General features: G+C 62.5%; 42 protein-coding genes. 25 read left to right on the forward strand and 17 right to left on the reverse strand.

The genetic code is table 11. The features are described 5' to 3' along the window. The 3 genes from JHD64_RS14010 to bioB all read right to left on the reverse strand — a co-directional run. On the reverse strand, nucleotides 1-1,980 hold a 1,980-nt coding region (locus JHD64_RS14010), incomplete at its 3' end, for a sensor domain-containing diguanylate cyclase (RefSeq protein ID WP_199053600.1). 64 nt (nucleotides 1,981-2,044) lie between these two features. After that, nucleotides 2,045-3,199, reverse strand: coding sequence for an 8-amino-7-oxononanoate synthase (bioF, locus tag JHD64_RS14015; RefSeq protein WP_199053601.1), 1,155 nt, complete (start codon nucleotides 3,197-3,199; stop codon nucleotides 2,045-2,047). Between the two features lie 108 nt (nucleotides 3,200-3,307). Beyond that, nucleotides 3,308-4,291, reverse strand: a complete 984-nt coding sequence (gene bioB / locus JHD64_RS14020) for a biotin synthase BioB (protein ID WP_059284618.1) — start codon at nucleotides 4,289-4,291, stop codon at nucleotides 3,308-3,310. A gap of 128 nt (nucleotides 4,292-4,419) precedes the next feature. Here bioB and JHD64_RS14025 point away from each other — a divergent pair, with 128 nt between their 5' ends. The 3 genes from JHD64_RS14025 to JHD64_RS14035 all read left to right on the forward strand — a co-directional run bounded on the left by JHD64_RS14025 (nucleotide 4,420) and on the right by JHD64_RS14035 (nucleotide 6,710). Further along, nucleotides 4,420-5,130, forward strand: a complete 711-nt coding sequence (locus tag JHD64_RS14025; RefSeq protein ID WP_199053602.1) for a ComF family protein — start codon at nucleotides 4,420-4,422, stop codon at nucleotides 5,128-5,130. A gap of 40 nt (nucleotides 5,131-5,170) precedes the next feature. Continuing rightward, a complete protein-coding gene (locus JHD64_RS14030; protein WP_199053625.1) occupies nucleotides 5,171-5,635 on the forward strand; it encodes a tRNA (cytidine(34)-2'-O)-methyltransferase in 465 nt (154 codons plus the stop codon). A 211-nt stretch (nucleotides 5,636-5,846) separates the two neighbouring features. After that, the gene (locus tag JHD64_RS14035; protein ID WP_199053603.1) at nucleotides 5,847-6,710 is read left to right on the forward strand and encodes a septal ring lytic transglycosylase RlpA family protein; all 864 of its coding nucleotides are present in this window, start codon (nucleotides 5,847-5,849) and stop codon (nucleotides 6,708-6,710) included. A gap of 233 nt (nucleotides 6,711-6,943) precedes the next feature. On the opposite strand, the gene yihA is transcribed toward JHD64_RS14035, so the two are convergent. Further along, nucleotides 6,944-7,567, reverse strand: a complete 624-nt coding sequence (gene yihA, locus JHD64_RS14040) for a ribosome biogenesis GTP-binding protein YihA/YsxC (RefSeq protein ID WP_199053604.1) — start codon at nucleotides 7,565-7,567, stop codon at nucleotides 6,944-6,946. A gap of 90 nt (nucleotides 7,568-7,657) precedes the next feature. On the opposite strand from yihA, the gene JHD64_RS14045 reads away from it, so the two are divergent. The 5 genes from JHD64_RS14045 to JHD64_RS14065 all read left to right on the forward strand — a co-directional run bounded on the left by JHD64_RS14045 (nucleotide 7,658) and on the right by JHD64_RS14065 (nucleotide 13,541). Continuing rightward, nucleotides 7,658-8,269 (forward strand): cytochrome c, encoded by a 612-nt coding sequence (locus tag JHD64_RS14045; RefSeq protein WP_059284592.1) that lies wholly within the window; start codon nucleotides 7,658-7,660, stop codon nucleotides 8,267-8,269. A 73-nt stretch (nucleotides 8,270-8,342) separates the two neighbouring features. Further along, the gene (locus JHD64_RS14050; RefSeq protein ID WP_199053605.1) at nucleotides 8,343-10,367 is read left to right on the forward strand and encodes a cytochrome c biogenesis protein ResB; all 2,025 of its coding nucleotides are present in this window, start codon (nucleotides 8,343-8,345) and stop codon (nucleotides 10,365-10,367) included. Next, entirely contained in the window at nucleotides 10,367-11,509 is a 1,143-nt protein-coding gene (gene ccsB / locus JHD64_RS14055; RefSeq protein WP_059285791.1) for a c-type cytochrome biogenesis protein CcsB, read from the forward strand. The genes JHD64_RS14050 and ccsB overlap by 1 nt, the downstream gene beginning before the upstream one ends. A gap of 120 nt (nucleotides 11,510-11,629) precedes the next feature. Continuing rightward, complete coding sequence (locus JHD64_RS14060; protein ID WP_110313059.1) at nucleotides 11,630-13,216, forward strand: TerC family protein; 1,587 nt, start codon at nucleotides 11,630-11,632, stop codon at nucleotides 13,214-13,216. Continuing rightward, on the forward strand, nucleotides 13,203-13,541 hold the full coding sequence (locus tag JHD64_RS14065; RefSeq protein WP_233170503.1) for a GIY-YIG nuclease family protein: 339 nt from the start codon (nucleotides 13,203-13,205) through the stop codon (nucleotides 13,539-13,541). Before JHD64_RS14060 ends, JHD64_RS14065 begins: the two co-directional genes overlap by 14 nt. Here JHD64_RS14065 and JHD64_RS14070 read toward each other — a convergent pair. Further along, entirely contained in the window at nucleotides 13,535-14,356 is an 822-nt protein-coding gene (locus tag JHD64_RS14070) for an SAM-dependent methyltransferase (RefSeq protein WP_059285793.1), read from the reverse strand. The genes JHD64_RS14065 and JHD64_RS14070 overlap by 7 nt on opposite strands. Before the next feature lie 124 nt (nucleotides 14,357-14,480). On the opposite strand from JHD64_RS14070, the gene JHD64_RS14075 reads away from it, so the two are divergent. From JHD64_RS14075 to JHD64_RS14085, 3 genes are all read left to right on the forward strand, one after another. Further along, on the forward strand, nucleotides 14,481-15,131 hold the full coding sequence (locus JHD64_RS14075) for an MBL fold metallo-hydrolase (RefSeq protein WP_304506484.1): 651 nt from the start codon (nucleotides 14,481-14,483) through the stop codon (nucleotides 15,129-15,131). Next, nucleotides 15,131-15,466 carry an MGMT family protein gene (locus tag JHD64_RS14080; RefSeq protein WP_199053607.1) on the forward strand — a complete coding sequence of 112 codons (336 nt, stop codon included), beginning with the start codon at nucleotides 15,131-15,133 and terminating at the stop codon, nucleotides 15,464-15,466. The genes JHD64_RS14075 and JHD64_RS14080 overlap by 1 nt, the downstream gene beginning before the upstream one ends. A gap of 178 nt (nucleotides 15,467-15,644) precedes the next feature. Further along, nucleotides 15,645-16,394 carry an outer membrane protein OmpK gene (locus JHD64_RS14085; RefSeq protein WP_059285795.1) on the forward strand — a complete coding sequence of 250 codons (750 nt, stop codon included), beginning with the start codon at nucleotides 15,645-15,647 and terminating at the stop codon, nucleotides 16,392-16,394. Nucleotides 16,395-16,616: 222 nt separating this feature from the next. On the opposite strand, the gene pgi is transcribed toward JHD64_RS14085, so the two are convergent. The 5 genes from pgi to zwf form a co-directional block, all read right to left on the reverse strand. After that, the gene (gene pgi, locus JHD64_RS14090) at nucleotides 16,617-18,266 is read right to left on the reverse strand and encodes a glucose-6-phosphate isomerase (RefSeq protein WP_199053609.1); all 1,650 of its coding nucleotides are present in this window, start codon (nucleotides 18,264-18,266) and stop codon (nucleotides 16,617-16,619) included. Between the two features lie 5 nt (nucleotides 18,267-18,271). After that, entirely contained in the window at nucleotides 18,272-19,123 is an 852-nt protein-coding gene (hexR, locus tag JHD64_RS14095; RefSeq protein ID WP_103523703.1) for a transcriptional regulator HexR, read from the reverse strand. Nucleotides 19,124-19,126: 3 nt separating this feature from the next. Further along, nucleotides 19,127-20,104: a glucokinase gene (locus tag JHD64_RS14100; protein WP_199053611.1), complete on the reverse strand. Its 978-nt coding sequence runs from the start codon at nucleotides 20,102-20,104 to the stop codon at nucleotides 19,127-19,129. Further along, on the reverse strand, nucleotides 20,085-20,762 hold the full coding sequence (gene pgl, locus JHD64_RS14105) for a 6-phosphogluconolactonase (RefSeq protein ID WP_110313060.1): 678 nt from the start codon (nucleotides 20,760-20,762) through the stop codon (nucleotides 20,085-20,087). The genes JHD64_RS14100 and pgl overlap by 20 nt, the downstream gene beginning before the upstream one ends. Nucleotides 20,763-20,892: 130 nt before the next feature. Beyond that, on the reverse strand, nucleotides 20,893-22,371 hold the full coding sequence (gene zwf / locus JHD64_RS14110) for a glucose-6-phosphate dehydrogenase (protein ID WP_059287458.1): 1,479 nt from the start codon (nucleotides 22,369-22,371) through the stop codon (nucleotides 20,893-20,895). Nucleotides 22,372-22,620: 249 nt separating this feature from the next. Here zwf and edd point away from each other — a divergent pair, with 249 nt between their 5' ends. From edd to JHD64_RS14160, 10 genes are all read left to right on the forward strand, one after another. After that, nucleotides 22,621-24,456, forward strand: a complete 1,836-nt coding sequence (gene edd, locus JHD64_RS14115; protein WP_110313061.1) for a phosphogluconate dehydratase — start codon at nucleotides 22,621-22,623, stop codon at nucleotides 24,454-24,456. Nucleotide 24,457: 1 nt separating this feature from the next. Then, entirely contained in the window at nucleotides 24,458-25,081 is a 624-nt protein-coding gene (locus JHD64_RS14120; protein WP_199053613.1) for a bifunctional 4-hydroxy-2-oxoglutarate aldolase/2-dehydro-3-deoxy-phosphogluconate aldolase, read from the forward strand. 333 nt (nucleotides 25,082-25,414) lie between these two features. Continuing rightward, nucleotides 25,415-26,110, forward strand: a complete 696-nt coding sequence (locus JHD64_RS14125; RefSeq protein ID WP_199053615.1) for a response regulator transcription factor — start codon at nucleotides 25,415-25,417, stop codon at nucleotides 26,108-26,110. Beyond that, nucleotides 26,103-27,539: a sensor histidine kinase gene (locus JHD64_RS14130; protein WP_110313064.1), complete on the forward strand. Its 1,437-nt coding sequence runs from the start codon at nucleotides 26,103-26,105 to the stop codon at nucleotides 27,537-27,539. Before JHD64_RS14125 ends, JHD64_RS14130 begins: the two co-directional genes overlap by 8 nt. A 259-nt stretch (nucleotides 27,540-27,798) precedes the next feature. Then, nucleotides 27,799-29,043 (forward strand): ABC transporter substrate-binding protein, encoded by a 1,245-nt coding sequence (locus JHD64_RS14135; protein ID WP_059287260.1) that lies wholly within the window; start codon nucleotides 27,799-27,801, stop codon nucleotides 29,041-29,043. Between the two features lie 203 nt (nucleotides 29,044-29,246). Next, nucleotides 29,247-30,149, forward strand: a complete 903-nt coding sequence (locus tag JHD64_RS14140; protein WP_059287259.1) for a carbohydrate ABC transporter permease — start codon at nucleotides 29,247-29,249, stop codon at nucleotides 30,147-30,149. Nucleotides 30,150-30,195: 46 nt separating this feature from the next. Further along, nucleotides 30,196-30,999 carry a carbohydrate ABC transporter permease gene (locus tag JHD64_RS14145; protein WP_193394315.1) on the forward strand — a complete coding sequence of 268 codons (804 nt, stop codon included), beginning with the start codon at nucleotides 30,196-30,198 and terminating at the stop codon, nucleotides 30,997-30,999. Nucleotides 31,000-31,002: 3 nt separating this feature from the next. After that, nucleotides 31,003-32,112, forward strand: a complete 1,110-nt coding sequence (locus JHD64_RS14150) for an ABC transporter ATP-binding protein (protein WP_059287257.1) — start codon at nucleotides 31,003-31,005, stop codon at nucleotides 32,110-32,112. After that, nucleotides 32,112-33,008 (forward strand): aldo/keto reductase family oxidoreductase, encoded by an 897-nt coding sequence (locus JHD64_RS14155; RefSeq protein WP_233170504.1) that lies wholly within the window; start codon nucleotides 32,112-32,114, stop codon nucleotides 33,006-33,008. Before JHD64_RS14150 ends, JHD64_RS14155 begins: the two co-directional genes overlap by 1 nt. Nucleotides 33,009-33,096: 88 nt before the next feature. Beyond that, entirely contained in the window at nucleotides 33,097-33,915 is an 819-nt protein-coding gene (locus JHD64_RS14160) for an HDOD domain-containing protein (RefSeq protein WP_059286921.1), read from the forward strand. 273 nt (nucleotides 33,916-34,188) lie between these two features. Here JHD64_RS14160 and JHD64_RS14165 read toward each other — a convergent pair whose 3' ends face one another. Then, complete coding sequence (locus JHD64_RS14165) at nucleotides 34,189-36,063, reverse strand: ribonuclease catalytic domain-containing protein (protein ID WP_199053617.1); 1,875 nt, start codon at nucleotides 36,061-36,063, stop codon at nucleotides 34,189-34,191. A 275-nt stretch (nucleotides 36,064-36,338) separates the two neighbouring features. Here JHD64_RS14165 and JHD64_RS14170 point away from each other — a divergent pair, with 275 nt between their 5' ends. After that, nucleotides 36,339-37,970 (forward strand): diguanylate cyclase, encoded by a 1,632-nt coding sequence (locus JHD64_RS14170; protein ID WP_233170505.1) that lies wholly within the window; start codon nucleotides 36,339-36,341, stop codon nucleotides 37,968-37,970. 75 nt (nucleotides 37,971-38,045) lie between these two features. On the opposite strand, the gene JHD64_RS14175 is transcribed toward JHD64_RS14170, so the two are convergent. From JHD64_RS14175 to JHD64_RS14195, 5 genes are all read right to left on the reverse strand, one after another. Continuing rightward, the gene (locus tag JHD64_RS14175; protein WP_059286917.1) at nucleotides 38,046-38,816 is read right to left on the reverse strand and encodes a DeoR/GlpR family DNA-binding transcription regulator; all 771 of its coding nucleotides are present in this window, start codon (nucleotides 38,814-38,816) and stop codon (nucleotides 38,046-38,048) included. A 133-nt stretch (nucleotides 38,817-38,949) separates the two neighbouring features. Beyond that, nucleotides 38,950-39,648, reverse strand: a complete 699-nt coding sequence (locus JHD64_RS14180) for an aspartate/glutamate racemase family protein (RefSeq protein WP_158527686.1) — start codon at nucleotides 39,646-39,648, stop codon at nucleotides 38,950-38,952. Between the two features lie 18 nt (nucleotides 39,649-39,666). Then, nucleotides 39,667-41,253, reverse strand: a complete 1,587-nt coding sequence (locus JHD64_RS14185) for an EAL domain-containing protein (RefSeq protein ID WP_199053619.1) — start codon at nucleotides 41,251-41,253, stop codon at nucleotides 39,667-39,669. 92 nt (nucleotides 41,254-41,345) lie between these two features. Then, entirely contained in the window at nucleotides 41,346-42,728 is a 1,383-nt protein-coding gene (gene argH, locus JHD64_RS14190; protein WP_059286914.1) for an argininosuccinate lyase, read from the reverse strand. 106 nt (nucleotides 42,729-42,834) lie between these two features. Continuing rightward, a complete protein-coding gene (locus tag JHD64_RS14195; RefSeq protein ID WP_199053620.1) occupies nucleotides 42,835-43,767 on the reverse strand; it encodes a LysR family transcriptional regulator in 933 nt (310 codons plus the stop codon). Between the two features lie 90 nt (nucleotides 43,768-43,857). Here JHD64_RS14195 and JHD64_RS14200 point away from each other — a divergent pair, with 90 nt between their 5' ends. The 3 genes from JHD64_RS14200 to JHD64_RS14210 all read left to right on the forward strand — a co-directional run bounded on the left by JHD64_RS14200 (nucleotide 43,858) and on the right by JHD64_RS14210 (nucleotide 46,457). Continuing rightward, entirely contained in the window at nucleotides 43,858-44,763 is a 906-nt protein-coding gene (locus JHD64_RS14200; protein WP_199053621.1) for a DMT family transporter, read from the forward strand. 75 nt (nucleotides 44,764-44,838) lie between these two features. Then, complete coding sequence (locus JHD64_RS14205) at nucleotides 44,839-45,855, forward strand: sensor histidine kinase (protein WP_199053622.1); 1,017 nt, start codon at nucleotides 44,839-44,841, stop codon at nucleotides 45,853-45,855. 20 nt (nucleotides 45,856-45,875) lie between these two features. Next, nucleotides 45,876-46,457: a TMEM175 family protein gene (locus JHD64_RS14210; RefSeq protein WP_199053623.1), complete on the forward strand. Its 582-nt coding sequence runs from the start codon at nucleotides 45,876-45,878 to the stop codon at nucleotides 46,455-46,457. A 132-nt stretch (nucleotides 46,458-46,589) separates the two neighbouring features. Here the strand turns inward: JHD64_RS14210 and JHD64_RS14215 are convergent. After that, the coding region (locus tag JHD64_RS14215; protein WP_199053624.1) for an FAD-dependent oxidoreductase at nucleotides 46,590-48,276 on the reverse strand (1,687 nt) is incomplete at its 5' end.

The raw sequence follows: 48,276 nt of genomic DNA on the forward strand, positions 1-48,276 counted from the left end.
GGTGCAGTACATGGCATGGTCGGCATCGCGCAGCAGCTCTTCTGCCTTGTGATAATGCTCGCGGTCGGCCAGCACCACGCCGACACTGGCGGTGGAGAAGACTTCACGTCCGGCCAGGATCACCGGCCGCTCGAATTCGCTGACGATGCGCCGGGCGATCAGCTCGCAGCCCTCCAGCGTTTCGGTCCCGAACAGCAGCACCGCGAATTCGTCGCCCCCCAGCCGGGCCAGGAAATCGTAATGACGCAGGCAGGAGCGAATGCGCGCACCGGCCTCGAACAGCAGATGATCGCCCGCCAGATGGCCCAGCGTGTCATTCACCAGCTTGAAGCGGTCCAGATCGATAAAGATCACGCTGAAGCGGGCACCATTGCCCGCCACATAGCCTTCCCAGGCGCGGCGCAGGGTCTTGGCAAAGTAATTGCGGTTGGGCAGCTTGGTCAGGGGATCGTGCAGGCTGTCGAACTCCAGCTGGGCATTGACCGCATCCAGCTCACTGGTGCGTTCGCGCACCCGCTGTTCCAGCTCGGCATAGGCGTTTTGCAATTCCTGCATGGCCCGTACCCGCGCCAGTGCCGTGCCGATATTGTTGGCAACGAACTCCAGCACTTCCTGATCACGATAGCTGTAGATCACTTCTTCCTGATAGCTGTGTACCGACAGCACCCCCAGCAACTCGTGTCCGCAATACAGCGGCACCCCCAGCCAGCTGTACAGCGCCGGCCCGGCGCCATCGGCAGACGGCAGTTGCGGATTGAGTCGATCCAGCAAAAGCGCCCGGCCACTGTGCAGCACCTGCTCGACATGGCCCTTGCCCGGCCGGCGGGGTTTGGCCGCCGCTTGCTGTTCGTCGGAGCAATAGGGAAAACTCAGCAGGTCGTTCTCCATGCTGTACAGCGCCACCTGGCAGTTGCGGGCAGCCACCAGCTCCATCAGCAGCCGGTGCACGCCGGCCAGAAAGGCTTCCAGCGACAGGCTGGTATTGGACAGGTCGGCGATGCGGAACAATACATCCTGAAAGCGCTCCGCCCGCTTGCGTTCGGACACTTCGGAGCGCAAGCGGGCATTCACCCCTTCCAGCTCGCAGGTACGCAGCCAGACCTGGCGCTCCAGCTGGCTGCGGTAGAGCATGCGGTCCAGCGCATAGCCGACATGGCGGGCAACAAACAGAAACAGCGTCTGCTCGGCCGAGGTGCAGGGCGCCTGTTCGGCATAGAACTGCATGACCGCAGCGCCGATGACGCTGTTATTGGCATTGCTCAGCGGCGCTCCCATCCACAGCTCCGGCACCGGACCTTCCAGCACCAGTTGTTCCTGGGCGCAGATTTCCAGCAGCCGGGCACGGGTCAGCACCAGGGGCTTGCCCAGACGCATCAGCCAGGCGGTCAGCGAGCGTTCGCTCCGACTGGCGGAAAACAGTTGTTCGGGGGAAGGTGGGGCCGGGTCCAGCTGGTCGGCGTAAAAAGGGTAGTGCAGGCTGCTGGCCTGCTCGTCGTACAGTGCAATATAGAAATTGCGGGCATCCATCAGCCGCATCAGCAAGCGGTGCAGCTTGGGCAGCATGTCATCCAGCGCGCTGCATTCACTGGGCAGCTGGCTGATTTCCAGCAGGGTTTCATTCATCACCCGCGCCTGGGACTGCTCGGAATGCTGACGGGCACTCAACAGATGCCCGGTCAGCAGCGAGGCAATCGCCGCGGTATTCTCCGGCACCTTGCCGCGCCAGACCAGCCAGCCGATCAGCTCGCCCTGCACCGACAAGGGCATGGCTCCGCCATCCGGCCCGGGGAGTCGTCCCGCAGACAGGGCCGCCGCCGGTGTCAAGGTGTCCGCCATCCCCAGCGTGGCCAGCAGCTGCCATGTCGTCCCCACCAGCGCCCAGACGGCTGCGGCAGCAGGTTCGCCCCGCTGGCGCAGCAGGGACAAGGCAGTTTCAGCAGCCTCTTGCTGGGAGGACAGATAATCAGCCGTACTCTTCATGTCATTATCGTAGTATGAGTTAGCCGGAAATTCCGGTCATGCTACGAACAGACGCAGCCATCCCCTATGGCTGCATTGCTTGCACCATACAGTCCAGCAAAGCCTCCAGCTGGTCCTGCGTATGGGCTGCCGACAATGTCAGGCGCAAACGTGCCGTTCCCTCAGGGACGGTGGGCGGCCGTATCGCAGGCACCCAGAATCCACGCTCCTTCAACTGTGCGGCCAGCAACAATGCCTGCTCGTTCCTACCAATGATAATGGGTTGGATCGGGGTGCGGGATGCCATCAGCGGAAAATTTACCTCCGACAAGCCTTCCCTCAGCCGGCTCACGCTCTGCTGCAAGCGTTGCCGACGCCACGGCTCGTCCGCCATCAGCCGCAGACTGGCCAGCACCGCGGCGGCCAGCGCCGGCGGTTGGGCGGTAGTGAAAATATAACTGCGAGCCGTGTTGACCAGCCATGCAATCAACTGGCTGCTCGCCGCGACAAAGGCTCCGGCCACGCCAGCCGCCTTGCCAAGGGTGGCCATATAGATCAGCCGCTCTCCGTGCAAACCCTGTTCCACTGCCGATCCACGGCCATCGCCCAGCACGCCGAATCCATGTGCATCATCAATGTACAGCCACGCATCGTACTTATCGGCAAGATCCTGCAACTTCTTTAGCGGTGCTTCATCGCCGTCCATGCTGTACACCGCATCCACGGCAATCAGCCGGGTACGGGCCGGGGTGCTGGCCAGCAATTGCTCCAGCTGCTGCAGGTCGTTATGGCGGAAACGGCGGAAAGTGGCCCGCGACAGCAGGCAGGCATCATTCAGTGAAGCGTGGTTGAGCTTGTCGGCAAACACGGCATCGCCCCGCCCCACCAGGCTGGTGATCACCGCCTGGTTGGCGGCATAGCCGGAGCTGAACAGCAAGGCCGCCTCGCGACCACAAAATGCCGCCAGCGCTTCTTCGGCTTCTTGGTGAATGGCAAAGTGCCCGGCGACCAGGTGCGAGGCGCCTCCCCCGACCCCCCAGCGCAGCATGGCCTCGCGAGCGGCTTCGATCAGCTGCGGGTGGTTGGCCAGTCCCAGATAGTCATTGCTGGCGAAGGCAATATAGCGTTTGCCCTCGATGATCATCGCGCAGGATTGTGGCGTTTCCACGATATGACGCTGGCGAAAACGGTGCTGCTGCTGCAATTCCAGCAGTGCCGCGGAAAGGTCCTGGGAGCGCATGCGGTTTTCCAGAAAATAATTGCCCTTGGCCGGCGGATTTCGCGAAAAGTATTCCTTATATATACATTTCAAAAATCCGGCCGGACCAGGGCAGAAATGGCCAAGGATTTACAGCGGGGACAGGTCCAGTTTTTCCATCAAGAGACGGTCGGCATCCACCTCGGGATTACCGGTGGTCAGCAGCTTGTCGCCGTAGAAAATCGAGTTGGCACCCGCCAGGAAACACAGTGCCTGCATCGCCTCCGGCATTTCGCGCCGACCGGCCGAAAGCCGCACATAACTTCTGGGCATGGTGATGCGCGCTACCGCGATGGTACGGACAAATTCGGTCCAGTCCAGCGGTTCGGCACCTTCCAGCGGCGTGCCGCCGACCTTCACCAGATTGTTGATCGGCACCGACTCCGGCTGCGGCTCCATATTGGCCAGCTGGGCGATCAGGCCGGCACGGTCCTGGCGGGTTTCATTCATGCCGACAATGCCGCCACAGCACACCGACAGCCCCGCCCCACGCACCTTGCCCAGCGTATCCAGGCGGTCCTCGTACTCGCGGGTATGAATGATGTCGCCATATTTGTCCGGTGCGGTGTCCAGATTATGGTTGTAATAGTCCAGACCGGCCTGTTTCAGTTTTTCAGCCTGCCCGTCCTTTAACAGACCAAAGGTGGCACAGGTCTCCATCCCCAGCGCCTTCACCTCGTTCACCATGCGCAAGGTCTGCTCCAGGTCGGCATCCTTGGGGCCGCGCCAGGCAGCACCCATGCAAAAACGACCAGCACCGTTGGCCTTGGCAGTACGTGCCACCGCAATCACCTCGTCCACCGTCATCATCGGCTGGTTTTCCACCGGCGTGTCGTGATGTACCGATTGCGGACAGTAACCACAGTCCTCCGGGCAGCCACCGGTCTTGATCGAAACCAGGGTCGACAGCTGCACCTTGGTCGGATCAAAAAACTGGCGATGAATCTCGGCAGCACGAAAAACCACCTCCATGAAGGGCAGGCTGAGCAGTGCCTCGATTTCCGCCACCGACCAGGTATTGCTCTGTGGATGCGGTGTCGCCGGACGGGAAAACTGGATGGCTTGAGTGGTCATGAATGCGCTTTCGTCACTGGAAAATTCCAATTGCATTTAATGGCTGATGGCAACTGGACAAATGGATAATTTAAGAAAAAAACCGCGTGCGTGAGAGTGTCTGGTCGCAGTCTTGCAGAGGGGGCATCATGCTGTCAAATATCACCAGACGATTAATTGACAACTGCACAATATTTAATCAATCATGTTTGTTGTGTAATACACGAAACAGTGAATTCGGGCTGTGCCGGGACTGCAAAACCAGCCTGCCCCTGCTGCCGGAGCTGCACTGCCCCATTTGTGCAGAACCAGCAGCCACGGGGGATATCTGCGGCTTTTGCCTGCGCTCACCCCCCGCTTTTGACGCCCTACACGTTCCCTATCTGTTTGGCTACCCCCTGAACACAATTATTTATGCCATGAAGTACGGAAAACAGCTGCAACTGACCGGTACACTGGCCGCGCTGATGGCCGAATTTGCCAGAAAAACCGCCATGCGCAGCGATCTGGTACTGGCTGTTCCCTTGTCAAAAGAACGACTTGCAGAACGGGGCTTCAATCAGAGCATTCCACTGGCCCAGGCAATCGCTGTTACAATGGAAAGCCGTTTTTCCTCCACACTGTGTTGGCGAAAACGCAACACTGTGCCGCAAGCCTCTCTCGGACGTGCCGAAAGACGCCAAAACGTTCGCGATGCATTTGGCGTAAAACAACGTATTGACGGGCTTTCCGTCGCGATTGTGGACGATGTGGCCACCAGTGGAATGACCCTGTCCGCCCTGGCTGAAAAGCTCAAAAAACAGGGGGCAAAACGGGTCGATGCGTGGGTGCTCTGCAGGGCATTCTTCCCAAAAACTTGACCAAGATTTTGATTCTTTGGAACAATCCAGCCAGCCAACGATGTTCACCGTTGTTCTTTTTCAGCCGGAAATCCCGCCCAATACGGGCAATGTGATTCGTTTATGTGCCAACACCGGCTGTGAACTGCATCTGGTCAAACCCATGGGTTTTCCCATGGAGGATGCCAAGTTGCGACGAGCGGGCCTCGACTACCACGAATATGCCCGTATCGTTGTCCATGAAAACTGGGCTGCCTGTCAGCAGGCCCTGCGAGGACGGCGAATGTTCGCTGCAACCACCAAAGGCGCCACGCGCCATGACCAGATCTCTTTCCAATCTGGGGACGTACTGCTGTTCGGTCCCGAATCCCGCGGCTTGCCGCCTGAAGTGCTGGAGGATTTTCCTTCATCACAGAGGATTCGTTTGCCCATGCGCCCCGAATCGAGAAGCCTGAACCTTTCCAATGCCGTTGCAATCACGGTGTTCGAAGCGTGGCGGCAGATCGGATTTGAAGGAGGCAGCTGACAGTTCACAGACCGGCCAACACTAACGGGCCAGCAAGAAACATTGCTGCTGAAGTGAACCAGACTGCAAGCCTGCACCCTGCCGCCATCGAGGCAGCGCCGTGACAACACAGGCCAGGCAGTTTTGCTCTTCCAGGCAGGGACTGCACTCGCCAGCCGAGCGTAAGTCGCCAGTGTTTTTTTTGATGTGCCCAACAGCATAAGGGAGGTCTATGCAATCAGTACTCCGATGGCTGTGGCTTGTTTTTGTCAGTCTCGTACTCGTGGCCTGCTCCACCGTGAAGACGGCGAGCGCCACCAGCCAAGCGTCGGCCAAGCCGACCAAGAAGCCCACCGTAGCCAACAATGGCGGTGCCTATTTTCAGAAAGACGGCCCTGCCGACCACATTCCGGTCAATCTGAATCTGGTACCGGATGCCGTACCCCAGGCGGAACCGCTGATCAAGTCAGCCAACCAGCCTTACTCGGCGATGGGAATGAGCTTCCGTCCCGACACCAGCGAGAAACCCTTTCAGGCCAGCGGCCGGGCCTCCTGGTATGGCAAGCAGTTTCATGGCAGGAAAACCACTTCGGGTGAGCGCTACGACATGTTTGCCATGACGGCCGCCCATCCGACCCTGCCGATCCCGAGCTATGCCCGGGTGACCAATTTGGCCAATGGCAAGTCGGTCATCGTCCGCATCAACGACCGTGGCCCCTTCCACAAGAATCGTGCGATGGATCTGTCCTACGCTGCCGCCTACAAGCTGGGCTTCGTCAAGCAGGGCAGCGCCAAGGTCAGCATCGAGCGGGTATGGCCGATGGCCGGCGGTGAAGCCGTCGCCAGCAACAGCCCCGACATCAAGGCAGAGGACAATCCCAAGTATCTGCAACTGGGCTCCTTCAACAAGCTGGCCAATGCCGAAGCCCTGTTGAAGAAGATGCTGGATGAAATGGACGACCGTTACGATTCCAAGCTGGGCATCATCAACCAGCAAGGCAATTACAAGGTGCGCCTGGGGCCCTTCCCGTCGGATGCTGCCGTGCGCAGCGCTGCGGAGAGCCTGAAGGTGGAAAACGTGGTGATGAAGAACTGAGGGAATGGTGGCGGCCTGGCATCGCCGTCCGATTGCCCAATCAAAAGCGAAGGGACTCCCTTCGCTTTTTTCATGTCCGGTCGCCGCGCCGGCATGCCGGCCATAAAAAACCCGGCGCACAGGGCGCCGGGGTAAAGGCCTTAATTGTCAGCGTAAGGCTCCCGCTCAGGGAGGCAAGCGGGAGGTGCCGGAGCACCTGCACGGTTAGTGTCGGCCTCCCCGACAAAGTTCCGTCATTCGGCTGCCGGCGGCTCTTCCTGTTCTTTCAGTACAGCATCAAACCAGCTGACCACCACCTGCTCCACCTGCTCGGTACCGGTTTTCTTCAGGCTGGAGAACAGCTGCACGCTCACCGCAGGGTAGTCGGCCAGCTCGCGTCGCACCATGTTCAGGGTCTGCTGCTGGTCGCTACGCGACAATTTGTCGGATTTGGACAACAGAATATGCACGGGCCGGCCGGTATCGCGGAAGAAGTTCAGCATCTGCCGGTCCAGCTCCAGCAGTGGCCGGCGCGAATCCATGATCAGGATCAGGCCGATCAGACTGTCGCGGGTTTGCAGATAGCGCCCCAGCAGCTGCACCCAGTGTGCCCGTACGGCTTCCGGCACTTCGGCATAGCCATAACCGGGCAAATCCACCATGAAACGCTCATTGCCCAGGTCAAAGAAGTTGATATGCTGGGTACGGCCCGGTGTCTTGGAGACATACGCCAGCCGGGTGCGGTTGGCCAGCGTATTGATGGCGCTGGACTTGCCGGCATTGGACCGTCCCACGAAAGCAACCTCGGCGCGGGTGGGCGGCAGGTCCTTCAAATGGTTGACGGTGGTATAAAAAGTGGCGTTTTTAAAAATCGACATAGTAGTAAGGTTGATTTCAGTTGGTATAGAATAACAGGTTTGAAATTGCCACTTTTACAGATATTTAAGAATTCCTCACAAGGAGCGATCATGAAACGGATGATGCTGTTGGCTGTAGCTGCGGCAACCCTGGCTGGAAGTGCGTGGGCAGAAGGCATTGCCAAGGGAGACCCGGTAAAGGGCAAGCAGATCGTTGACACGGTATGTGCTGCCTGTCACGGTGCTGATGGCAACAGCGTAGCGTCGGCAAACCCGACCTTGGCCGGCCAGCATGAGGTGTATATCTACAACCAGCTGCAGGCCTTCAAGAAGGGCGAGCGCAAGAATCCGATCATGCTGGGCATGGCCTCGGCCCTGTCTGATGCCGACATGCGCAATGTCGCCTCCTACTTCAGCCAGCAGAAACCCAAGGCGCGTGAAGCCTCCAACAAGGATCTGATGGCGCTGGGTGCCAAGGTATACCGCGTGGGCAACCCGACCACCCACGTACCGGCCTGTATGGCCTGCCACGGCCCGGCCGGCAAGGGCATTCCGGACCAGTTCCCGCGTGTGGGCAGCCAGCATGCCGCTTACGTCGCCAAACAGCTGGCCGACTTCAAGGCAGGTGTCGATCGCAAGAACGTGACCATGTCGGAAGTCGCTTCCCGCATGAGCGATGCTGAAATGAAGGCGGTAGCCGAATACATTTCGGGTCTGCGCTAATCGCAACTTTTGCGAATAGCCTTGTTCAAAAGGGAAGCCTTAACCGGCTTCCCTTTTTGTGTTCGGCACCAAGATGACAAAAAACTCCCGCAACACCACTTTGTACAAGCTGTACGAGCTGTTCAGCTCGATGCGTTTTGCCATTGGTCTGCTGACCATTCTGGCCATTGCCTCGATCATCGGCACCGTGCTCAAGCAAAACGAACCCTACCCCAACTACGCCTTCGAATTCGGCCAGTACTGGTTTGCCGTATTCGAACAGCTGGGCCTGTATGACGTTTACCACTCTGGCTGGTTCCTGACCATCCTGGCCTTCCTGGTGCTGTCCACCACGCTGTGCATCCTGCGCAATGGTCCGGGCTTCATCAAGGACATGAAGGCCTACCGCGAAAAAGCCTCGGACAACTCGCTGGCTGCCATCCGGCACAGCGTGGAGCTGCCGGCGGACAAGGTGGACCCGGATGCCTTGCGCGCCTATCTGCGCGGCCAGGGCTGGCGCTGGCGCGAACACCAGCGCGAGGACGGCAGCCTGGTCCTGGCAGCCAAGAAAGGCGCGGCCAGCAAGCTGGGCTATTTCTTCGCCCACATTGCCCTGGTGGTGATCTGCATTGGCGGCCTGATGGATGGCAACCTGCCGCTCAAGCTGGCCGAGATGGTGGGCAGCGTGGTGCCGGAAACCCGCGACATCCCGCAAAGCCAGATTCCCGCACAAAGCCGGCTGTCCACTGCCAATCTGTCTTTTCGCGGCAATGTCACCATTGCCGAGGGCAAGAGCGGCGACGTGGTGTTCCTGAATGCCGGCAATGGCTATCTGGTGCAGGAGTTGCCCTTTACCGTCAGCCTGAAGAAGTTTTATGTCGACTACTACAGCAATGGCATGCCCAAGCTGTTTGCCAGTGACATCGTGGTCACCGACAAGGCCACCGGCAAGGTGACCGAAGCCCAGGTCAAGGTCAACCATCCGCTGATCGTGGATGGCGTGGCCATTTACCAGGCCAGCTTTGGCGATGGCGGCTCGCCGCTGTCCTTGAAGGCGTGGAATCTGGATGCGCCGCAGATGCAGCCGGTGGACATCAAGGGCATTTCCATGGGCAGCCAGCCGCTGCGCGCCAATGGCAAGGACTACAATCTGGAGTTCGGCGAGCTGCGTGTGTTCAATATCGAGAACATGAGCGGCAAGAGCGATGATGCCGCCGGCAAGAGCCTGTCCCAGCGCATGCAGGATGCGCGCGAGGTGAAGCATGAAAAGCAGCTGAAGAATATCGGCCCGTCCATCAGCTTCAAACTGCGCGACAAACAGGGCCAGGCCGTGGAGTTCCACCACTACATGGCGCCGATCCAGCAGGATGGTGCCAGCTATCTGGTGGCCGGGGTGCGCAGCAAGGTGTCCGACCCCTTCCAGTACCTGCGCCTGCCGCTGGACGACAAGCTGTCGCTGGAGCGTTTCATGCGTTTGCGCAGCGCCTTCATGAATCCGGCACTCTATGATGAGATTGCACAGCGCACCACCGCCAAGGCCATGCAGGGCTCGGCCATCAGCCCGGCCATGCAGCAGCAGTTTGCCGGCAGCGTGAAATGGATACTGGCGCGCTTTGCCCAGGGCGGTTTCGTGGCGCTGGAGCAGTTCCTGGATGAAAAGGTGCCGCAAGACAAGCGTCAGGCCGTGGCGCAGACCTATGTCAAGATCCTGCAAGGTGCCGTGGTGGATGTGATGGATGTGGCCGATGCCAAGGCCGGCCTGCCGCCGGTCAGCGCGGACAGCCAGCACTATCGCTTCCTGCTGGACAGCCTGGTGGGCATCAGCGCCCTGCATGATTACCAGGCCCCGGTGTTGCTGCAGCTGCAGGGCTTTGACCAGGTACAGGCTTCCGGCTTGCAATTGACCCGCTCGCCGGGCAAGAACCTGGTGTATCTTGGCTCGTTGATGCTGGTGATCGGCATCATCCTGATGTTCTATGTACGCGAAGTTCGGCTGTGGCTGCGATGTGGCACGGCCAGCGTGCGGCTGGCCATGAGTTCCAACCGTCACAACCGTGACCTGGACGAGGACTTCCGCCGCCGCAGCGAGGCAATTCAACAGTTGGTACGAGGTAAGTGATGGAACTGGCTCAATCCTTTGTCGAGCAGCCGCTGTACAAGCGGCTGAAGCCCAGCGACTGGCTGTATGCGGTGCTGGTGCTGGTGGCTGCCGGGCAAGCCTGGCGCTTGTACAACCCCTTCATGGATGGCTATGAGCAGGCGATTCTGGCCGGCTCCGCCATCGGGCTGGTCGCCTTGGGCTGGTTCTGGAAATCCTGGCGCTGGTTCTTTCCGCTGTCGGCCGGCGTCGCCCTGCTGGGCATCAGCCTCTACCATGGCCAGCTGGCACGGGCGCAAACGGCGTTCTGGCTGAAATTCCTGCTGTCCAGCCAGTCGGCCATCATGTGGATGTGCACCCTGTTCTTCCTGGCCACCCTGGTGTACTGGGCCGGTCTGCTCACCCGCTCGGCCATGCTGTCGCGCATGGGCAGCGGCCTGACCTGGGCGGCGGCGGTAATGGGAGCGGCCGGCCTGTTCGTGCGCTGGTACGAGAGCTATCTGATCGGCAGCGATGTCGGCCATATCCCGGTATCCAACCTGTACGAAGTCTTTATCCTGTTCACCCTGATCACCGCGCTGATGTATCTGTACTACGAAGCGCGCTTTGCCACCCGCCAGGCAGGTGCCTTCGTGCTGCTGGTGATCTCCGCCGCGGTCGGCTTCATCCTGTGGTACAGCTTCGACCGCCAGGCGCATGAAATCCAGCCGCTGATCCCGGCCCTGCAGTCGTGGTGGATGAAGATTCATGTTCCGGCAAACTTTGTCGGGTATGGTGCTTTCGCCATGTCGGCCATGCTGGGTGTGGCCGAACTGCTGGTGCTCAAGGGTGTGCTGAAAGACCGGCTGCCCAGCGCCGAGGTGCTGGATGAGATGATGTACAAGGCCATTTCCATCGGCTTCCTGTTCTTCACCATCGCCACCATCTTGGGCGCGATGTGGGCTGCCGATGCCTGGGGTGGCTACTGGAGCTGGGATCCGAAGGAAACCTGGGCGCTGATCGTGTGGCTGAACTACGCAGCCTGGCTGCATATCCGGCTGGTGAAGGGCTGGCGCGGCGAACCGCTGGCCTGGTGGGCGGTCATCGGCCTCCTGGTGACCACCTTCGCCTTCCTCGGGGTGAACATGTACCTGACCGGCCTGCATTCTTACGGCGGTCTGTAAACCTCACCCAGCCCCGGCCCGTCACATGGCCGGGGCTTTGCTTTGCCCCCGGCACGGACAAGAAAGCCGGGCTTTGTTATTGTGTGGACTGTTTCTTTTCAAGGATCGCGTTTTTACATCATGGATTTTTCATGGCTGTCTGACCCCTATGCCCTGCTAGGCCTCTTGACCCTGATCGTGCTGGAGGTCGTGCTCGGCGTCGACAACCTGATTTTCGTGGCCATCCTGGCCGAAAAACTCCCCCCGCAGCAGCGTGACCGCGCCCGCGTGCTGGGCCTGTCGCTGGCGCTGATCATGCGCCTGTTCATGCTGGCGGGCATCAGCTGGCTGGTGAAGCTGACCGAACCGCTGTTCTCCGTCATGGGCCAGAGCTTTGCCGGCCGTGATCTGATCATGCTGGGTGGCGGCCTGTTCCTGCTGTTCAAGGCCACCATGGAGCTGCACGAGCGACTGGAAGGGGTGGAACACAGCGACGGCAACGGCCAGAAAGCCTATGCCGCCTTTGCCACCGTCGTCGTGCAGATCCTGGTGCTGGATGCGGTGTTTTCCATCGACTCGGTGGTCACCGCCATCGGCATGTCCGAGCACCTGGGTATCATGATGCTGGCGGTGGTCATCGCCATGAGCATGATGATCATGGCCAGCAAGCCGCTGACCCGCTTCGTCAACGCCCACCCCACCGTGGTGATGCTATGCCTGGGCTTTTTGCTGATGATCGGCTTCAGCCTGATTGCCGACGGCTTCGGCTTCCATATTCCCAAGGGCTATCTGTACGCCGCCATCGGCTTCTCGGTGCTGATCGAAGTGTTCAACCAGGTGGCCAATGTCAATCACCAGCGCTATCTGAACAGCCGCAATACCTTCCGCTCGCGTACTGCCGACACCGTGCTGCGCCTGCTGGGCAATGCGCCCTTGCAACATGGCAACCATCACGAGCAGGAAAAGGAAGAAGGCCCGCGTGAAGACAGGGAAGGCGCGTTTGCCCACAATGAGCGGGCGATGATCCACAGCGTGCTGACCCTGGCCGAGCGGCCGATCCGGGTGATTGCCACCCCGCGCTCGGACATCCACCGCCTGGACATCAGCCAGGATGCCGAACAGCAACGCAAGGTATTGCGCGACAGCCCTTACTCGCGCCTGCTGGTGGTCGGCGCCGGCCGCATCGACGAGCCACTGGGCATCGTCGCCCGCAAGGACTTGCTGGCCCAGCTGCTGGATGGCCAGACGCTGGATGTGATGGCCGCGCTGCGCCAGCCGCTGGTGCTGCCGGAAGGCATGACCGTGCTCAAAGCCCTGGAAGCCTTCCGCCAGCAAGCGGCCGACATGGCCTTTGTGGTGAATGAATTCGGCAGCCTGGAAGGCATCGTCACCCAAAAGGACCTGATGGAAGCGATTGCCGGTGACTTCCCGGAAGAACATGAACGCCATGAACAGCCGGCACTGGTGCAAGGCGAAGATGGCAGTCTGGATGTGGAAGGCAGCACCGAACTGGTGACGCTGGAACAATACATCGAGCTGGGCAACTACGAGGAAGAAGATTTCCACACCGTGGCCGGTCTGCTGATGCACCGGCTGGAGCGCATTCCGCGCCAGGGCGACAGCATCCGCGAAGGCGGCTGGGAAATCGTGGTGACCGAGCAGAAGGGCAACCGCACCGAGCGGGTCAGCATCCGCCCGCTGCCCAAGCTGGACGATGAGCAAGGCTGAGGCCGACGGCAGCGCGCCGGCGGCAGCCAGCAGCTGGTATCTGTACATGCTGGAATGCCGTGATGGCGCGCTGTACACCGGCATCAGCACCGATGTGACACGGCGCTATGCCGCGCACTGTGCCGGCAAGGGCGCGCGCTATACCCGGCTCAATCCGCCGCAGCGCATCGTGCTGGTGCAGGCCTTTGCCGACAAATCACAGGCGCTGAAGGCCGAACATGCCGTCAAGCGCCTGTCGGCCGCCGCCAAACGCCAGCTGGCGGCCAAAGGTGACCTGGGCGACTGGCTGGCGGCACGCAGCGCCCAGCCAGACAGCACTCAGTAAACAAAGCGTTCGCGCAAATCTTCCAGGTTCAGCTCACGCAGGATGGCTTCCTGCCGCTCGCGGGCACTCTGTTTGCCCTTGCCGGTTTTCCTGGCAATGATCAGCTCGTTCTTCATCGAATGCTCCCAGCCCACCAGCTCGGTCACCGTCAGCTGGTAGCCGCGGGCTTCCAGTTGCAGGCAACGCAGCACATTGGTCAGCTGACTGCCAAACTCGCGGGTGTGGATGGGATGACGCCACAGCTCGGACAGCGGCGTCTTGCCGAAGGTCTCGTTCTTCTTCTGGCGCAGCACCGCCGCCACCTCGGCCTGGCAGCAGGGCACCAGCACGATGTATTTGGCGTCCTTGGCCAGGGCAAAGCGGATGGCGTCGTCGGTGGCGGTATTGCAGGCATGCAGCGCGGTGATGATGTCCACCTGCGGCGGCAGCGCATCCGAGGTGATGGACTGCTCCACCGTCAGGTTGAGAAAGCCCATGCGGTCAAAGCCCAGCCGGGCCGCCAGCTCCTGGGAACTTTTCACCAGCTCGGGCCGGGTCTCGATGCCGAATACCTCGCCCACCGCCTTGTCCTTGAGAAACAGGTCGTACAGGATGAAACCCAGATAGGACTTGCCCGCACCGTGGTCGGCCAGCGTCACGCTGCCCTTGCTGTCCAGCACGTCCTGCAGCAGCGGCTCGATGAACTGGTACAGGTGATACACCTGCTTGAGCTTGCGGCGGGTATCCTGGTTGATCTTGCCGTCGCGGGTGAGAATGTGCAGTTCTTTCAGCAACTCCAGCGACTGCTGCGGTTTGATTTCGGGGATCAGGCTCATCTTGGCCTCCGGTAAAGCGGGAATGGCGCGATTTTACCAGTTTCACCGCCCCAGCCCCCGACAAGCTTGGCCGCTGGCGCGCACCATGCCACAATTTGCCATCCCCATTGCACCGAGCACCGCCATGTCCCTGCAGTACCATCTGATTCCGGTTACCCCCTTTGCCCAGAACTGCAGCGTGCTGTGGTGCAGCGTGAGCCGCGAGGCCGCCATCGTCGATGCCGGTGGCGATATCAGCCGCATCCGCGCCTGGACCGAGCAACAGGGGCTCACCGTCACCAAGCTGCTGCTGACTCACGGCCATATCGACCATGCCGGCGGCGCCGGCGAACTGGCTGCCCAGCTGGGTGTAGAGATTGAAGGCCCGGAGCAAAGCGAAAGCTTCTGGCTGGACCAGCTGCCCAATCAGGGCCGCATGTTCGGCTTTCCTTCCAGCCCGGCCCTTACGCCGGAGCGCTGGCTGAACGAGGGCGACAGCGTCAGCATCGGCCAGGAAACGCTGCAGGTGATTCACTGCCCCGGCCATACCCCCGGCCATGTGGTGTTTTACAGCGCGGCAGCCAGCCTGCTGGTAGCCGGTGACGTGTTGTTCCAGGGTTCCATCGGTCGTACCGACTTCCCCATGGGCAATCACCAGCAGCTGATCGATGCCATCCAGCAAAAGCTGTTCCTGTTGCCGGATGACACGGTGGTGATTCCCGGCCACGGCCCGCTCACCACCATCGGCGAGGAAAAGCGCCACAACCCCTTCGTGGCCGACGCCCGCTTCCGCTGATGTCGCCTGCCTTCGAGCACGCCGTGTTGCAGTTGGTCGGGCAGATTCCGCCCGGCCGGGTCAGCAGCTATGGCGTGCTGGCACAACTGGCCGGCTTCCCGCGCCATGCCCGCCATGTCGGCAAGCTGCTGGGCAGCCTGCCGGACGGCCACGCCCTGCCCTGGCACCGGGTGGTGAACAGTGCGGGCCGCCTGTCCCGCCCCGGCACGGAACAGGCCGACTGGCAGCGCGTGCTGCTGGAACAGGAGGGCATCGAGTTTGCTGCCAGCGGCAGCATCAGCCTGCTGCGCTACGGCTGGCCGGATAGTGCTTACTTGCCAGCCAATGTCCGTTGATAGCGACATTTGCTGCATATTGTCCAACAGCACTACAGCCCGTTTTCATAATGTTGCTGAAATGTTACGTCGCTCGAGCTGAAACTTTTCAATATGGAGCTTTCTGCGCTACCCTGCGCGCCCCGCATGGCTGCATGCGGGGAAATCCATATAAAAAAAGTTCACTTAGGCGGAAAAAATGAAAGCTCGCAAACTGCTGCTGGCCCTGTCGCTGATCAGCGGCTCCACCCTGGCCCAGGCCGACAACTGGTCTTTTGCCAATGTCAGCGCCAACTATCTCGACTGGTCTTCCCGTACCACCGAGCAAAGCGGCAAGAAAGACTTCGGCTATCTGGAAGCCGAAGGCGGCATGGGTGGCAGCTGGGGTGATGTGTATGGCTTCTTCGATCTGGAAAATCCGGGCAAGAGCGACCACGGCACCAACGGTTACGACCGTCGCTACACCACCAAGGCCATTGGCCGCTTCAACCTGACCCAGGTCGGCAACGTACCGGTACAACTGTACGCACACGTTTACGATACCCGTGGCAACAACTTCTTCAGCCAGAACCGCGTGCTGGGCCTGAGCACCGAGCTGAAGTACGGCAACCTGACCCTCAAGCCTTTCATTGGCGCGCACAACGAGCTGGACTCCTTCGGCATCGGCTCCGGTTACAACGGCTGGATGGCCGGCTACGTGCTGCTGTACCCGTTCAGCGCCTTCGGTCAGTCCTTCCTGGTGACCCAGTGGCATGAAACCGAATTCGCCCGCAAGCAGGAGTTCGTGGCCAACTACAAGCACAACACCGGCGAAAACGGTGCCATCGCCCTGTGGTGGAATGTGAACAAGCGCTTCACCACCGGCGTGCAATACCGCTATGCCGACCAGAAGCTGGGTTCTGGCGAATACCAGAACGCGGTGATCTACAGCGCCAAGTACAATTTCTGATACTCGCTGTCTGTCACATGCAAAACGCCTCCCAAGGGAGGCGCCAGGCTGCTGACCATAGTAATTTGGTGCGATGGCACAGGTCCCGGCAAAGCCGGGCCTTTCGACTAAAAGACTGATTCCGCAGCCTTCCCCTCCATTCCCTATCCCCCCGCCCTTTCCCTGAAAGGGAGCCTCGCTTTCCTTCCGGAAAGCGAGAGCGGGGTTTGATGTAAATCGGGCTTACTTGCTCTTGTTGGCCTGACGGTACAGCTGGATCAGGCGACGGGTGGAGCTATCGTGTTCGGCCGCCTTCAGCTTGCCGGTCAGCTCACCGTGAATGGTTTTTGCCAGCTGCTTGCCCAGCTCCACCCCCCACTGGTCAAAGCTGTTGATCCCCCAGATCACGCCCTGCACAAAGATCTTGTGCTCGTACGCCGCAATCAGCGAACCGAGATTGCGCGGATCGAGGAAGCTCATCAGCAGGGTATTGGTGGGGCGGTTGCCGGCAAATACCTTGTGCGGCACCAGGGCTTCCAGCGCCTCGCCCTTCATGCCTTGTGCGGCCAGTTCTTCGCGCACTTCCTCGGCGGTCTTGCCGCGCATGAAGGCCTCGGCCTGGGCGAACACATTGGCCAGCAGGATTTCATGGTGGCCCGGCAGGCTGCCACGGCTTTCCAGCGAGGCGATCAGGTCGATCGGCGAAATATGCGTGCCCTGATGCAGGAGCTGGAAGAAGGCGTGCTGGCCGTTGATGCCGGTTTCCCCCCAGATGATGGGCGCGGTTTCGAAATTGACCGGGCTGCCGTCAGTGCGGGTCTGCTTGCCGTTGGACTCCATGTCCAGCTGCTGGATGAAGGCCGGCAGGCGGTGCAGGTACTGGTCGTACGGCGCAATCACATGGCTGCCGCCGCCAAAGTAGTTGATGTACCAGATGCCTATCATGGCCAGCAGCACCGGCATGTTCTGCTCGAACGGCGCATTGCGGAAATGCTGGTCCATGATGTGGGCGCCATTGAGCAGCTCGGTGAAGTTTTCCTCGCCCAGGTACAGCATGATGGGCAGGCCGATGGCCGACCACAGGCTGTAGCGGCCACCCACCCAGTCCCAGAATTCAAACATGTTGGACGGGTCGATGCCGAAATCCGCCACGGCTTTCTGGTTGGTGGACACCGCGACAAAGTGCTTGGCCACCGCTTTTTCGTCCCGCGCACGCTGCAGGAACCAGTCACGCGCGGTCAGCGCATTGGTCAGGGTTTCCTGGGTGGTGAAGGTTTTCGATTCCACCACGAACAGGGTGGTTTCCGAATGCACCTTTTTCAGGGTTTCCTTGAGCTGGGCACCGTCCACATTGGAGACAAAGTGCATGTTCATGCGCGGGTGACCAAACGGACGCAGCGCGCTGCACACCATCAAGGGGCCGAGGTCCGAGCCGCCAATGCCGATGTTGACGATGTCGGTGATGGGCTGGTTGGTATAACCCAGCCACTCGCCGGAGCGCACGGCGTGGGCAAACTTGCCCATGCGCTCCAGTACCGAATTCACCTTGGGCATCACGTCTTCGCCATCAACAAAGATGGGCGAATTGGTGCGGTTGCGCAGGGCAACATGCAATACGGCGCGGTTTTCCGTGGTATTGATCTTCTCGCCCTTGAACATGGACTTGATGCGCTCCGGCAGGCCGGCTTCACGCGCCAGCTGCATCAGGCCCTGCAGGGTTTCGTCGGTAATGCGGTTCTTGGAGTAATCGAGGAACAGGCCACCTACTTCCAGGCCGTAGCGTTCGGCCCGCTCCGGGTCGCTTTCGAACAGCTCGCGCATGTGCAGCTGCTTGGCGTCGGCAAAGTGGTCCCACAGTTTTTGCCAGGCGGGAAGTTGGGTCAGTTCGCTCATGATGATTAATCCTCTTCTGTCCGTTCGGCCAGTCTCTTTGCTTTGAGACTGTGCTTGGTTTTTTCTAGTTGTCCGATCACGCCGGGGCCGCGGCGCAAGGCCACGCCCACGGCCAGCACGTCGATGAGCACCAGGTGGATGATGCGGGAGATCATCGGGCTGTAGGTTTCATTGTCTTCCTGGGTGTCAGCCATCAGCGCGATGGTGGCAGCACGGGCCAGCGGTGAGCCACTGGCCGTTATGGCCACCACGGTGGCGCCAGAGGCGGTGGCCTCTTCCACCGCGTCCAGCAACTCGCGCGAGCGGCCGGAGCTGGAAATGGCCACCAGCACGTCGTCGGCATTCAGTACCGAGGCCGCCATCATCTGGATGTGGGTGTCGGCATAGGCCACGGTGGAAATGCCGAAACGGAAGAATTTGTGCTGGGCATCGGCGGCGGTGATGCCGGAGTTGCCCAGGCCGTAGAACTCCACCCGCCGCGCACGCGAGATGGCCTCGATCGCGGCCTCGATGGCTTGCGGATTGACGTCGTTGCGGCTTTTCAGCAGCGCGGTGACGGTGTTGTCGAATACCTTGGCGACGATTTCCGAGGTCGGGTCTTCCGGGCGGACGCTGGAATGCACATAGGGCACTCCAGTGACCAGGCTGCCGGCCAGTTTCAGCTTGAAATCGGGCAGACCCGAGCAGCCCATGGAACGGCAGAAACGGATCACCGTGGGCTGGCTGACGCCGGCATTGCGGGCAATATCGGCCACCGCAGCCTGCATCATGGTGTAGGGCTGTTCCAGCACCAGCTCGGCCACCTTGCGTTCGGCCGAGGACAGGGCTTCAAGCTGAGACTTGATTCTTTCCAGCATGGGTCAGTGCTCCAGGTGCGCCGCCAGCGCTGCCGACGCGCCGATCAGCGCAGGGTAGCGGCTATCGATGACAAACACCGGAATCGCCGCCAGATAAGCGGAGAAGCGGCCCTTGTCTTCGAAGCGCGGGCGGAATGGCGACGTTTTGAAGTAGTCGATCAAACGTGGAACGATACCACCGCCAAGGTATACCCCGCCACGGGCGCCGAGCGTCAGCGCCAGGTTGGCCGCCGCCGTACCCAGCATGGCGCAGAAGGCATCCAGCGTTTCGCGGCAGCGCGGACAGCTGCCAGTGAGGCCACGGCTGGTGATGTCGGCAGCGGACAAATCTTGCTCGGGCTCGCCGGCCAGTGCCGCCAGCGCGTGGTAGATCAACACCAGACCGGGGCCGGACAGCAGGCGTTCGGCCGACACATGGCCGTGGCGGTCGCGCGCATAGCGCCAGATGGCGGCCTCACGTTCATCGAAGGGGGCAAAGCTGACATGGCCACCTTCGCCGGCCAGCGGCATATAGCCACCCGGATAGGGCAGCAAGGCAGATACGCCCAGGCCGGTGCCGGGGCCGATCAGCGCCAAGGGGCTGCCACTGATTGCCTCGCCGCCCCCCACCTGCACCAGCTCCTTGCGTGGCAGGTGCGGCAACGCCAGCGCCAGCGCGGTGAAATCGTTGATGACGATGAGCGAAGTCAGCCCCAGCGCCAGCCGGGTGGCTTCAATGGAGAAGGCCCAGTGGTGATTGGTCATCTGCACCCAGTCGCCGGTCACCGGGTTGGCAATGCCGATGGCGGCATGGGCCACCGCACGGGTGCCGACACGCGCCAGATAGCTGCGCATGGCGGTTTCCAGCGTGGGGAAATCGGCACAGGGCAGTACCTCGACATCCTCCAGCACCGCCGGGGCGGTTTCCAGGGCAAAGCGGGCATTGGTGCCGCCGATGTCGGCCACCAGCCGTGGCCAGGTATTAGGCAGTCCAGTAGACATCGATGGGGCACTCCGTCTGCAGCAGGAAATGGCTGATGGGCAGGCTGTCGTTGACGCCTTGCATCGCCTGATCGAACACCTGGCGCTTGCCCGCGCCCTGGATGGCCAGGATCAGGCTGTCGCACGCCAGCAGGGCCGCTTTGCTCATGCTCACGCGCAGGTGCGGCGCGGTGAGCGGCTGCACGGTCAGCAGCGGCAGGCTGCGGCTCGGGTCCAGCCCGTCGGCCAGGGCCGCGGCAGCAGGAAACAGCGAAGCGGTATGGCCGTCCTCACCCATGCCCAGCACGGCGACAGTCGGTTGTTGGTAGGCGGCGTTGGCGGCAGCCAGTTCGGCGGTGGCATCGCGGGCATCGCCCACCAGTGGCAGGAAACGGGCGGCCGCGGCGGCATCCTGTAGCAGATGTTCGCGCACCAGCGCGGCATTGCTGTCGGGGTGGTCGGCCGGGACGAAGCGTTCGTCCACCAGGGTGATCACCACCCGCGACCAGTCCAGCGGCTGGCTACGCAGCGCGTGAAAGAAGGGAACCGGCGATTTGCCGCCGGAGACGGCCAGCACGGCGCGGCCATCGCGCGCCAGTGCATGCTCCAGACGCTGGGCCACCGTGGCGGCCAGCGCGGCGGCACAGTCCGCCGCTGCGGGGAATTCAAACCATTGCATGCATGTCATCCTCACCTTGCACCCGGCCCCTGATCTCCATGACGCCGGGTGTTTGCCGCTCTTGCTGGCCGGCTTGTTATGAATGGTCCGGCCCGCGCCGCCGGACTGGCGGCCCGGACGGGCTGGTCGATCAGCTTTCTTCGTGCCAGCTGATGCCGTCGCGGCTCAGCAGCGCGCTGGAAGCAGCCGGGCCCCAGGTGCCGGCGGTGTATTGCTTGGGCGGGGTATTGCTGCTGTTTTGCCAGCATTCCATGATGGGCATCACCCAGCGCCAGGCTTCCACCAGTTCGTCACGGCGCATGAACAGCGCCAGCTTGCCGCGGATCACGTCCAGCAGCAGGCGTTCGTAGGCATCGGCGCGGCGTACCTTGAAGGCCTTGTAGAAGTCCAGGTCGAGGAAGGCCGGCTGCAGGCGCATGGTGTCGCCCGGCTCCTTGGCCAGGAAGTACAGGCGGATGCTTTCTTCCGGCTGCAGCTGGATCACCAGCCGGTTGGCGGTGTGGCTGCCGCTGAGCGGGCCGGAGAACAGCTGGTGCGGCACATCGCGGAAATTGATGACGATTTCGGCCAGCCGGTCCTGCATGCGCTTGCCGGTACGCAGGAAGAAGGGCACGCCGGCCCAGCGCCAGTTGTCGATTTCCGCCTTGATGGCGACAAAGGTTTCGGTCTGGCTGTCGGCGGGAATGCCTTGCTCTTGCAGATAGCCCACCACCGGCTGGCCGGCCACGGCACCGGCCTTGTACTGGCCACGTACCGTCTTGTTGGCCACATCCTGCTCGCTGAACGGGCGCAGGGCCTTGAGTACCTTGAGCTTTTCATCGCGCACGGCATCGGCTTCCATGCTGGCCGGCGGCTCCATGGCGACGATGCACAGCAGTTGCAGCAGGTGGTTCTGCACCATGTCGCGCAGCGCACCGGTGCCATCGTAAAAGTCGCCACGGGTGCCCACGCCCAGGTCCTCGGCAATGGTGATCTGCACGTCGTGAATCCACTCGCGCCGCCACAGCGGTTCAAACAGCGCATTGGCAAAGCGGATGGCCATCAGGTTCTGTACCGACTCCTTGCCCAGGTAGTGGTCGATGCGGTACAGCTGTTCTTCCTTGAAGAAGTGGGCCACGGCGTCGTTGATTTCGTTGGACGAATCCAGATCGATGCCCAGCGGCTTTTCCAGCACCACGCGTACGTTGGGACGGTTCAGACCGACGGCGGCCAGGTTTTCGCAAATGCCGGCGAACAGATTGGGCGCGGTGGCCAGATAACAGACCACCACCCGCTCCGGGTGCTGGCCGACGGCTTCGGCCAGTGCCGGATAGTGGGCGGCGTTGCCGGCATCCACCTGCAGATAGTCGATACGGCTGCAGAAAGAGGCCCAGGCCGCCGCATCGAAGTGTTCCTTGACATGCTGGCGCGCGCTCTTTTCCACCAGCGCCAGGTAGTCGTCGCGGCTCATCGCCTTGCGGCCCAGTGCCAGCAGGCGGCCTTGCTGGTTGAGCAGGCTGGCGGCATGCGCCTGGTAGAGGGAGGGCAACAGCTTGCGCATGACCAGGTCGCCGGTGCCACCGAACAGCACCATATCGAAGGCAGGGGTAGGCGTGCTACGGTTATCCATAGTGATCTTCCGTCTCGTGCATTTGCAATGTAGTTATATTACCACCCGATTTTGGCATGTCCATGTGATTTGCCGGGGTAATACATAGAAAGCAACACCTGCCATTTCATGGAAAATTTGGCAGAAACCTTTACCAGAAAGCCTTTCACACTCATTCGACCGGACAAGCCGGCAATTGGGTCAGGCTGTTTTCTTGCAATTTAAGTGTAGTAAAACTACCATTTACCCACATTCATCACGGGAATTGCCATGGCCCTGCACCCGGTACTGCACACTGTTACCCAGCGCATCATAGAGCGCAGCCGCGAGCGTCGCGCGGCCTATCTGAATCATCTGGCTGCCGCCGCCCAGCAGGGCAAGGTAGAACGCGCCCAGCTGTCCTGCACCAATCAGGCCCACGCCTTTGCGGCCATGCCGGACAATATCAAGATCTACCTCAAGGAAGCACACCGCCCCAACCTGGCCATCGTCTCGGCTTATAACGACATGCTGTCCGCCCACCAGCCGCTGGAAGCCTACCCGGCCTGGATCAAGGAAGAAGCGCTCAAGGCCGGTGCCACCGCCCAGTTTGCCGGCGGCGTGCCCGCCATGTGCGACGGCGTGACCCAGGGCCAGCCCGGCATGGAGCTGTCCTTGTTCTCGCGCGATGTCATCGCCATGAGCACCGCGGTGGCGCTGTCGCACCAGATGTTCGACGCCAGCCTGTACCTGGGCGTGTGCGACAAGATCGTGCCCGGCCTGCTGATTGGCGCACTGACCTTCGGCCATCTGCCGGCGGTATTCGTGCCGGCCGGGCCGATGACCACCGGCATCGCCAACGATGAAAAGGCGAAGGTGCGCCAGTTGTTCGCCGAAGGCAAGGTGGGAAGGGATGCGCTGCTGGAATCGGAGTGCCAGTCCTACCACGGCCCCGGCACCTGTACCTTCTATGGCACCGCCAACTCCAACCAGATGATGATGGAAATCATGGGCCTGCACCTGCCGGGTACCGCCTTCGTCAATCCGGGCACACCGCTGCGCGAGGCACTGACCCGCGCCGCCGCCCGTCAGGCCGCGCACATCGCCGCCCAGGGTGACCATTTCACCCCGGTGGGCCGCATGATTGATGAAAAATCCATCGTCAACGCCATCATCGGCCTGCTGGCCACCGGTGGCTCCACCAACCACACCCTGCATCTGGTGGCCATTGCCCGTGCCGCCGGCATCGACATCAACTGGGACGATTTCGACGAGCTGTCGGCCATCATCCCGTCGCTGACCCGCGTCTACCCCAATGGCAAGGCCGACGTAAACCACTTCCACGCCGCAGGCGGCATGGGCTTTGTGATCCGCGAACTGCTGGGTGCCGGCCTGCTGCACGAGGATGTGGACACCATCGTCGGCCGTGGCCTGTCGGCTTATGCCAACGAACCCTGGCTGGACAATGGCGAACTGAAATGGCGTCCGGCCCCGGCGGTGAGCGGCGACGACAGCGTGCTGCGTACGGCAGCCAACCCGTTCAGCGCCGATGGCGGCCTGCGCGTGGTGGCGGGCAACCTGGGCCGCGCCGTGATCAAGGTGTCTGCCGTCAAGCCGGAACACCGCGTGGTGGAAGCCCCGGCCGTGGTGTTCCACGACCAGAACGAACTGCTGGCCGCCTTCAAGCGTGGCGAACTGGAACGCGACTTTGTCGCCGTCATCCGCTTCCAGGGCCCGCGCGCCAACGGCATGCCGGAGCTGCACAAGCTGACCCCGGCCCTGTCCATCCTGCAGGAACGCGGCTTTGCCGTGGCCCTGGTCACCGATGGCCGCATGTCCGGTGCTTCGGGCAAGGTGCCGGCTGCCATCCACGTCTCGCCGGAGGCGGTAATGGGCGGTAGTATCGGCAAGGTTCGCGATGGCGACATCGTGAAACTGGATGCCAATGCCGGCACGCTGGAAGTGAAAGTGCCGGCCGCAGAATGGGCGGCGCGCGAGCAGATCAGTGCCGATCTGCAACACAATCAATTTGGCGTCGGGCGTGAATTGTTCGCGGTATTCCGCGAATCGGCCGATGCCGCGGAAGCTGGTGCCATGAGCTTCCATCACCCGCTGTGGAGAAACTGATATGGACGCTTTGACCCTGTTGCGTCAGGGGCCGGTAGTGCCGGTCATCGTGGTAAATGACGCCGCTGTTGCGGTAGACCTGGCGCGCGCGCTGGTGGATGGCGGCATTCGCGTGCTGGAAGTCACCCTGCGCACCAAGGCGGCGCTGGCCGCCATGCGCCGCATGCGCGACGAAGTGCCCGGCGCCATTGTCGGTGCCGGCACGCTGCGCAACCGCGCCCAGCTGGAAGCCGCGCTGGATGCCGGTGCCCAGTTTGGCGTCAGCCCCGGCCTGACCCCGGAGCTGGCCTCGGCCGCGCGCAATGCCAACCTCACCCTGCTGCCGGGTGTGGCCACCGCCTCGGAAGCCATGCGCGCCCAAGACGAGGGCTTTGACATCCTCAAGCTGTTCCCGGCCGAAGCCGTGGGCGGCATCAAGCTGCTGAAATCGCTGGCCGGCCCGCTGCCCGACCTGCGCTTCTGCCCCACCGGCGGCATTGATCTGGTCAAGGCCAAGGACTACCTGGCCCTGCCAAACGTGCTGGCCGTTGGCGGCAGCTGGCTGACCCCGGAAGACGCCATCGCCAACCGCGACTGGGCCCGCATCACCGAACTGGCCAGGCAGGCCAGCGCGCTGGCGCAGTAAACCCGCCCACGCAATATATAAGCCCGCCTCGTGCGGGCTTTACTGATTGTTGACCAACTCCTCTCGCTTTCTGAAAAGAAAGCGAGGCTCCCATCTTCAATTGGCAAGGCAAGGGCGGGGGGATGGGGAATAGATGGGAAGGCTGCGGAATCAATAAGTGAGTCGAAAGGCCCGGCTTTGCCGGGTCCAGTGCAATCGAACCAGATTACTTTGTCAGCAGCCTGCAAGCCCGCCTCGTGCGGGCTTTTTTGTTGCAGCGCACAGCGCACGCCAATGGCACAGCCCGGCGGATCTGCACTACCATCTTGGCTTCACCTGCCGCCTGCCGCTCCTATGAAACTGTTTCTGGCCGAAGACGATGCCGTACTGGCCGATGCCCTGCTTACCCGCCTGACCCAGCTGGGCTTCGAGGTCAGCCATCGCAGCGATGGCCTGGCTGCGCAACAGCTGCTGCTGAGCGAGAGCTTTGATGCCGTCATTCTGGATATCGGCCTGCCCGGACAGGACGGACTGAAGGTGCTGCGCCATGTGCGGGTACACCAGCCGGCCCTGCCCATTTTGCTGCTCACTGCCCTGGACAGCATGGAAGACCGCGTGGCCGGGCTGGATGCCGGCGCCGACGACTATCTGGTCAAACCCTTTGATTTCCCGGAACTGGAAGCCCGCATCCGCGCCCTGCTGCGCCGCCAGCGCGCCAGCGATAGCGTGCGCGACGAACTGCAACGGGAAGAACTGCAGTTCGGCCCGCTGCGACTGGACCGCAGCGCCCAGCGCGCCTGGGCCGGCGCGCAGCCGCTGGAGCTGTCGGCACGCGAGCTGGAGCTGCTGTTCATCCTGATGAGCCAGGCCGAAAAAGTGCTGAGCAAGGAACAAATCTCCGCCGCCCTGTCCGGCGAGGGCGAGGAAATCGGCAGCAATGCCGTGGAAGTCTATGTGCACCGCCTGCGCAAGAAGCTGGATGGCAGCGGCGTGGGTATCCGCGCGGTACGCGGCCTGGGTTATCTCTTGATGCTGGCTGCCGATGACTGAGTCGGCCCGCCCGCGCCAACTCTCCCTGCGCCGCCAGCTGCTGATCTGGCTGCTACTGCCGCAGCTGGTGCTGTGGCTGGCTGCCGCCATGCTGGCGCACGCCATGGCGGTACGTTACGCCAACGAGGTGATCGACCAGACGCTGGCGCAAACCTCGCGCGCGCTGGCGCGGCAGGTCAAACCCTTTGGCAATGGTTTCTATGTCGACTTCCCGCGGGCCGCGCGCGAAATCCTCGAAGAAGACCCGACCGACCGCGTCTATTACCGGGTCAGCTCACCACCGGCCGCCTTTTTGCTGGGCGAACCGGCCATGCCCGCGCCACCGCGCGCACTGCTGGCCAAGGCCGGCAACAGCTATTTCTACAATGCCAGCATGAAGGGCCAGGATGTGCGGGTGGCGGCACTCTATCTGCAAGCCGGCACGCCGGAGCAACCACAGCTGATGCTGGTACAGGTGGCCAAAAGCCGGGCACTGAGTGCCGAGCTGACGCGCAAGATCCTGTTCGACATGGGCCTGCCGCTGCTGGGTCTGATGCTGCTGACCAGCCTGCTGGTCTGGGCCGGCATCAGCCGCGGCCTGTCGCCACTGCGCCGCCTGCGCCGGGTGGTGGAAAACCGCTCGCCACGCGATATGGCACCCATCGAGCTCAATAATGCCCCGGCGGAAGTGCGTGCGCTCACCGCCGCCATCAACAGCCTGCTGGAAGAGGTGAATCGCCAGGTGGAACAGCAGCGGCGCTTTATCGGCGATGCCGCCCATCAGCTGCGCACGCCGCTGGCCGGGCTGAAATCGCAGAGCGAACTGGTCAAGGCCGAACTATTGGGCAGCACGCCGGACATTCCGCGCGCCTGCCGCCAGCTGGAGCAGGTGGAAACCAGCGTGGCCCGCTCCATTCACCTGGTGAACCAGCTGCTGGCGCTGGCCCGGGCCGAGCCGGAAACCGGCTTGCAGCGCAGCCTGCTGGACCTTAACCAGCTGACCCGCGAAGTCACCGCCGAGGCCGTGCCGCGCGCGCTGGCGCGCAAGCTGGACCTGGGGCTGGACAGCGATGACGACAGCCTGCTGGTGCTGGGCCATGCCGGCCTGCTGCGCGAACTGTTGGCCAATCTGCTGGACAACGCCATCCAGTACACCCCGCCCGGCGGCGAAATCACCGTGACACTGCGCCGGCAGGGCCGGCATGTGCAATTGCAGGTGTGCGATACCGGCCCCGGCATTGCCCCGGCAGAACGCGACAAGGTGTTCCAGCGCTTTTACCGGGTCAACAATCTGGCAGGCGGCAAGGGCTGCGGCCTGGGTCTGGCCATCGTGCAGGAGATTGCCCGCCGCCATCACACGCGGGTGGAACTGCACGACAACAGCCCGCACGGACTGTGTGCCAGCCTGCTGTTCCAGCGGGAAAATCCCCCCGCTCATACTGGCCCGTAGTGTAGTTGACACACTACGGCGCACCATTTTGCTGCATAGCAGCACCAGCGCAGTGCCTTATGTCTATTGAATTATCTCCAATGTCATGCTGCGTCGCATTCAGGCTCTGTCATTTTCTTACAGCATTTCGCTTCAAACCTTACACAAAACTTACAATCTGCCGCTATAGTTCTTGCACATCCGGCCCCGGTCCTGGCCGAGCGCTGCCGGATGCATCATAAAAAACCGAAATGCAACGCTACAAGATGGAGACAAGAGAATGAAACGCACGCAATTGAGCGCAGCACTGCTGGCTGCCACCCTGCTGCCGGCCACGGTATTTGCCGGCGAAGTGGAAGTGCTGCACTGGTGGACCTCGGGCGGCGAAGCCAAGTCCGTGGCCGAACTGAAAAAAATGATGACCGCCAAGGGCGATAACTGGAAAGACTTCGCCGTGGCCGGTGGCGGTGGCGACAATGCCATGACCGCGCTGAAAACCCGCGTGGTATCCGGCAACCCGCCGACCGCCGCCCAGATCAAGGGCCCGGCCATCCAGGAATGGGGTGCCGAAGGCGTGCTGGCCAATATCGATGCCGTGGCCAAGGCCGAAGGCTGGGACAAGCAGCTGCCGCCGGTGGTCAGCCAGGTGATGAAATACAAGGGCCAGTACGTGGCCGCTCCGGTCAACGTGCACCGCGTGAACTGGCTGTGGGTGAACCCGGATGCCTTCAAGAAGGCCGGTGCCAAGGTGCCGACCACCTGGCCAGAGTTCTTCGAAGCCGCCGACAAGCTGCAAAAAGCCGGCATCATGCCCATCGCCCATGGCGGCCAGCCGTGGCAGGACGCCACCCTGTTTGAATCGGTGGCACTGGGTGTCGGTGGCCCGGCCTACTACAAGAAGGCCTTCGTGCAGCTGGACCAGGCCACCCTGGCCGGCCCGACCACGGTCAAGGTGTTTGAAACCCTGCAGCGTGTGAAGGGCTATATCGACAAGGGTGCCGCCGGCCGCGACTGGAACCTGGCCACCGCCATGGTGATCAACGGCAAGGCCGGCATGCAGTTCATGGGCGACTGGGCCAAGGGCGAATTCACCGCCGCCGGCAAGAAGCCGGGCAAGGACTTCCTGTGCGTAGCCGCACCGGGCACGGCGGGCAGCTTCACCTTCAATATCGACAGCCTGGCCATGTTCAAGCAGAAGGACCCGGCCGCACAGAAGGCGCAGGCTGATCTGGCCGAAACCGTGATGAGCAAGAACTTCCAGGAAGTGTTCAACCTGAACAAGGGCTCCATCCCGGCCCGCCTGGACACGCCGATGGACAAGTTTGACGACTGTGCCAAGAAGTCCAAGGCCGACCTGACCGCTGCCTCCAAGAGCGGCGGCCTGGTGCCCAGCTTTGCCCACAAGATGGCCATGGCATCGGCCACCGAAGGCGCCATGGACGACGTGATTTCGCAGTTCATGAACTCTTCCATGAGCCCGAAAACCGCCACCGAACGTCTGGCCAAGGCCGGGAAAGTGCACTAAGCGAGCAGCAACCTTGCCCCGGGTCAACCGGCCCGGGCGCTTTTTTGCGTGGACAGCCCTGTTGCACCCTGCCACCAGCGGCTGTCTGTCTAACTCCTAGCCAAGCAAGCCATACCGTCTGACCATCCGTCCTGCCCCCGCCAGGACAGATCGAGGCTGCGCGCCGCGCGGTCCCGCCTCAGCGGCATGGCGAGGATTGATTCATGTCCACATCCCAATCACAAGCCAGTCTGTCGGCACTGGCAGACCGCTGGCTGCCCAAGCTGGTGCTGTCGCCCACCTTGCTGATCAGCCTGGTGTTCGTCTACGGCTTTATCGCCTGGACCGGCTGGCTGTCGCTGACCGAGTCGCGCCTGCTGCCTCAGATGGACCTGGCCGGCCTGATCCAGTATCAGGCGCTGTTCGAGAATGACCGCTGGTGGACCGCCGTCACCAATCTGGGCATTTTCGGCGGCCTGTTCATCGGCTGCACGCTGGCGGTCGGCCTGTTCCTGGCCGTACTGCTAGACCAGAAAATCCGTGCCGAAGGCACGCTGCGCACCATTTACCTGTACCCGATGGCGCTGTCCTTCATCGTCACCGGCACCGCCTGGAAATGGATGCTCAACCCCGACATGGGCCTGCAAAAGGTCATCAATGACTGGGGCTTTCCCGACTTCACCTTCGACTGGCTGGTGGACCCGGACAAGGCCATCTACACCGTGGTGATTGCCGGGGTGTGGCAGTCGTCGGGCTTTGTGATGGCGCTGTTCCTGGCCGGCCTGCGCGGCATCGACGACTCCATCATCAAGGCCGCCCAGGTGGATGGCGCCAGCCTGCCGGTGATCTACTGGCGCATCATCATCCCCAGCCTGCGCCCGGTGTTTTTCAGCGTGCTGCTGATCCTGTCGCACATCGCCATCAAGAGCTTCGACCTGGTGATGGCGCTGACCGGCGGCGGCCCCGGCACGGCATCCGACGTACCGGCCATCTTCATGTACCAGTTTGCCTTTACCCGTGGCCAGCTGGGCCTGGGGGCCGCCTCGGCCATGATGATGCTGATGACCATCGTCGCCGTGCTGGTGCCGCTGATGTATATGGAAACAAGGAGCGCCAAACGTGGCTAAACACCTCACTCCCGGCCGCATCGTGCTGTATGCCGCACTGCTGCTGATGGCCATTTACTACCTGCTGCCCTTGTATGTGATGCTGTCCACCTCGGTAAAAACCCTCGACGACATCCGTGGCGGCAACCTGATTGCCCTGCCGCAATCCATCACCTTTGATGCCTGGAGCAAGGCCTGGTCCAGCGCCTGCACCGGCGTGGAATGTGGCGGCATGAAAGGCTTTTTCTGGAATTCGGTGAAGATGGCCGTGCCCTCGGTGCTGATTTCCACGCTGATTGGCGCGGTCAACGGCTATGTGGTGTCGATGTGGCGCTTCCGTGGCTCGGACGTGCTGTTCACCCTGCTGCTGGTGGGCTGTTTCATTCCCTTCCAGGTGGTGCTGCTGCCGATGGCACGCCTGCTGGGCGAGCTGGGCATTGCCAATACCACCAGCGGGCTGATCCTGGTGCATGTGATTTACGGCCTGGCCTTTACCACGCTGTTCTTCCGCAACTTCTTCGTCACCATCCCGGACGAGCTGGTCAAGGCCGCGCGCATTGACGGTGCCGGTTTCTGGACCATCTTTTTCCGCATCCTGCTGCCCATTTCCGGTCCCATCTTCATGGTGTGCGTGATCTGGCAGTTCACCCAGATCTGGAACGACTTCCTGTTCGGCGTGGTGTTTGCCTCCGGCGAATCACAGCCCATCACCGTGGCGCTGAACAATCTGGTGAACACCTCTACCGGGGTGAAGGAATACAACGTGGACATGGCAGCGGCCATCATTGCCGCCCTGCCCACCCTGTTCGTTTACATGGTTGCCGGCCGCTACTTCGTGCGTGGCCTGACAGCCGGTGCTGTGAAAGGTTGAACGATGGCTGCTCTCTCCATCAATAATGTGTGCAAGACTTACGCCAACGGCACCGAGGTGCTCAAGGGCATCGACATCGCCATCGAAGACGGCCAGTTCCTGATTCTGGTAGGCCCCTCCGGCTGCGGCAAATCCACGCTGCTGAACATGATTGCCGGGCTGGATGACATCTCCAGCGGCGATATCGAAATCGGCGGCAAACGGGTGAATGATTTGTCACCCAAGGACCGCGACATCGCCATGGTATTCCAGAGCTATGCGCTCTACCCGTCGATGAGCGTGCGCAAGAACATCAGCTTCGGCCTGGAAATCCGCAAGATGCCGCAGGGCGAAATCGACGCCACCGTCGAGCGCGTGGCGCAGATGCTGCAAATGACCCACCTGCTGGACCGCAAGCCCTCGCAACTGTCCGGCGGCCAGCGCCAGCGTGTGGCCATGGGCCGTGCTTTGGCGCGCAACCCCTCCATCTTCCTGTTTGACGAGCCGCTGTCCAATCTGGACGCCAAGCTGCGGGTGGAAATGCGTACCGAAATCAAGCTGATGCACCAGCGGCTGAAATCCACCATCGTCTATGTCACCCACGACCAGATCGAAGCCATGACGCTGGGCGACCGCATTGCGGTGATGAAGGACGGCATCGTGCAGCAGTTTGGCAGCCCGCAAGACATCTACGACAACCCGGCCAATCTGTTTGTGGCGAGCTTTATCGGCTCGCCGTCGATGAACTTCATTCCGGCGCAGGTGGTGGAATCGGCCGGGGTACTGGGGGTGAAAATCTGTGACGACCAGGGTTGCGTCATCCTGCCGCTGCCGCATGCCCAGGACAAGATGCAGCCCTGGCTGGGCCGCGAAGTCATCTTCGGCATCCGCCCGGAGCAAATCACCGATGCCCGCACCGCCTACCGCGCAGGGCTGCCGGTAATGGCCTGCCACATCGACGTGATCGAACCCACCGGCCCGGACACCCTGGTGTTTGTCTCGCTCAACAACACCAAGGTATGCTGCCGTACCCACCCGACCGAAGCCAAACTGCCGGGCCACAGCATGGAACTGGTATTCGACGTGTCCAAGGCCGTGCTGTTCGACCCCGCCACCGAACAACGGATTGCCTGATGCACAGCTTGTCATCTGCACAACTGGCCCCCGGAGGGCCAGTTTTTTCTCCGGTAGCCGCCGGCCTGTGGCGGCTGCACGACTGGAATTTCTCCCCTGCGGAACTGGCATGCTGGATCGAGCATGCCATCCAGCTCGGCATCACCACCTTCGACCATGCCGACCTGTACGGCGGCTTTCGCTGCGAGGCGCTGTTCGGCCAGTGGCTGAAGGCCAATCCCGGACAGCGCGAGTATATCCAGCTGGTGAGCAAGTGCGGCATCAAGCCGGAAGATGCCAGCCGTGGCTGGCAGGTCAAGCATTACGACAGCAGCCGCGCCCATATCCTGGCTTCGGTGGAGGCTTCCCTGCGCAATCTGGGCACGGACTACCTGGACCTGCTGCTGATTCACCGCCCGGACCCGCTCATGGACCCGGACGAGGTGGCCGCGGCCTTTGCCAGCCTTAAAGAAAGCGGCAAGGTGCGGCATTTTGGCGTGTCCAACTTCAGCCCCAGCCAGTTTGCCCTGCTGGCCTCCCGCACGCCCTTGCTGACCAATCAGCTGGAAGCCTCGCTGCTGCACACCGCCCCGCTGTTCGATGGCAGCTTCGATCAATGCCTGCAAGCCGGCATCCGCCCCATGGTATGGTCGCCGCTGGCGGGTGGCCGTCTGTTGCAGCCGGCCGCTCACCCGGCACTGCACGCGGCACTGCAGCAGATGGCCGCCGAGTTGGCCGTCACCCCTGCCACGCTGGCGCTGGCCTGGCTGTTGCGCCATCCGGCTCGCCCCATCCCCATCTCCGGCTCGCGCAGCCTGCATTCGCTGGATGAAGCTGCCGCCGCCTGCCGCCTGCAACTGGAGCGCCAGCACTGGTTTGCGCTGCTGGAAGCCGCCCATGGCCACAGCCTGGCCTGAATGCGCGCAGCGACGGCCTTTTAAATCTTTTTTTCCGCGCCGCTTCGCCTAAGCTCAATAAGCAAGGCAATGACAAAGGGGATAAGACATGCAAGTGGCGGACATTTTTGAAAAAGCCTCGGGACGGCTGCCGATGGTGCCCAAGGTGGTGCAGGAGCTGATCGAAAGCTTTCACAAGACCGATATCAATATCGATGAAATCAGCGACAAGGTCGGGCACGACCAGGTGTTGACCGCGCGTGTGCTGCGGCTGGCCAATACCGCCCGCTTTGGTGGCAGCCGCCGCGTCGGTTCGCTGGACGACGCCGTGGTGCTGCTGGGCTTTGATAATCTGCGCATTCTGGTGATTGCCTCCGGCATTACCGGCGCCACGGCCGGCATTGCCGGTTTTGACATGAAAGGCTTCTGGCAGCGCAGCTTTGCCATGGCCAACACCGCCAAGCGACTGGCGCGGCTGGCCAGACTGGATGCCCAGCTGGGCTATACCTGCGGCCTGCTATCCAATATCGGCGAGCTGGTACTGCATGTGGCCATGCCGGAACAAGCCGTGCAGATCGACAAGATCGTCGCCGGCGGCGCCGACCGGGTGGCCACCGAGCGCATGCTGCTGGGGGTGGACCTGACCGAAGTGGGGGCCGAGCTGGCGCGGCGCTGGAATTTCCCCGACGACATCCAGCAAGCCATCCGCGATCAGCACGACTTGCTGGGCGACGTATCACGCTTTGCCATTGTGATTGGCCTGTCGGCCTATCTGGTGGCCGGCTTCAATCACGACATGAGCGAGGGCGACATGCTGACCACCCTGCCGTGGAGCGTGGTGGACAAACTGGGTATTGAGCGCGATGTGCTGACCGGAGCCATCAGCGAGCTGAAAGAAGCCTGCACCGGCATCGACGATATGTTCTGACCTGCCATAGCAATACGAAAAAAGGCTGCCCGCAGGCAGCCTTCAGGCCGCTGACCAAGTCAATTGGTGCACTTGTACAGGCCCGGCAGAGCCGGGCCTATCGACTGAGTGATTACTTCCGCGGCCTTCCCGTCGACTCCCCATCCCCCCGCCCTTACCCTGTAAGGGAGCCTCACTTTCTTTACTTTCTTTCCAGAACGCGAGAGGGGTGTGTCAATCAGCAAAAGGCTGCCCGCAGGCAGCCTTTTGCTTTCCTACCCGACAGCGCCGGTCTCAGCCTTCTTCGTCCTCGCTGGCGGCCTCGACATGGCCCACCACGCCGGTGAAGCGGAACTCGATCTCGGCCATCAGTTCGTCGATGCGGATCACGCTCAGCTGGATACGGTCGCCCCGCGCCAGCTCCGGCAGGCCGGGAATACGCACCCGCAGCGGCAGGCCGTCGATGCGCACCAGGTCTTCCTTGATATAGGTCGCCGTGATGTTGCTGACCCCTTCCTGGGTGAACCAGCGCAGGCACCAGAAGTGCTCCAGCTTGTCCTGGAAGCCCAGATAAGCCGAATAGGTAGTGTCAAAATCGCGCAGCAGGGCAAACAGCATGGCATTGCCCTGCTCGAACTGCGGCTTTTCGCCCCGGATCATGGCGGTGAGCTGGCGCTGGTTGACGAAGTCGGTAGCCCGGCGCAGCGGCGAGGTGGCCCAGGCATATTGCGCCACGCCCAGGCCGATATGCGGCTCGGGACGGGTGGTCATGCGCACCTTGCCCATGCTCTGGGCGCGGTACATGGCCGGAATGTCAGCCTCGGCCAGCATGCGGCCCCATTCGCTATTGGCCAGGATCATCAGCTCCGACACCAGCTTGTCCATGGGCGCGCCGCGCTTGCGCAGGGTGATCTGCACCTTGCCGTCGACCACATCGAAGTTGTAGTCCATCTGCACCGGGCGGGTGGGGTCGTACTTGCCACGGCGCTTTTCCAGCGCATTGGCAAAGTGCCACAGCCAGGTCAGCTCGCGCTTGAAGGGGTAATCCACACCCGGATCGTTCAGCAGGGTGTCTTCGTTGAACTGCTGTTCCAGCTCGGCATGGCGCAGGTTGGCCCCGATGCGCACCTTCTCGATGCGGCTTTCGTAGGCCACCGGCTCGAAGTCCGGCGTGACATCCACGTACAGGCTGAACGCCGGGCAATCCTGGCCTTCCTGCAGGGTGAAGGCCTGTACCACGTCATCCGGCAGCATGGTGATCTTGTCGCCGGGGAAGTACACGGTGGACAGACGGCTCCACACCAGCTTTTCGATGTCCGAATCCACCGGCACGCCCAGCGTGGGGGCGGCAATGTGGATGCCCACGCGCTTGTGGCCATCCGGCAGGTCGACCACCGACAGCGCATCGTCGATCTCGGTGGTGTTGGCATCATCGATGGAGAAGGCCACCGCCTCGGCCAGCGGCAGATCCTGCGGCAGCTGCGGGGGGGCGTATTTGCCGAAACCGGCCCCCTTGGGGAAGTATTCCATCAGGAAACCGGCCATCAGGTAGTCGGGCACCGAGCTGATGCCGCCCACGCTTTGCGCCAGTTTCAGCGGCGGCTGGTTCAGTTCGCGCGCGGCCTGATCAAAGGCCTTGAACTCCAGCGTGCTCTTGTCCGGCTTCCACAGCAGCGACATCAACTGGCTGCGGATGGCCTCCGGCAAGCTGCCGGCCTTCAGTTCGGCCACCCAGCCATCAATCTGCTCCTGCTCGCGCTTCTTGCGTTCGATGCCGGCCAGCGCGGCTTTCAGGGCTTCTTCCGGGGCCTTCTTGTAACGGCCCTTGCCTTTTTTGTAAAAATACATGGGCGCGCCAAACACCCGCAGGATGATGGCGGCACTTTCCAGTGCCGACGGCGCATGGCCCCAGTAATCGGCGGCCAGCGCATCGTGCTCGAACTCGTCTTCCGGGCTGCACTCCCACAGGAAATCCAGATCAATTTCATTCGCCATTTTTTCTACTGCGGGCAGAAAATCTGCCACAGTCGAGCTAAACTCGAGAAAAACATTGCTGGATTTGATCTTGGCCCGCTTGCCATGTTGAGTATCTACCTGCAAGCTGGCATCGGAACGGGAAACGATCGTGCCAACCTTGAAGGAGCCGCTTTCTTCGTAAAATACGTTCATTTGCGCGCCAACTGATTCATTAAGCCAAAATTATATCATTTCACCTTCCAGCCCTGCGCCACTTTGCAAACGCAGGCGCAGCATCAGGATGTGGTGCGGCTGACAGCATGACATCGCGTCCCTGATGCCGGGTGCGCCGACGCCGACAGTGGCAAAGGGTGGGCATGGAGGTGCAATGCCGCAGCAGGATTGTGTCTGCCGCGCTTTAGCAGCGGCCACAAACCCGCTCGACCTTACATAACAATTCGCATGTCGGCAGGAATCGGGTATCCACTATGACGCTGGGAAGCAACGCAAATATTTCCGCCAGAGAGCACGCGGCACGCGAAATCGATCGCATCGGCCACATGCTGGTCACCCGCTGGGACCGTTCGCTCGCCGCACACCTACTGTCCTTGGTCAGCAATCTGGAACGTTACATTCTGGGCGAAGACACCGCCCAGCTGCTGCCGGAATGTCTGGCGCTGCGCGATCTGTTACAGCAGTGGCTGTTGCAGAACGATACGGTACCGGACGAAGCCGAACGTTATGGCGCGCTGCGCCACCATCTGGGCATCGTCAGCCAGCTGGCCATGATGGAAGGCCGCCAGCTCTTGCCGGAACACTTCAGCGGCGGGCTGATGCAGCAGGGTCCGCATCTGGTCTATCTGTGGATGCCCCCCAGCGAGGAGGCGCGCAACCTGAGCGAACAGCTATCCTGTTACGGCTTCACGGTGCAGACCATGTACCAGGCGTCCAAGCTGGCCCAGGCCCTGCAGGATGCCACGCCGGCAGCGGTGGTGGCCTATACCGACTTCACCCCTGGCGACCCGATCATGGCGCTGGCCGACACCATACGCGGCCTGTGCCCGCTGCTGTTCTGCTCGCCGCGCTACGACTTCGAGGCCCGGCTGCAAGCGGTACGGGCCGGTGCCGCCGGCTTCCTGGCCTGGCCCTTGCTGGCGCACGAGCTGATCGACAACCTCAATTTTGGCGATCTGGGAGAAAAGCGCGATCCGCTGCGGGTGATGATCGTGGAGGACATGGCCTCGCTGGCCGGCCTCTACGCCAATGTGCTGAACCGGCATGGCGTGGATGCGCTGCAGGTGACCGACCCGGCACGCGTGCTGGATGGCATCGTGCAGTTCCGCCCGGACCTGATCCTGATGGATATGTACATGCCGGAGTGCAATGGCATGGAGCTGGCACAGATCATCCGCCAGCAACGCTTGCTGGACGGCATTCCCATCCTGTTCCTGTCGGTGGAAAAACGCCAGTCCATCCAGCTGGATACCCTGACGCTGGGCATCGACGGCTTCCTGACCAAGCCGGTGGCGCCGGAGGAGCTGGTGGTGACGGTGATCAACCGCGCCCGCCGCTACCGCAAGCTGCGCTCCTACATGATCAACGACAGCCTCACCGGCCTGCTCAACCACTCCCATCTGTATGCCCAGCTGGAGTACGAAGTGTTGCGCGCCAAGCGCGACCAGCGTGCGCTGTCCCTGGTGATGCTGGACCTGGACCATTTCAAGACCATCAACGACAGCTATGGCCACCCGGCGGGTGACGAGGTGCTGGTGAATCTGGCGCGTTTCCTGAAAGAGCGGCTGCGCCGCTCCGACCTGATCAGCCGCTATGGCGGAGAGGAATTTGCCATCGTCTTGCCCGGCACCCGCCAGGAAGATGCGCTGCGCATCATGAATGCCATGCGCCAGGCCTTTTCCCAGATCGAGCAGCGCAGCAGCCAGCAAACCTTCCACCAGACCTTCAGCGTCGGCATCAGCTCGCTGGCCAGCGCCGAGGACACCACCGAGCTGGTGCAGCAGGCAGACGACATGCTGTACCAGGCCAAGCGGCTGGGGCGCAACCGGGTGGAGGGCTATTCGCCCGAGCATGTGCCGTACGCGCGCCGCGAAACGGAAGCCTGAACCCGGCGGCAAGACCACCCAAGCAAAACGCCCGCTCAGCGGGCGTTTTGCTTGGTGGACGGCATGGCTGGCGGTTCAGACTGCGTCGGCCAGGATCAGCCGCACATTGTGCTCTTCCAGCAGCTTGGCCAGCGACTCCGGCGGTTCGGCATCGGTGAACACGGTGTGGAATTCACTGATATGCCCCATGCGCACCAGAGCATTGCGGCCAAACTTGCTGTGGTCGGCCGCCAGGTAACGGTGACGGGCATTGGCCATCATCGCCTGTGCCACCCGCACTTCGCGGTAGTCGAAATCCAGCAGCGAGCCATCGGTTTCGATGCCGGATACGCCGATGATGGCGTAATCCACCTTGAACTGGTTGATGAAATCCAGCGTGGCCACCCCGGTGATGCCGCCGTCCGATGCACGCACCACGCCGGAGGTGATCATCACGGTGAAATCCGGATTGGCCGACATGATGGACGCCACATGGATATTGTTGGTGATGACCCGCAAACCCTTGTGGGTGATGGTCAGTGCCTGCGCCACCGCTTCGATGGTGGTGCCTATGCTCATGAACAGCGAGGCGTGATCGGGAATGCTGCCGGCGATCATGTCGGCAATATGTGCCTTTTCGCTCTGGAATTTTCCTTTGCGCGCAAAGTAATCCTCATTCTCCACGCTACTGCCCAGCGCAGCACCGCCGTGATAACGGCGCAGCAAATTTTCTTCGCATAGCTGGTTGATGTCACGCCGGATGGTCTGTGGCGTGACATCGAGCAGTCTGGCCAGCTCCTCGATCGGCATGAAGCCGTTTTCGCGGACCAGCTGCAGAATCTTGTCGTGACGGGGTGAGCGGCTCATAGGGATTCGATTCCGAAAATCATGTTTAGTTACTAACATATTTTCCGGTCAAAGGGCAAATGCTTGCGCCAATCCACCCTTGACCCGCCACAAGCCGGCAGCGAAAGCCGTATCCCGTACAACAGCCGGCAGGCTAGCCCAGCACGGCATGCAGGGCCGCCGCCGCCAGCACGGCCGTGGTATCCACCGCCGGCAGGCCGCAATTGGCATCATCCAGAACCAGCGGCAGCTCGGTACAGGCCAGGGCAATGCCGTCACAGCCCTGATCGCGCAAAGCAGCCACCACCTGCAGCAGTTGGCGCAGGCCATCCGCACTGGCCCGGCCAGTGGGCACCAGCTCGTCAAAAATCACCTGCTGCAGCATGGCCTGCCCGGCCGGGTCAGGAATGCATTCCTCGATGCCCACGGCAGCAAACGGCGCGCGGTAAAGATGGGACTGCATGGTCCAGCGCGTGCCCAGCACGCCCACCCGGCGCAGGCCACGGCGCTGGCAATCGGCCGCCACCACGTCCAGCATGCTCAGCACCGGCAGAGGGGAGCGCTGGCGGATGCCGTCGATACGACAATGCACGGTATTGGCCGGAATCACCGCCAGTTGCGCCCCGGCCCCGGCCAGCCGCTGCAGCGAACCGACGATGGAGTCTTCCACGATGTCCCAGCGCTCTTGCAGCTGGGCGGCGTGCACCACGCCAAAGTCTGGCTGGTCGAGCACGAAACGCGGGTGGTGATGGTGGCCGCCGCACAAGCGGGCAGACAGCTGGTGCAGCCTGGACAGGCAATCAAGGGCGCCGGGCACGGTCACGCCGGCCACGCCGATAACGGGGAGAGTCATGTTGGGGTTGGTCATCCATCAGGGGTGTACCTCGGCACGTGCGCGGGTACGCGGTTCGGAAGACCTATTATGCCATTCGGGACGCAAGATGAACTCGCCGATCGGCATCGGCCGCGCATAACGGTAGCCTTGCAGCAGGTGGGCACCATGCTGGCGCAGATAGTCTTCCTGCTGCACGAATTCCACCCCTTCGGCCACCACGGTCAGTCCCAGCTTGGCCGCCAGCTGCAGGATGCTGTCCAGGATATCCGCCGACAGGCTGTCACTGCCGATGCCGGCGACAAAGCTGCGGTCTATCTTCAGTTCATCCACATCCATTTTTTGCAGATAGGACAGGCTGGAGTGCCCGGTGCCGAAATCATCGATGGCGATGCGCACGCCCAGATCATGCAGCTGGCCTAGCAGGGCATCGGTTTGGGGGCCGGTGGCGATCAGTTCGCGCTCGGTCAGTTCCAGGGTGAGCCGGATGCTGTCGGGCGGGAAGGCCGCCAGAAAGGCCGCGCAATCGGCTGGCAGGGAGCCATCCGCCACATAGGCAGCACTGACATTGATGCTGATCTGAAAACCGGCCGGCAAGCTGAGCGTGCCCAGTTGCGCGGCGGTCTGCTGCATCAGCGAACGGGTCATGGCCACGATATGGCCGGTGCTTTCGGCAAAGGGGATGAACAGGTCGGGCAGCACCATGCCATCAACCGGATGCTGCCAGCGCATCAGCACCTCCACCCCGCACCACTGCAGCTGGTGGCTGTCCACCAGCGGTTGCAGGTAGGGAATGAATTCCTGCTGGCGCACTGCCCGTTGCAATTCGCGGCTGGGCGCACCGCTGCGCAGCAGCAGGCGATGAAAGCCCCAGCTGAAGGTAGCACTGAACAGGAGCAGCAGGATCAGCTGATCCGGCTCCTGACCCAGTCGTTCCAGCAGCAGGTTGGGCATGGAGTAATCCATGACGATGGCCAGTGGATAATGCGCCGAGTGCAGGCTGCGCTGCTGCCAGTAAGGGCGGTCCGGCGGCGAGCTCATGCCGCCGTCTTCGTCCAGCCAGCGGTCGCCAACATGCAGGTAAAACCAGGTGTTCTGCTCCAGATGCGCCAGCCGGTCCTTGAGATAATCACTATCCACCACGACCTGGATGCCGTTCACATCGCCACGCTTTGCCTCCAGCCACAACATCAGCAAGGGGTGCCAGGGCGATAGCCGGTTGCCGCGCCATAATTTCAGCCGTTCCTCGCGCGGGTACTCCTGCGAATAGGCCGGCGCGTGCCAGCCAATCACCGAATCGCAATACACCCTGCCTTCGTGATCAATCAGCCGCATCGAACGGACATAGGACTGGGTGGTGACCTGGCGGCGTATTTCCGGGTAGATGGCATGGCAGTCCAGACTGGGCTGCTGCAACATGGCCTCGCCGGTTTTCTGTGCCTGATCCAGTATCTGTTCGATCTTTTTCAGCTTGAAGGCATGCTGCCCCTCCAGCATGTGTTGGATGCCGGAATAAAACTGGTACAGCATCAACAGGCCGCCCAGCATGAACAAGGCCAGACCGGGCAGCATGGTCAGCATGATGCGCTGACTGCGACCCAGTGGCTCGAGGGAAGGAAATTGCACGGGACCTCCGATGAAAATTCACCACAGGTCCCACTGTAGGCCAATAAAAAACCGCCGAGAGCGGCGGTTTGCTTTTAAACAGTATTAACTGATCAACTGGCCAGTCTTGCCTTGTGGCGGGCGATCTGGGCACGCACCTGGTCCGGTGCCGTACCACCCACGTGGTCACGCTGGGCCAGGCTGCCTTCCGGCGTCAGTACCTGGTAGATGTCCTGCTCGATCAGCGGGCTGAACTGTTGCAGCTCTTGCAGCGACAGATCGGCCAGATCCACACCACGGCCTTCGGCATAGCGCACGCTCAGTGCCACCACTTCGTGGCTGTCGCGGAAGGGCAGGCCCTTCTTCACCAGGTAGTCGGCCAGGTCGGTGGCGGTGGCAAAGCCCTGCAGCACCGCCGCGCGCATGGCTTCCGGCTTCACGGTGACGCCACGCATCATGTCGGCGTAGATGCGCAGGGTGTCGATCAGGGTGTCCACGGTATCGAACAAGGGTTCCTTGTCTTCCTGGTTGTCCTTGTTGTAGGCCAGCGGCTGCGCCTTCATCAGGGTGACCAGGGCAATCAGGTGGCCCACCACGCGGCCGGATTTGCCACGTACCAGTTCCGGCACGTCCGGGTTTTTCTTCTGCGGCATGATGGAGCTGCCGGTGCAGAAGCGGTCGGCGATGTCGATAAAGCCGACGCGCGGGCTCATCCACAGGATCAGCTCTTCCGACAGGCGGCTCAGGTGCACCATCACCAGGCTGGCGGCGGCGGTGAATTCGATGGCGAAGTCACGGTCGGACACGGCATCCAGCGAGTTGTGGCAAACATCGTCAAACCCCAGCAGCTGGGCGGTGTAGTGACGGTCGATGGGGAAGGTGGTGCCGGCCAGGGCGGCCGCGCCCAGCGGCAGGCGGTTGACGCGCTTGCGGCAGTCGCTCATGCGTTCGGCGTCACGCGCCAGCATTTCCACATAGGCCAGCATGTGGTGGCCAAAAGTCACCGGCTGGGCCACTTGCAGGTGGGTGAAGCCCGGCATCACGGTGTCGGCATGCTGTTCGGCCAGTTCCAGCAGGCTGGTTTGCAGTTCGGCAATGAAGCCGACGATGGCGTCGATCTGCGCGCGCAGCCACAGGCGGATGTCGGTGGCCACCTGGTCGTTACGCGAACGGCCGGTGTGCAGGCGTTTGCCGGCATCGCCGATCTTGTCGGTGAGGCGACGCTCCACATTCATGTGCACGTCTTCCAGATCCACACTCCACTCCAGTCGGCCGGCGCGGATATCGTCCAGGATTTCAGCCATGCCACGGCGGATTGCCGCCACATCGTCATCGGACAGCACGCCAGCCTTGTTCAGCATGGTGGCGTGGGCCAGCGAGCCTTCGATGTCGAATTCGGCCAGACGTTTGTCGAAGTCGATCGAGGCGGTGTATTTCTTGACGAGTTCGGAAACCGGTTCGCTGAAGCGACCGGACCAGGCATGGCTTTCTTGCATCTCGATGATTCCCTGCGGTGATTGTTCTGGGCTACCCCAAGGCAGCAGCGGCAATTATAGGGAAAGCCTCCCCTCAGGGCGAGTCGGCTCTTGCCCGGCTGTGGCATTACCGTGTCATGGGTGTGGTGTGATCCGCCAGGCAATCCGCCAGATAGTCGATCAGCACCCGCACCTTGGGTGGCAGATAGCGGTTGGGCGGATACAGCAGCCAGGCCATGCCGCGATAGGCGGTGGTGAATTCCCAGTCATCCAGCACAGTTTCTATCTGCCCGGCGTCCAGTGCCGCCTGCGCGGTAAAGTGTGGCAGGGGGGCGATGCCCAGGTGGGCCAGCACACCTTCCAGACGCAGCTCGCTGTGATTGGTGGCATAGCGGCCGGTTACCGCCACCGTCAGCTGTTCCTTGCCGCGTTGCAGCTGCCAGCGCTTGTCGGCCTCATGCTCGGCCAGGTACAGGCACTGGTGCTGCGCCAGATCGCGTGGATGGGCGGGCCGGCCATGCATGGCCAGGTAGTGCGGCGAGGCGCACAGCAACTGGCGCACCGGCAGCAAGGGCCGCCCGGCCATGCCGGGTGGCGGGGTGTCGGTCACCCGCACGGTCAGGTCCAGTCCGTCGGCCAGCGGGTCGACATCACGGTCGCTGATGAACAGCTCCACGTCCACCTGTGGATAACGGGCCAGGAAGGCCGGCAGCAACGGTGCCACCACAAAGCGGCCAAAGGCCTTGGGCATGCTGATGCGCACCCGGCCCTGTGGCCGCGCATATTGTTGCTGGGCCTGTTGCACCGCTTCGTCTGCGGCATCCAGCATGCTGCGACAGCGCGCCAGCGTGGCCTGCCCGGCATCGGTCAGCCGCAGTTGGCGGGTGCTGCGTTCCAGTAGCCGCACGCCCAGTGCCGCTTCCAGCCGGGCCACCTGGCGGCTGATGGCCGACGGGGTCATGCCCAGCTGCCGCGCCACCGCCGAAAAACTGCCGCGCTCCGCCACCAGCGCAAATACCGCCATGTCCGGCAGCATGGCGATCAGCCGATTTGTTCCCATTACGCACAATTCCTGTTCCGCTAACCGTGATTATCAAGCCATCACCAGGCAATGATAATGAGCGCACTGACCCGACAATGAAAGCCCGCCATGCCCAGCCGCCACCCTTTGCATCAGCGTTACCCCGGCCTGCCCGACCTGTTGCTGCTGCTGGTGGCCATGGTGTGGGGCAGCAGTTATGGGCTGGCCAAGCAGGCGCTGCAGTTTTATCCGGTGCTGGGCGTGCTGGCCCTGCGCTTCGGCCTGAGCTTCCTGCTGTTGCTGCCCACCCAGCGCGCCCTGGCCGACCCCGCCGTCCGCCGCGCCACCCTGGGCGCAGCGCTGCCGCTGGGGCTGGGCTTGCTGGCGATTTTCCTGTGCGAGACCTATGGCATCGCCCATACCACGGCGGCCAATGCCGCCTTTCTGATCAGCCTGTGCCTGGTGCTGACGCCTTTTGCCGAATGGCTGCTGCTGGGGCAACAGCCCACCACGGATGCGCTGCTGGCGGCAGCGGCCGCACTCTGCGGTGCCTGGCTGCTGAGCGGTGCCACCCATTTGCAGCTGAACAGTGGTGATCTGCTGATCCTGCTGGCCGCCGTTCTGCGTGCAGTCGTGACCAGCCTGACCCGCAAGCTGACCGCAGACCGGCCGGTGGCCACGCTGGCGCTGACCGGCCTGCAAGGGCTGCTGATCTGCCTGGGCTGCCTGCTGCTGGCCGGCCTGAATGGCGGTCTGCCCGCCCTGCCGCGGCAGCCGGCATTCTGGGGCGATATCCTGTTTCTGGTCTTGTTCTGCACGCTGTTTGCCTTTTTCGCCATGAACTACGCGCTGCGTCACAGCAGTGCTACCCGGGTGGCCCTGCTGACCGGCAGCGAGCCGGTGTTCGGTGCACTGTTTGCCGTGCTGTGGCTGGGCGAAACGCTGAGCGCCAGCAGCTGGCTGGGTGGTTTGCTGATGGTGGCCGCCAGCCTGTGGGCGGTACGGCCGGGCAGATTGCAAACGGCCACCGCCTGAATGCCGCCGCGCTGATTCGCCTGGCCGGATGGCGGCTTGCTATCATTGGACTACCTGTCCCTTGCCCCCGACCCCATGCGCCAGCCTCTGCGACCACACCCGCTCCTTGCCGTCCCCGACTTCCGCAATCTGGGGGTGATGCTGCGCATCCTGCTGTCACTCAATCTGCTGCTGTTATGCAGCGCGGTTTTCCTGCCGGATGGCGATACGCTGACCCTGCGCATCCTGAGCCGGGCCAGCTGGGTGGAGCCGTCACTGCTGCTGAGCCTGGGCCTGCTGGCCCTGCTGTCGCCCTGGCTGGCCCGGCAGCGGCGCGGCAGCTGGCTGGTGCTGGCCCTGTGCATGGCCTGCGTGCTGGTGCAGGACAGATTGCTCAATCCGCTGGAGCTGCCGCGGCTGGACCGCCCGCTGCTGGCGGCACTGCTGGCCTGGCTGCTGCTGCATTACTTCAGCCTGCGCCAGCGCGCACTGTCGCCGGCGCTGGGCGAGGCCAGGCTGGCGGCGCTGCAGGCGCGCATTCGCCCGCACTTCCTGTTCAATAGCCTGAATGCCGCCATTGCCCTGATCCGCTCGCGGCCGGAAAAGGCGGAAATGGTGCTGGAAAACCTGGCCGACCTGTTTCGCGCGCAGATGGCCGACCCCGGCCATGCCTCCAGCCTGGAGCGGGAAATCGAGCTGGCCAGGATGTATCTGGCCATCGAAAGCGAACGGCTGGGGCAGCGCCTGAACGTGGTATGGGACATCCAGGCCGCGCTGGATGCCAGCCTGCCGCCGCTACTGTTGCAACCGCTGGTGGAAAACGCCGTGCACCATGGCGTGGAGCGCTGCGGCGCGGGTGGCGAGATCCGCATCCGTGCCCAGCTGAAAAGCGGCCAGCTGTTGCTGAGCGTCAGCAATCCGCTGGCTGCTGAAGCAGGCGAGCCGCATCGTGGCAACCGCATTGCGCTGGACAATCTGCGCGAACGGCTGGAGCTGTTTTACGATGCCGAGGCCTCCTTGCAGGTGGCCGCTGCCGACGGCCAGTACCACACGCTGATCCGCCTGCCCTATCGCCCGCTGTCGCGCCAGCAACAATCCACACTGCTGCACTGAACACCACCAAGGGAGCCACCATGGGCAAGAACCGCCTGGAAGCCTTCAGCGATGGCGTGATCGCCATCATCATCACCATCATGGTGCTGGAACTGAAAGTCCCGCACGACACCAGCCTGACAGCACTGAGCGCCTTGTGGCCGGTCTTCCTCAGCTATGTGCTGAGCTTTGTCTATGTCGGCATCTACTGGAACAATCACCACCATTTCTACCATGTGGTGCGCCAGGTGGACGGGCGCGTGCTGTGGGCCAATCTGCATTTGCTGTTCTGGCTGTCGCTGCTGCCCTTTGTCACGGGCTGGATGGGGGAAAACCACATGGCTGCCGTGCCGGTGGCCCTGTACGGCGTGGTGCTGCTGATGTCCGCGCTGGCCTGGTATCTGATGCAGCGCGCCCTGCTGTGTGTGGCGGGCAACCGCGAGGTGATGGGCCGGGCCCTGGGCGCCGACCTGAAAGGCAGGCTGTCGCCCCTGTTCTACCTGGCCGGCATCGGGCTGTCGTTTTACCAAAGCTGGCTGGGTGCGGCCATCTACGGCCTGATGGCGCTGTGGTGGCTGGTGCCGGACCAGCGCATGGAACAGGCGGCGCGGGCGCAACATTGATCTGGTCAGCCTGGATTCGCTGGGCCTGCAACGCATCGATTTCACCAGGATCGATGGGGAAGGCATGGATGGCCTGATCCCGCACCAGAAAAAAGAAGACGGCCGCCTGCTACTGGTGTAACCCCTGCGCCGCTAGAGCCGCCAGGCCAGCCGGGTGGCTTCGTAGATGGCTTCTTCGGCGGTGCGCGGTGCCAGACAGTCGCCAATGGCATGGATAGGCAAGGGCAAGCCTGCCAGCTGCTGGCGCAGGCCATCCTCCGGCTGCAAGGGCTGGCACAGCACCAGCGTGTCCACCCCCTCGCACAGCATGGCTTCCTCGCTGGCGGTGTGTTGCAGATAGACGGTGTCATCGTCCACGCCATACAGCCGGGCGTAGGGAATGATCGTCACCTGCAGCCGGTGCAGCTGGGCCGCCAGCTGGTCGCGCACATACATTTGCAGCGCCTGCCCCATATGGGTGGCATTGACCGCCAGCGTGACCCGGTGCCCGCTCTGCGCCAGCCGGATCGCCAGCCCCGGCCCGACCCAGTCGGCACGCCAGTCCGCCACCACCACCCGGCTGCCCGGCCGTGCGCCCTGCAGCACCACCCAGCCATCCAGCAGCTGCAGGTCACCGCTGATGTCCAGCCGTGGCGGCGCAGGGCGGGCACCGGTGGCCAGGATCAGCAGCTCGGCCTCCTGCTGCTGCACCAGCGCCCGGTCCACCGTCTGGCCCAGCACCACCTGCACGCCCGCCTGTTGCAACTCGTAGTGCAGATTGGTGAGCAGGCCGCCAAACTCGGCCCGGCCCGGCAGCTGCTGCGCCAGCAGCACCTGGCCGCCCAGCTGGCTGGCCGCTTCGTATAGCGTCACCCGGTGACCGCGCTGGGCGGCAATCACCGCCGCCTTCATCCCGGCCGGCCCCCCGCCCACCACCAGCACCCGCCGCGCGCTGCTGGCCGGAGTCAGCTGGCCGAATTGCAGCTCGCGCCCGGATACCGGGTTCTGGATGCAGGAAATCGGCAGGCCACGGTGAAAACGCCCGATGCAGGCCTGATTGCAGCCAATGCAGGCACGAACGGCATCCGCCTGGTCTTGCGCCACCTTGTTGGGTAGTTCCGGGTCGCAGATCAGCGCCCGTGTCATGCCACAGGCATCCACCACGCCGGCGGCCAGCAATTGTTCCGCCTCCTGCGGCTGATTGATACGGCCGGCCAGCAGCAGCGGAATGTCCAGCTGGCGACGGAAGCGCTCGGCCTGCCCGGCCAGGTAGGCCGCCGGATAGGCCATGGGCGGGGCAATATGCACGGCGCCGCCCAGCGTGGCCGAGGTGCCGGCCACCAGGCTGACATAATCCAGCGCTGGCTGCATGGTCACGCAGGCCGCCAGTGCCTCGTCTTCCGTCAGCCCCTCGGCATCGCATTCACCGGCGGAAATGCGCAGGCCCACCACGCAGTCCGGGTCCACCACCGCGCGGATCGCCGCCGCCACTTCCTGCAAAAAGCGCAGCCGGGCCGCGGCATCACCGCCATAGCCATCGCTGCGCTGGTTGAGCCGCGGATTGAGAAACTGTGCAGGCAGATAACCATGGCTGGCCACGATCTCCACCCCGTCCACGCCGGCCGCGCGAATACGGCGCGCGGCCGCGGCATAGCCGGCCACGATTTCAGCGATTTGCGCCGTGCTCAGCGCGCGCGCCACCACATGAAAACGCTCGCTGGCACAGCGCGAGGCGGAATAGGCCACCGCCTGCATGCCGTCGGCGGTTTCCATGATTTCACTGCCGGGATGAAACAGCTGGGCAAACACCCTGGCGCCGGCGGCCTGCACGGCCGTGGCC

The sequence above is a fragment of the Aquitalea sp. ASV15 genome, from assembly GCF_016429115.1.
GTDB lineage: Bacteria > Pseudomonadota > Gammaproteobacteria > Burkholderiales > Chromobacteriaceae > Aquitalea > Aquitalea magnusonii.

Excerpts from the sequence above, each read along its gene's own strand:
- bioF (WP_199053601.1), bottom strand. The coding sequence starts at position 3,199 with ATGCGCTCCCAGGACCTTTCCGCGGCACTGCTGGAATTGCAGCAGCAG.
- bioB (WP_059284618.1), bottom strand. The coding sequence starts at position 4,291 with ATGACCACTCAAGCCATCCAGTTTTCCCGTCCGGCGACACCGCATCCA.
- JHD64_RS14025 (WP_199053602.1), top strand. The coding sequence starts at position 4,420 with ATGCTGTCAAATATCACCAGACGATTAATTGACAACTGCACAATATTT.
- JHD64_RS14030 (WP_199053625.1), top strand. The coding sequence starts at position 5,171 with ATGTTCACCGTTGTTCTTTTTCAGCCGGAAATCCCGCCCAATACGGGC.
- JHD64_RS14035 (WP_199053603.1), top strand. The coding sequence starts at position 5,847 with ATGCAATCAGTACTCCGATGGCTGTGGCTTGTTTTTGTCAGTCTCGTA.
- yihA (WP_199053604.1), bottom strand. The coding sequence starts at position 7,567 with ATGTCGATTTTTAAAAACGCCACTTTTTATACCACCGTCAACCATTTG.
- JHD64_RS14045 (WP_059284592.1), top strand. The coding sequence starts at position 7,658 with ATGAAACGGATGATGCTGTTGGCTGTAGCTGCGGCAACCCTGGCTGGA.
- JHD64_RS14050 (WP_199053605.1), top strand. The coding sequence starts at position 8,343 with ATGACAAAAAACTCCCGCAACACCACTTTGTACAAGCTGTACGAGCTG.
- ccsB (WP_059285791.1), top strand. The coding sequence starts at position 10,367 with ATGGAACTGGCTCAATCCTTTGTCGAGCAGCCGCTGTACAAGCGGCTG.
- JHD64_RS14060 (WP_110313059.1), top strand. The coding sequence starts at position 11,630 with ATGGATTTTTCATGGCTGTCTGACCCCTATGCCCTGCTAGGCCTCTTG.
- JHD64_RS14065 (WP_233170503.1), top strand. The coding sequence starts at position 13,203 with ATGAGCAAGGCTGAGGCCGACGGCAGCGCGCCGGCGGCAGCCAGCAGC.
- JHD64_RS14070 (WP_059285793.1), bottom strand. The coding sequence starts at position 14,356 with ATGAGCCTGATCCCCGAAATCAAACCGCAGCAGTCGCTGGAGTTGCTG.
- JHD64_RS14075 (WP_304506484.1), top strand. The coding sequence starts at position 14,481 with ATGTCCCTGCAGTACCATCTGATTCCGGTTACCCCCTTTGCCCAGAAC.
- JHD64_RS14080 (WP_199053607.1), top strand. The coding sequence starts at position 15,131 with ATGTCGCCTGCCTTCGAGCACGCCGTGTTGCAGTTGGTCGGGCAGATT.
- JHD64_RS14085 (WP_059285795.1), top strand. The coding sequence starts at position 15,645 with ATGAAAGCTCGCAAACTGCTGCTGGCCCTGTCGCTGATCAGCGGCTCC.
- pgi (WP_199053609.1), bottom strand. The coding sequence starts at position 18,266 with ATGAGCGAACTGACCCAACTTCCCGCCTGGCAAAAACTGTGGGACCAC.
- hexR (WP_103523703.1), bottom strand. The coding sequence starts at position 19,123 with ATGCTGGAAAGAATCAAGTCTCAGCTTGAAGCCCTGTCCTCGGCCGAA.
- JHD64_RS14100 (WP_199053611.1), bottom strand. The coding sequence starts at position 20,104 with ATGTCTACTGGACTGCCTAATACCTGGCCACGGCTGGTGGCCGACATC.
- pgl (WP_110313060.1), bottom strand. The coding sequence starts at position 20,762 with ATGCAATGGTTTGAATTCCCCGCAGCGGCGGACTGTGCCGCCGCGCTG.
- zwf (WP_059287458.1), bottom strand. The coding sequence starts at position 22,371 with ATGGATAACCGTAGCACGCCTACCCCTGCCTTCGATATGGTGCTGTTC.
- edd (WP_110313061.1), top strand. The coding sequence starts at position 22,621 with ATGGCCCTGCACCCGGTACTGCACACTGTTACCCAGCGCATCATAGAG.
- JHD64_RS14120 (WP_199053613.1), top strand. The coding sequence starts at position 24,458 with ATGGACGCTTTGACCCTGTTGCGTCAGGGGCCGGTAGTGCCGGTCATC.
- JHD64_RS14125 (WP_199053615.1), top strand. The coding sequence starts at position 25,415 with ATGAAACTGTTTCTGGCCGAAGACGATGCCGTACTGGCCGATGCCCTG.
- JHD64_RS14130 (WP_110313064.1), top strand. The coding sequence starts at position 26,103 with ATGACTGAGTCGGCCCGCCCGCGCCAACTCTCCCTGCGCCGCCAGCTG.
- JHD64_RS14135 (WP_059287260.1), top strand. The coding sequence starts at position 27,799 with ATGAAACGCACGCAATTGAGCGCAGCACTGCTGGCTGCCACCCTGCTG.
- JHD64_RS14140 (WP_059287259.1), top strand. The coding sequence starts at position 29,247 with ATGTCCACATCCCAATCACAAGCCAGTCTGTCGGCACTGGCAGACCGC.
- JHD64_RS14145 (WP_193394315.1), top strand. The coding sequence starts at position 30,196 with ATGGCCATTTACTACCTGCTGCCCTTGTATGTGATGCTGTCCACCTCG.
- JHD64_RS14150 (WP_059287257.1), top strand. The coding sequence starts at position 31,003 with ATGGCTGCTCTCTCCATCAATAATGTGTGCAAGACTTACGCCAACGGC.
- JHD64_RS14155 (WP_233170504.1), top strand. The coding sequence starts at position 32,112 with ATGCACAGCTTGTCATCTGCACAACTGGCCCCCGGAGGGCCAGTTTTT.
- JHD64_RS14160 (WP_059286921.1), top strand. The coding sequence starts at position 33,097 with ATGCAAGTGGCGGACATTTTTGAAAAAGCCTCGGGACGGCTGCCGATG.
- JHD64_RS14165 (WP_199053617.1), bottom strand. The coding sequence starts at position 36,063 with ATGAACGTATTTTACGAAGAAAGCGGCTCCTTCAAGGTTGGCACGATC.
- JHD64_RS14170 (WP_233170505.1), top strand. The coding sequence starts at position 36,339 with ATGACGCTGGGAAGCAACGCAAATATTTCCGCCAGAGAGCACGCGGCA.
- JHD64_RS14175 (WP_059286917.1), bottom strand. The coding sequence starts at position 38,816 with ATGAGCCGCTCACCCCGTCACGACAAGATTCTGCAGCTGGTCCGCGAA.
- JHD64_RS14180 (WP_158527686.1), bottom strand. The coding sequence starts at position 39,648 with ATGACTCTCCCCGTTATCGGCGTGGCCGGCGTGACCGTGCCCGGCGCC.
- argH (WP_059286914.1), bottom strand. The coding sequence starts at position 42,728 with ATGCAAGAAAGCCATGCCTGGTCCGGTCGCTTCAGCGAACCGGTTTCC.
- JHD64_RS14195 (WP_199053620.1), bottom strand. The coding sequence starts at position 43,767 with ATGGGAACAAATCGGCTGATCGCCATGCTGCCGGACATGGCGGTATTT.
- JHD64_RS14200 (WP_199053621.1), top strand. The coding sequence starts at position 43,858 with ATGCCCAGCCGCCACCCTTTGCATCAGCGTTACCCCGGCCTGCCCGAC.
- JHD64_RS14205 (WP_199053622.1), top strand. The coding sequence starts at position 44,839 with ATGCGCCAGCCTCTGCGACCACACCCGCTCCTTGCCGTCCCCGACTTC.
- JHD64_RS14210 (WP_199053623.1), top strand. The coding sequence starts at position 45,876 with ATGGGCAAGAACCGCCTGGAAGCCTTCAGCGATGGCGTGATCGCCATC.